The sequence below is a fragment of the Tepidibacillus fermentans genome, from assembly GCF_004342885.1.
Classification (GTDB): Bacteria; Bacillota; Bacilli; order Tepidibacillales; family Tepidibacillaceae; genus Tepidibacillus; species Tepidibacillus fermentans.
Genome location: NZ_SMAB01000020.1, coordinates 1 through 45173, shown reverse-complemented (window position 1 = coordinate 45173; position 45173 = coordinate 1). Strand labels below are relative to the sequence as shown.

At 36.1% G+C, this 45173-nt stretch carries 40 protein-coding genes, 15 tRNA genes, 2 pseudogenes and 1 riboswitch; of the genes and pseudogenes, 47 read left to right on the top strand and 10 right to left on the bottom strand.

Annotated features, from left to right (window positions below; translation table 11 throughout):
* The first annotated feature begins 192 nt into the window (after positions 1 to 192).
* The 6 genes from EDD72_RS10680 (at position 193) to EDD72_RS10655 (ending at position 6261) form a co-directional block, all read left to right on the top strand.
* A complete protein-coding gene (locus tag EDD72_RS10680; protein WP_132770133.1) occupies positions 193 to 609 on the top strand; it encodes a hypothetical protein in 417 nt (138 codons plus the stop codon).
* Positions 610 to 620: 11 nt separating this feature from the next.
* Positions 621 to 1790, top strand: a complete 1170-nt coding sequence (gene alr / locus EDD72_RS10675; protein WP_132770131.1) for an alanine racemase — start codon at positions 621 to 623, stop codon at positions 1788 to 1790.
* Between the two features lie 4 nt (positions 1791 to 1794).
* Positions 1795 to 3174: a Na+/H+ antiporter NhaC family protein gene (locus tag EDD72_RS10670; RefSeq protein ID WP_132770129.1), complete on the top strand. Its 1380-nt coding sequence runs from the start codon at positions 1795 to 1797 to the stop codon at positions 3172 to 3174.
* Positions 3175 to 3325: 151 nt separating this feature from the next.
* Complete coding sequence (locus EDD72_RS10665; protein ID WP_132770143.1) at positions 3326 to 3577, top strand: CopG family ribbon-helix-helix protein; 252 nt, start codon at positions 3326 to 3328, stop codon at positions 3575 to 3577.
* Positions 3578 to 3580: 3 nt separating this feature from the next.
* The gene (locus tag EDD72_RS10660) at positions 3581 to 3931 is read left to right on the top strand and encodes a type II toxin-antitoxin system PemK/MazF family toxin (protein ID WP_132770127.1); all 351 of its coding nucleotides are present in this window, start codon (positions 3581 to 3583) and stop codon (positions 3929 to 3931) included.
* Positions 3932 to 4092: 161 nt separating this feature from the next.
* The gene (locus EDD72_RS10655) at positions 4093 to 6261 is read left to right on the top strand and encodes a Tex family protein (protein ID WP_132770125.1); all 2169 of its coding nucleotides are present in this window, start codon (positions 4093 to 4095) and stop codon (positions 6259 to 6261) included.
* A 30-nt stretch (positions 6262 to 6291) separates the two neighbouring features.
* On the opposite strand, the gene cmpA is transcribed toward EDD72_RS10655, so the two are convergent.
* Positions 6292 to 6423, bottom strand: coding sequence for a cortex morphogenetic protein CmpA (gene cmpA, locus EDD72_RS10650; RefSeq protein WP_132770123.1), 132 nt, complete (start codon positions 6421 to 6423; stop codon positions 6292 to 6294).
* Between the two features lie 90 nt (positions 6424 to 6513).
* Here cmpA and EDD72_RS10645 point away from each other — a divergent pair, with 90 nt between their 5' ends.
* The 21 genes from EDD72_RS10645 to EDD72_RS10545 all read left to right on the top strand — a co-directional run bounded on the left by EDD72_RS10645 (position 6514) and on the right by EDD72_RS10545 (position 17782).
* Positions 6514 to 6969 (top strand): SprT family protein, encoded by a 456-nt coding sequence (locus tag EDD72_RS10645; protein WP_132770121.1) that lies wholly within the window; start codon positions 6514 to 6516, stop codon positions 6967 to 6969.
* A 90-nt stretch (positions 6970 to 7059) separates the two neighbouring features.
* Positions 7060 to 7135: transfer RNA gene (locus tag EDD72_RS10640), tRNA-Asn, on the top strand.
* A gap of 3 nt (positions 7136 to 7138) precedes the next feature.
* Positions 7139 to 7229, top strand: a tRNA-Ser gene (locus tag EDD72_RS10635).
* A gap of 8 nt (positions 7230 to 7237) precedes the next feature.
* Positions 7238 to 7312: transfer RNA gene (locus tag EDD72_RS10630), tRNA-Glu, on the top strand.
* 218 nt (positions 7313 to 7530) lie between these two features.
* Positions 7531 to 7606 (top strand) — tRNA-Val (locus EDD72_RS10625).
* A 9-nt stretch (positions 7607 to 7615) separates the two neighbouring features.
* Positions 7616 to 7692, top strand: a tRNA-Asp gene (locus EDD72_RS10620).
* Between the two features lie 74 nt (positions 7693 to 7766).
* Positions 7767 to 7842, top strand: a tRNA-His gene (locus tag EDD72_RS10615).
* A gap of 9 nt (positions 7843 to 7851) precedes the next feature.
* Positions 7852 to 7926, top strand: a tRNA-Gln gene (locus EDD72_RS10610).
* A gap of 7 nt (positions 7927 to 7933) precedes the next feature.
* Positions 7934 to 8009: transfer RNA gene (locus tag EDD72_RS10605), tRNA-Lys, on the top strand.
* Between the two features lie 9 nt (positions 8010 to 8018).
* Positions 8019 to 8102, top strand: a tRNA-Leu gene (locus EDD72_RS10600).
* Positions 8103 to 8260: 158 nt separating this feature from the next.
* A tRNA-Leu gene (locus tag EDD72_RS10595) sits at positions 8261 to 8346 on the top strand.
* Positions 8347 to 8380: 34 nt separating this feature from the next.
* Positions 8381 to 8457, top strand: a tRNA-Arg gene (locus tag EDD72_RS10590).
* A gap of 10 nt (positions 8458 to 8467) precedes the next feature.
* Positions 8468 to 8544 (top strand) — tRNA-Pro (locus tag EDD72_RS10585).
* 24 nt (positions 8545 to 8568) lie between these two features.
* Positions 8569 to 8642 (top strand) — tRNA-Gly (locus tag EDD72_RS10580).
* 251 nt (positions 8643 to 8893) lie between these two features.
* Positions 8894 to 10057 carry an iron-containing alcohol dehydrogenase gene (locus tag EDD72_RS10575; protein WP_132770119.1) on the top strand — a complete coding sequence of 388 codons (1164 nt, stop codon included), beginning with the start codon at positions 8894 to 8896 and terminating at the stop codon, positions 10055 to 10057.
* Positions 10058 to 10302: 245 nt separating this feature from the next.
* Positions 10303 to 10779 carry a tRNA (adenosine(37)-N6)-threonylcarbamoyltransferase complex ATPase subunit type 1 TsaE gene (tsaE, locus tag EDD72_RS10570; protein ID WP_132770141.1) on the top strand — a complete coding sequence of 159 codons (477 nt, stop codon included), beginning with the start codon at positions 10303 to 10305 and terminating at the stop codon, positions 10777 to 10779.
* Positions 10760 to 11476 (top strand): tRNA (adenosine(37)-N6)-threonylcarbamoyltransferase complex dimerization subunit type 1 TsaB, encoded by a 717-nt coding sequence (gene tsaB, locus EDD72_RS10565; protein ID WP_132770118.1) that lies wholly within the window; start codon positions 10760 to 10762, stop codon positions 11474 to 11476. The genes tsaE and tsaB overlap by 20 nt, the downstream gene beginning before the upstream one ends.
* 9 nt (positions 11477 to 11485) lie before the next feature.
* Complete coding sequence (gene rimI, locus EDD72_RS10560) at positions 11486 to 11938, top strand: ribosomal protein S18-alanine N-acetyltransferase (protein ID WP_132770116.1); 453 nt, start codon at positions 11486 to 11488, stop codon at positions 11936 to 11938.
* Positions 11935 to 13011: a tRNA (adenosine(37)-N6)-threonylcarbamoyltransferase complex transferase subunit TsaD gene (tsaD, locus tag EDD72_RS10555; RefSeq protein WP_132770115.1), complete on the top strand. Its 1077-nt coding sequence runs from the start codon at positions 11935 to 11937 to the stop codon at positions 13009 to 13011. Before rimI ends, tsaD begins: the two co-directional genes overlap by 4 nt.
* A gap of 405 nt (positions 13012 to 13416) precedes the next feature.
* Positions 13417 to 15570 (top strand): PAS domain S-box protein, encoded by a 2154-nt coding sequence (locus EDD72_RS10550; RefSeq protein WP_165895063.1) that lies wholly within the window; start codon positions 13417 to 13419, stop codon positions 15568 to 15570.
* 43 nt (positions 15571 to 15613) lie between these two features.
* Positions 15614 to 17782: an LTA synthase family protein gene (locus tag EDD72_RS10545; protein ID WP_132770111.1), complete on the top strand. Its 2169-nt coding sequence runs from the start codon at positions 15614 to 15616 to the stop codon at positions 17780 to 17782.
* 1 nt (position 17783) lies between these two features.
* Here the strand turns inward: EDD72_RS10545 and EDD72_RS10540 are convergent, their stop codons facing one another.
* Positions 17784 to 19709, bottom strand: coding sequence for an ABC-F family ATP-binding cassette domain-containing protein (locus EDD72_RS10540; RefSeq protein ID WP_132770108.1), 1926 nt, complete (start codon positions 19707 to 19709; stop codon positions 17784 to 17786).
* Positions 19710 to 19778: 69 nt separating this feature from the next.
* Here EDD72_RS10540 and EDD72_RS10535 point away from each other — a divergent pair, with 69 nt between their 5' ends.
* The 8 genes from EDD72_RS10535 to EDD72_RS10500 all read left to right on the top strand — a co-directional run bounded on the left by EDD72_RS10535 (position 19779) and on the right by EDD72_RS10500 (position 26350).
* Positions 19779 to 20366 (top strand): 5-formyltetrahydrofolate cyclo-ligase, encoded by a 588-nt coding sequence (locus tag EDD72_RS10535; RefSeq protein ID WP_243643826.1) that lies wholly within the window; start codon positions 19779 to 19781, stop codon positions 20364 to 20366.
* Positions 20367 to 20452: 86 nt separating this feature from the next.
* Positions 20453 to 21100: a molybdenum cofactor guanylyltransferase gene (mobA, locus tag EDD72_RS10530; RefSeq protein ID WP_165895062.1), complete on the top strand. Its 648-nt coding sequence runs from the start codon at positions 20453 to 20455 to the stop codon at positions 21098 to 21100.
* Positions 21069 to 22064: a molybdopterin-binding protein gene (locus tag EDD72_RS10525; protein ID WP_132770102.1), complete on the top strand. Its 996-nt coding sequence runs from the start codon at positions 21069 to 21071 to the stop codon at positions 22062 to 22064. Before mobA ends, EDD72_RS10525 begins: the two co-directional genes overlap by 32 nt.
* The gene (gene mobB / locus EDD72_RS10520; protein ID WP_132770100.1) at positions 22058 to 22582 is read left to right on the top strand and encodes a molybdopterin-guanine dinucleotide biosynthesis protein B; all 525 of its coding nucleotides are present in this window, start codon (positions 22058 to 22060) and stop codon (positions 22580 to 22582) included. The genes EDD72_RS10525 and mobB overlap by 7 nt, the downstream gene beginning before the upstream one ends.
* Positions 22566 to 23258, top strand: coding sequence for a redox-sensing transcriptional repressor Rex (locus EDD72_RS10515; protein ID WP_132770098.1), 693 nt, complete (start codon positions 22566 to 22568; stop codon positions 23256 to 23258). The genes mobB and EDD72_RS10515 overlap by 17 nt, the downstream gene beginning before the upstream one ends.
* A gap of 52 nt (positions 23259 to 23310) precedes the next feature.
* Positions 23311 to 24051 carry a twin-arginine translocase subunit TatC gene (tatC, locus tag EDD72_RS10510; RefSeq protein WP_132770096.1) on the top strand — a complete coding sequence of 247 codons (741 nt, stop codon included), beginning with the start codon at positions 23311 to 23313 and terminating at the stop codon, positions 24049 to 24051.
* Between the two features lie 375 nt (positions 24052 to 24426).
* Positions 24427 to 25083, top strand: coding sequence for an SPASM domain-containing protein (locus EDD72_RS10505; protein ID WP_132770094.1), 657 nt, complete (start codon positions 24427 to 24429; stop codon positions 25081 to 25083).
* 31 nt (positions 25084 to 25114) lie between these two features.
* Positions 25115 to 26350, top strand: a complete 1236-nt coding sequence (locus tag EDD72_RS10500) for an MFS transporter (protein ID WP_132770092.1) — start codon at positions 25115 to 25117, stop codon at positions 26348 to 26350.
* A 16-nt stretch (positions 26351 to 26366) separates the two neighbouring features.
* On the opposite strand, the gene EDD72_RS10495 is transcribed toward EDD72_RS10500, so the two are convergent.
* Positions 26367 to 27638, bottom strand: coding sequence for a helix-turn-helix domain-containing protein (locus EDD72_RS10495; protein WP_132770090.1), 1272 nt, complete (start codon positions 27636 to 27638; stop codon positions 26367 to 26369).
* A gap of 251 nt (positions 27639 to 27889) precedes the next feature.
* Between EDD72_RS10495 and EDD72_RS10490 the strand changes: the two are divergent.
* From EDD72_RS10490 to EDD72_RS10450, 9 genes and pseudogenes are all read left to right on the top strand, one after another.
* Positions 27890 to 28909, top strand: a pseudogene (locus tag EDD72_RS10490) (IS110 family RNA-guided transposase); the annotation flags it as partial.
* Between the two features lie 207 nt (positions 28910 to 29116).
* Positions 29117 to 29671 (top strand): DUF4367 domain-containing protein, encoded by a 555-nt coding sequence (locus EDD72_RS10485; protein ID WP_069799897.1) that lies wholly within the window; start codon positions 29117 to 29119, stop codon positions 29669 to 29671.
* 136 nt (positions 29672 to 29807) lie between these two features.
* Positions 29808 to 30374: a hypothetical protein gene (locus tag EDD72_RS10480; protein WP_068727835.1), complete on the top strand. Its 567-nt coding sequence runs from the start codon at positions 29808 to 29810 to the stop codon at positions 30372 to 30374.
* Between the two features lie 294 nt (positions 30375 to 30668).
* Positions 30669 to 31253 carry a hypothetical protein gene (locus EDD72_RS10475; RefSeq protein ID WP_132770088.1) on the top strand — a complete coding sequence of 195 codons (585 nt, stop codon included), beginning with the start codon at positions 30669 to 30671 and terminating at the stop codon, positions 31251 to 31253.
* A 184-nt stretch (positions 31254 to 31437) separates the two neighbouring features.
* Positions 31438 to 31752 carry a hypothetical protein gene (locus EDD72_RS10470; RefSeq protein ID WP_132770086.1) on the top strand — a complete coding sequence of 105 codons (315 nt, stop codon included), beginning with the start codon at positions 31438 to 31440 and terminating at the stop codon, positions 31750 to 31752.
* A 250-nt stretch (positions 31753 to 32002) separates the two neighbouring features.
* Complete coding sequence (gene groES / locus EDD72_RS10465) at positions 32003 to 32290, top strand: co-chaperone GroES (RefSeq protein WP_279388106.1); 288 nt, start codon at positions 32003 to 32005, stop codon at positions 32288 to 32290.
* 92 nt (positions 32291 to 32382) lie between these two features.
* Positions 32383 to 34005, top strand: a complete 1623-nt coding sequence (groL, locus tag EDD72_RS10460; protein WP_132770084.1) for a chaperonin GroEL — start codon at positions 32383 to 32385, stop codon at positions 34003 to 34005.
* 192 nt (positions 34006 to 34197) lie between these two features.
* A complete protein-coding gene (gene guaA, locus EDD72_RS10455) occupies positions 34198 to 35736 on the top strand; it encodes a glutamine-hydrolyzing GMP synthase (protein WP_132770082.1) in 1539 nt (512 codons plus the stop codon).
* Between the two features lie 100 nt (positions 35737 to 35836).
* Positions 35837 to 35938: riboswitch (purine riboswitch) on the top strand.
* A 154-nt stretch (positions 35939 to 36092) separates the two neighbouring features.
* The gene (locus EDD72_RS10450) at positions 36093 to 37451 is read left to right on the top strand and encodes an NCS2 family permease (RefSeq protein ID WP_279388105.1); all 1359 of its coding nucleotides are present in this window, start codon (positions 36093 to 36095) and stop codon (positions 37449 to 37451) included.
* Between the two features lie 235 nt (positions 37452 to 37686).
* On the opposite strand, the gene bioD is transcribed toward EDD72_RS10450, so the two are convergent.
* From bioD to EDD72_RS10425, 5 genes are read right to left on the bottom strand one after another with little or no spacing between them, the layout of a single operon-like run.
* On the bottom strand, positions 37687 to 38373 hold the full coding sequence (gene bioD / locus EDD72_RS10445) for a dethiobiotin synthase (RefSeq protein ID WP_132770080.1): 687 nt from the start codon (positions 38371 to 38373) through the stop codon (positions 37687 to 37689).
* Entirely contained in the window at positions 38370 to 39545 is a 1176-nt protein-coding gene (bioF, locus tag EDD72_RS10440) for an 8-amino-7-oxononanoate synthase (RefSeq protein WP_243643825.1), read from the bottom strand. The genes bioD and bioF overlap by 4 nt, the downstream gene beginning before the upstream one ends.
* Entirely contained in the window at positions 39520 to 40899 is a 1380-nt protein-coding gene (gene bioA, locus EDD72_RS10435; protein WP_132770078.1) for an adenosylmethionine--8-amino-7-oxononanoate transaminase, read from the bottom strand. The genes bioF and bioA overlap by 26 nt, the downstream gene beginning before the upstream one ends.
* Positions 40896 to 41657 (bottom strand): 6-carboxyhexanoate--CoA ligase, encoded by a 762-nt coding sequence (locus EDD72_RS10430; protein ID WP_132770076.1) that lies wholly within the window; start codon positions 41655 to 41657, stop codon positions 40896 to 40898. The genes bioA and EDD72_RS10430 overlap by 4 nt, the downstream gene beginning before the upstream one ends.
* On the bottom strand, positions 41644 to 42132 hold the full coding sequence (locus EDD72_RS10425) for a hypothetical protein (protein WP_132770074.1): 489 nt from the start codon (positions 42130 to 42132) through the stop codon (positions 41644 to 41646). The genes EDD72_RS10430 and EDD72_RS10425 overlap by 14 nt, the downstream gene beginning before the upstream one ends.
* A 191-nt stretch (positions 42133 to 42323) precedes the next feature.
* On the opposite strand from EDD72_RS10425, the gene EDD72_RS10420 reads away from it, so the two are divergent.
* Positions 42324 to 42605, top strand: a complete 282-nt coding sequence (locus EDD72_RS10420; RefSeq protein WP_132770072.1) for a hypothetical protein — start codon at positions 42324 to 42326, stop codon at positions 42603 to 42605.
* A 63-nt stretch (positions 42606 to 42668) separates the two neighbouring features.
* Here EDD72_RS10420 and EDD72_RS10415 read toward each other — a convergent pair whose 3' ends face one another.
* Positions 42669 to 43649, bottom strand: a complete 981-nt coding sequence (locus EDD72_RS10415; protein WP_132770070.1) for a diaminopimelate dehydrogenase — start codon at positions 43647 to 43649, stop codon at positions 42669 to 42671.
* Positions 43650 to 43795: 146 nt separating this feature from the next.
* Positions 43796 to 44101 (bottom strand): annotated as a pseudogene (locus EDD72_RS10410) (transposase); the annotation flags it as partial.
* Positions 44102 to 44290: 189 nt separating this feature from the next.
* Here EDD72_RS10410 and EDD72_RS10405 point away from each other — a divergent pair.
* Positions 44291 to 44377 (top strand) — tRNA-Leu (locus tag EDD72_RS10405).
* Positions 44378 to 44391: 14 nt separating this feature from the next.
* Positions 44392 to 44468: transfer RNA gene (locus tag EDD72_RS10400), tRNA-Pro, on the top strand.
* The last annotated feature ends 705 nt before the right edge of the window (positions 44469 to 45173 follow it).

The following is a 45173-nucleotide window of genomic DNA, read 5'->3' as shown; positions in this document are numbered from 1 at the left end:
TAAATAAGATAAGAATCTTAGAAAATGATGAGCAAAAAAAGACAAATCCCAACTCAAATGAAGCATTTGAGTTGGGGTTTGTCGACAGTCTGAGGCGGAATTATTCCGCCTCTTTTTTTAGTCTGTAGATTGAAATCAATTTAAAAAAAGACTAAGATTGTTCTAGAAAAGGATAGGACAAGGTGAGAGTATATGGATATTTTATTTGAAGAAAGACCATCCTATTTGACTTTATTAACAAGAAAATCATCTCTTCATAAAACCATAGAGACGATTATTTTTATCGTGTTCGTAGTCGTTTTGGCTTTTGTCTATGGATTTACGAGCTCATTTTTTAAGGTCGGAGTATTAATCAGTGCTGGAGTCGTTTTATTTTTGTCTCCTGTTGCTTATTCATGGATTGTTCGCCCTCAATATATTTTAACGGAAACAGAACTTATCATTAAAAAGATGAATCAGAAGACAAGTGTTCCCTACGCTCGGATCGAAGATGCTTATGATTTGCGTTTTATATTTAAAATCAATGGGGAAAAAGAGGTTTTGAGTGTATCTGATGCCTTCATTGATGAACTTAATGAGCGACTTTACCAATTCAAGCTGAAGAAATAGAGGTGTATTAGATGAATGTACCCTATTACCGGCCGACAGTGGCAGAAATAAATCTTGATGCGATGACGGATAATATTCTTTTTTTTCGAAACCATCTTCCAAAGCAGGTAGAAATTATGGCTGTCGTAAAAGCCAATGCTTATGGTCACGGTGTTATACCAGTTGTACATCATCTTCAATCAATTGGAATTCGGAACTTCGCAGTTGCCTTTATCGACGAAGCGATTCAACTACGAAAAGCAGGGGTTGTAGATCGGATTCTTATTTTAGGGCATACGCCTGTAGAAGCAATCGAAGAAGCATTTCGTTATGATATTCGGGTTACTGTTTTTACGAAGGATGTATTAGAACGGATTAATCAAATTGGCGAGAAGCTGAGGAAACCATTAAAAGTCCATCTAAAGATTGAAACCGGGATGGGACGGATTGGGGTATATCCTGAAGATGTAAACTCTTATTATGAAATCATTCGTTCTTCTCCTTGGATTGAACTAGAAGGGGTATTCACTCATTTTGCAACGGCAGATGAAAAGGATAAGGGGTTCACAAGACTTCAATATCAACGATTTATTGAAGCCGTTCATTTGATTGAAAAATTTCAAGAAATCCCAATCATCCACATATCCAATAGCGCGGCGATGATTGATCTACCCGATTTACCGCAAAATATGGTGAGATTAGGGATTAGTTTATATGGTATGCTACCATCAGATGAAGTCGGAATTCGTCCACAACAATTAAAACCCGTGATGACATTAAAAACAAAGATCAGTTTTATAAAAAAAGTAAATCCAGGGCAAACCATCAGTTATGGAGCTACTTATAAAGTAGAGAAAAAATCGATTGTCGCTACAATACCAATCGGTTACGCAGATGGTTTTCCACGAGGATTATCAAATAAAGGGTATGTTCTTATTCATGGTAAAAAGGCACCGATCCTTGGGCGGGTTTGTATGGATCAAACAATGGTTGATGTTACGGAGATACCTAATGTGAAAGAAGGCGATGAAGTGGTTATTTACGGAGAGCAACAAGGTTCTGTACTCCGTATGGATGACCATGCGAAACTGTTAGAAACGATTAATTATGAATTAGCAACATCGGTAGGTTATCGCATACCACGTGTTTATTATAAGAATGGTCAAATCATCAAAATTAGTCATTATTTGTTAGGCAGATGAAGTGATGAAATCGAATACTTCCATTCCATTTATCGCAGCCATCATTCCGATTTTACTAACAGTTTCTTTTCTAGTAATGAGTGTATTTCTTTTTAAACTCCCTTTATATATACCATTATTATTTGGCTATGTTCTCTCATTAGGTATCGCTTTTTACTATCATAAGAGACTGAAAGAATTCATCCTTTCCTCTTACCAGGGGATCAAATCAATCTTTATGATTGTTATTATCATGATCCTTATTGGAGTTTTAATTGCCATTTGGTCAAGTAGTGGAACCATTGATGCTTTAGTTTATTATGGTTTAGCGATTATTCGTCCTAAATACTTGGTTGTTATTAGTTTTCTTGTTAGTTCAATGGTTTCAATGCTATTAGGGACTTCGGTAGGAACAATGAGTACAGTAGGAGTAGCCTTTATGGGAATTGCTCATCGTTTAGGGATTAATCCGTCTCTTGTCGCGGGAGCATTAGTATCTGGTGCTTTTGTAGGAGATCGAACAAGCCCTCTTTCCTCTGCTCAACAAATGAATACGATTATTACAAAAACTGATTATCATGAGAATCTAAAGGAATTGTTGAAAACTTTAATTCCTGCCATGGTCATTACAACCATTATTTATTTTTTATTAAAAAATGGAATGGAGTTACATGGATCAAACCTTGTGGAAGGTGCTCGCTTAAAAATTAAAGCGATGCATCCAGTTCTCTCGCCAATACTGTTACTACCGCCAATCGGTATCCTTATATTTGCTATTTTTCGTATACCTACAAAAACAAATTTTTTATTTGGGATTATAAGTGGTGCAATTCTTGCATATTTATATCAAGGACAATCATGGAATAATCTAATGAAGTATGGGATATTTGGCTATTCGTATAACGGTTCTTTGTATGGCGGAGGACTGAATATGTTAAACCAAGTATTTCTTATTTTTGTCGCGGGGGCGTTTTTAGGGGTGCTAGAGGCATCTGGTATACTAGCTACCATTTTGAAAAGGTTGATCGACTCCCTGACCACTCCATTATCCTTAGTAGGAAAAACGATGGTGGTTAGTATTTTGTCGGCAATTCTATCATCGACACAGGCAATGGCGATTATTGTCCCTGGTAAAGTCTTATATGAGCATTATCAAAGATTTCAGCTTAAACCAGAGCTATTAAATCGGATAATTTCTGATTCTGGAATGGTTGTTGCTGGACTTATTCCATGGAATTTAAATGCAATACTTTTGGCAGTTGCTCTTAATATTTCAGTTTTGGATTATTTACCCTATGCATACCTTTTAATCATTTTACCTATTTTAAGTTATTTCCAATATCATTTTTTCGAACAAAAAAAGGAAAAAACTAACGGAAGGAATTTTGCCAAAAACAACGAATAATTGATATAATAAGGTTATTGTTTTTATCCAATATTTCAAAGTATAATTTTGCATGGTTTTCGACATAATGGTATTATGAAAAAAAAGGAATAATGAATGTGTTGTTTGATTTTAGGTGGGGGTGCAAAGAGTGTCCAATACGAAACGAATTATGATCAGCTTACCTCAAAACCTACTACAAGAGGTAGATGGAGTAGCAAAAAAAGAAAAATCAAACCGTAGTGAACTCATTCGTGAGGCAATGAAGCTATATTTAAAAGAAAGAAGAAAACAAACGATCCGGGAAAGTATGCAAAAAGGGTATATGGAAATGGCAAAAATTAATTTGAATCTTGCCTCAGAATCCTTTTTATTAGAAGAAGAAGCCGATACTGCTTTAGACCGCTTAGTAAGCGGGGTGTAACATTTGATTGTAAAACGTGGCGACGTTTTTTTTGCGGATCTATCCCCTGTAGTAGGATCAGAACAAGGTGGGGTACGCCCTGTCCTAGTCATTCAAAATAACATAGGGAATCGTTTTAGTCCGACAGTGATCGTCGCAGCCATAACGGCCCAAATCCAAAAGGCAAAGTTACCGACCCATGTGGAGATTGATGCTAAGCAATATGGATTGGAACGTGACTCTGTCATTTTATTAGAACAAATTCGAACGATAGATAAACAAAGGCTTACAGATAAGATTACCCATCTAGATGATGAAATGATGGCGAAAATTAATGAAGGAATTCAAATTAGCCTAGGTTTAATCGATTTTTGATACGAAAGAGGGGTTTGCAGAAACCCTCTTTTTCTATGCAAACAGAAGTTGGGAATCAGAAGTCAGAGGTCAGAAGTCTCGAAGAAATGGGCAATATCCGATTGTTTGGTGAAATGAAGAGAGCTTCAACTAGAAGCTTTTTTTGATATGAGGGGGAAAATATGGACTCATTGGAATTTATCATAAGACAAGTCGTAGAGGAATTACAATTAAGGGAACAGCAGGTAAGACAAGTACTTCATCTACTTGATGATGGGAATACCATTCCGTTTATTGCTCGTTATCGAAAAGAAATGACAGGTGGTTTAGATGAAGAAAAGTTACGACAAATTGAAGAACGATCAAACTATTTAAAAGCGTTACATGAGCGCAAACAAGAAGTGCTTCGTTTGATTGGTGAACAAGGAAAATTAACAGGGGATTTGCAGAAAGAAATCGAACGAGCAACAAAATTACAACAGGTGGAAGATCTCTATCGTCCATTTAAACCAAAGAGAAAGACTAGAGCGAGTGTGGCCAAAGAAAAAGGGTTAGAGCCATTTGCTATTGCTATGCTTGATCCAATGAAAATTAATCAGATTGAAAAGATTGCTATTAGCTATCTCGCCCCTGAGAAAGAGCTATATACGACTGAAAATGTGATTCAAGGGGGTAAAGATATTATCGCTGAAATGATTTCGGATGATCCAAGCGTACGGCAATGGATACGGGCTTATACTACAGATCATGGGATTATCGAGGTTCAGGCTAAGGATAAGGAACAAGAAAGCGTTTATGAAATGTATTATGACTATAAGGAGCCTATCAAACAAATTCGGCATCATCGAGTATTAGCCATTAATCGAGGCGAAAAAGAAGATATGTTAAAAGTAAGAATTGTACTTGATGAAGAGCCGATCTATCAAGGCATCGCACGAAAGTTTAAACCTTTCCATCTATTTAAGATGATCCCAACGATTGTAAGAGAGATCATTGAGGATAGTTATAAGCGTCTAATCGCACCTGCGGTGGAAAGAGAAGTAAGACAAGTCTTAACAGAAAAAGCCGAAGATCAAGCGATCCATATTTTTGCATCCAATTTGCGGCAATTATTACTACAACCGCCGATCAAAGGGAAAATGGTATTGGGAATTGACCCTGCTTACCGAACTGGTTGTAAATTGGCCGTTGTTGATCCAATTGGAAATGTGAAAGATATTCGAGTGATTTATCCGACTCCACCACAAAATAAGATTGAAGAATCAAAAAAGGTATTAAGAGATTTAGTAGATCGTTATGGGATCGAGATTTTTGTGATAGGAAATGGTACGGCTTCTCGGGAAACAGAACAATTCGTAGCTGATTTTATTCGAGAATCTAGTGAAAATCTTGCTTATATCATTATTAGTGAGGCAGGTGCTAGTGTTTATTCTGCATCAGAAATAGCCCGTGAAGAATTTCCTGATCTTGATGTTTCTGAACGAAGTGCGATTTCAATTGCTCGGAGACTACAGGATCCTTTAGCAGAACTTGTCAAAATCGAACCGAAATCTGTCGGAGTAGGCCAATATCAACATGACGTAACGCAAAAGAAACTTGAAGAAAGCTTGAAAAATGTTGTCGAATCCGTAGTAAACTATGTCGGGGTAGATGCCAATACAGCATCGGTTTCTTTATTACAGTACATTTCGGGAATGAACAAAACAGTGGCCAAAAATTTAGTGGCTTATCGAGAAAAAAATGGCCAGTTTAAAAGCCGCGAAGATTTAAAAAAGGTTCCTCGTTTTGGAGCCAAAACCTATGAACAAGCAATCGGTTTTCTCCGGATTGATGGGTTAAATCCTTTGGATAAAACATCGATTCATCCAGAGTCTTATGAAGCGACTTATGCTTTATTGGATTCGCTAGGTATTCCTAAGGAAGAAATCGGAACGCCGACATTAAAAGAACGGATTTCGAAAATTGATCTGAAGAACATGAGTGAAAAGTTAGGAATTGGACTGCTAACCCTTGAAGATATCGTTGAAAATTTAATTCGTCCTGTTCGAGATCCTCGTGATGATTTACCAAAACCAATCTTCCATAAAGATGTACTGAAAATTGAAGATCTGAAAACAGGAATGAGGTTAAAAGGTACAGTTCGAAACATTGTGGATTTTGGCGTTTTTGTTGATATTGGCGTGAAAGAAGACGGACTTGTTCATATCTCGGAATTAAGTGATCAATATGTGAAACATCCATTAGATGTCGTATCCGTTGGTGATATTGTTGATGTATGGGTACTACAGACGGATGTGAAACGCAAAAGAATTAGCCTCACAATGAAGCCAAGTCGTCTATCGATTAATTGAAAAGATAAAGGCTAATGCCCTTGTATGGTATTAGCCTAGATTTTTTTCTTTATTTTTTTCCTTTTCAAGAAAGGTAAACCAAAAATCATTTAATAATTTAATACGATACTTATCTTTAAAATAAAAGGCTTGGGAGAATTGACGGCGTAACCAATCAGGCATCATGATCCCTCTCTATAAGATTGATTCAAGATATTCTATGTAAAAACGTAAACCTAGGTTCTTATTTTTGACGAAGCAGGGTGAAAGTTAATGGAACAAAAAGAACTACAAAAATTGGTAGAGCAAATTTCGCTCAAATATTTTTCTCTCCCTTTCTTACATCAAGCAACTTTTAATCCAAGATTGAAAACAACAGGTGGAAGATACCTTACAAAGAGCCATCATCTTGAATTCAATCGCAAATCGTATGAGCAGTATGGAATAGAAGAATTAGTTCAAATCATTAAACATGAATTATGCCATTATCATTTGCACTTACAGGGCAAGGGATACAAACATAAAGATCGAGAATTTAAACAATGTTTAGAACAGACGGGAGGAAGTCGTTATTCAAAACCTTTAGTAAAAAGTAATGAAAGACCTTATCGTTACCGTCTTATTTGCCAAAAATGTGGACAAACATATCTTCGTAAATATAAAATTAAACTAAATCGTTATCGATGTGGAAAGTGTAAAGGTCCATTAATGATGAAAAAAATCGATTGATATATAAACTAAAAAAATATCGGGCAAGTATTGACAATCTAAACTTGGATATGATAAATTATAAAAGTCGCTATTGCAATGAAATATTGTTCCTCGTTAGCTCAGTCGGTAGAGCACTCGGCTGTTAACCGAGTTGTCGCAGGTTCGAGTCCTGCACGAGGAGCCATTCGGAGAGATACTCAAGAGGCCGAAGAGGACGGTTTGCTAAACCGTTAGTGGGTGAATGCCCAGCGAGGGTTCGAATCCCTCTCTCTCCGCCATTTTCTACGGCCCGTTGGTCAAGTGGTTAAGACACCGCCCTTTCACGGCGGTAACAGGGGTTCGAATCCCCTACGGGTCACCATCCTTGCGATACTTCGATCAAGGGATTCGAAACCAGCTTGTGACAGCAAGCGTGGGGACGTCGGAGACACGAAGAGCAAGGAGAAAAGCGACGCAGCGATTCGATGTCGTAGTCACGAACGAAGTGAGTGTATCCCCTACGGGTCACCATAAAATAGATCTGAGGCTAAAGGAAAACATTCAATCTGACATCCGATTTCTGACATCTGAAAACCGTTTGGACGATTAGCTCAGCTGGGAGAGCACCTGCCTTACAAGCAGGGGGTCGGCGGTTCGATCCCGTCATCGTCCACCATTTATACTTGGAGCTGTGGTGTAGAGGCCTAACATGCCTGCCTGTCACGCAGGAGACCGCGGGTTCGAATCCCGTCAGCTCCGCCATAAAATAGCTTAAACAGTTAGAAATCGACTAATGGAAAAATAAGATGGTCAATTTCTGAATGATTTATACTATGGCGGCCGTGGCGAAGTGGTTAACGCACCGGATTGTGGCTCCGGCACGCATGGGTTCGATCCCCATCGGTCGCCCCATTATCATATTGGGCTATAGCCAAGCGGTAAGGCAACGGACTTTGACTCCGTCATGCGTAGGTTCGAATCCTACTAGCCCAGCCATTTTCGTGAGCCATTAGCTCAGCAGGTAGAGCACCTGACTTTTAATCAGGGTGTCACAGGTTCGAATCCTGTATGGCTCACCATTTTTATTTGCGGGTGTGGCGGAATTGGCAGACGCACTAGACTTAGGATCTAGCGCCTTTGGCGTGGGGGTTCGACTCCCTTCACCCGCACCATTAGCCACTAAATTCAATATCGAGTTACTTCCTAATAGATGTGTTTTGTAATCTTTTTGAATTATTGGTAAAAAATGATTGACTATCTCCTATTGACATTGAATATCAATCATGTTATCATATTCTTTGTCGCTGATAAATGTTTGCTTTACCAAGATGCGGTCGTGGTGGAATTGGCAGACACGCTATCTTGAGGGGGTAGTGATCTTCGATCGTGCGAGTTCGAGTCTCGCCGACCGCACCATCATATAAACAATATCTAATTTTTAACAAAATACGCGTCCTTAGCTCAGCTGGATAGAGTGTCTGACTACGAATCAGAAGGTCGGGAGTTCGAATCTCTCAGGACGCGCCATTTATATTTACGGGATGTGGCTCAGCTTGGTAGAGCACCTGGTTTGGGACCAGGGGGTCGCAGGTTCGAATCCTGTCATCCCGACCAGCAATTGAATAAGAACGTAAGTAAGCGGGTGTAGTTCAATGGTAGAACTCCAGCCTTCCAAGCTGGCGGCGTGGGTTCGATTCCCATCACCCGCTCCATTTATTTTTAGGAACATATATAGTTTCCATATTCACTGAAAATAAGCTATAATAATTGTAAGTACCCGATGGGTGCTTTTTTACCGTATAGGAAAGTTTAACTTCATTAAATTAATAATGCAAAGTTAAACTTGAACTATCGGCATAAAAAACTTCCGCTAAAGAAGGACTCGACTACTTCTTCGAAAGGACTTCGATGGAAGTTTTTTTATATGTACAAAATTTAATTTGGATTGGAGTGGTACATAATAATGGATAACTTTATATTTTATAATCCAACGAAAATTCTCTTTGGTAAAGATCAAGTGAAGAATGTAGGAAGAGAAACAGTAAAATTCGGTAAAACTGTTTTGGTCGTAACTGGTGGTGGAAGTGTTAAACGTTCTGGACTGTTTGATCAGGTAATAGGACTACTCAAAAAAGAAGGATTAACCATTCATGAACTAGCTGGAGTTGAACCAAATCCTCGACTTACTACCGTTAAAAAAGGGATCGAGATTTGTAAAAAAGAAAATGTAGATATTGTATTAGCTGTGGGTGGAGGAAGTGTGTTAGATGCTTCGAAAGCCATTTGCGCAGGTGCAAAGTATGATGGTGATGTTTGGGATTTCTATTCGGGAAAAGCAACGATTCAAGACGCATTACCTCTTGGAACAGTATTAACATTAGCTGCTACAGGTTCTGAGATGAATGGAAATTCGGTTGTAACAAATTGGGAAACACAAGAAAAAATAGGGGTAGGAAGTCCTTTCCTCTATCCTAAATTTTCAGTTCTTGATCCAACGTATACCTATTCTGTTCCAAAAGATCAAACCGTTTATGGGATTGTTGATATTATGGCGCATGTTTTTGAACAATACTTTAGCCATACACCGAATACACCTTTGCAAGATCAGATTAGTGAATCCATTTTAAGAACCGTGATCGAACAAGCACCTATTGTCATTGAAAACCCAAATGATTATGATGCAAGAGCTAATATCTTGTTAGCGGGAACCCTTGCTTTAAATGGATTAATTCGTATAGGCAAAGAAACTGATTGGGCAACTCATGGTATTGAGCATGAAGTAAGCGCCATTTATGATATTCCTCATGGGGGCGGATTAGCGATTATCTTCCCTAACTGGATGAAATATGTGTATGAAGAGAATATTGAGAAATTCAAACAATATGCAATCCGTGTGTGGAATGTCTCCACTGAAGGGAAGTCAGATCGGGAGATTGCTCTTGAAGGAATTGCAAGAACAAGAGAATTCTTTAATTCTATTGGTGCTCCTGCAACCCTTCGTGATTATAATATTGGTGATGAAAATATTGAAGTCATGGCAAAAAAAGCAACTCGTGACGGTACGATAGGCGGGTTTAAGAAACTAACAGAAAATGATGTGAAAAACATTCTAATGATGTGCTTATAATCTGTCAGCCAGACAGAGATCATACTTCTGTGTTAGGCTTGTAGTACAATCATACTACAGGCCTTTTTTTTGGATTTGCACATATTTAAACGCCTAAATTGATTTCTTTCAAACCTTAGATTTTGAATCCTTAGCAAAAGGAAGAAAGATATGGTAAAATGAAATACTGTATATTAGCTTCAGTAAAAAATAGCAAAGACTTGGAAAAATATTAGAAATAAATGATTCAAAGGATGAAGAAAAGCATGAATCCTTACCAGATGATTACGAACAATATAAATGAAACACAAGAAATCGCTAAGCGATTGGCAAAATATCTGAAACCGGGTAATGTCATTACATTAGAAGGTGATCTTGGTGCTGGAAAGACGAGTTTTACGCAAGGTTTGGCAAAAGGCCTAGAAATACAACAGACCGTCAATAGTCCAACATTCAACATCATTAAAGAATATCAAGGTCGGTTACCTTTATATCACATGGATGTGTATCGTTTAGAGGATGAACATGAGGATTTAGGATTTGAAGAGTATTTTTTTGGCGAAGGAGTTACTGTCGTAGAATGGGCAGAAAACATTCGGGAATTTCTCCCAAAAGAGTTATTAAATATTAAAATTTCCCGATTAGAAGCTGAAAATCGACGATTGATTCAGTTTGAACCAATTGGCGACCAATATCGAGAGTTGTGCAAGGAGTTTTTCCAACATGAAAATATTAGCACTTGATACTTCCACGTCAGTCATGGGTGTTGCACTATTAGATGATCAAAAGGTATATGGCGAAATCACGACAAATGTAAAGACAAACCATTCCGTTCGCTTAATGCCATCGATTGAACTATTGTTTCAAGAAGTAGATTGGAAACCAGAAGAAATTGATTTGGTTGCAATCGCACAAGGTCCTGGTTCTTATACGGGAGTAAGAATCGGTGTCACCACTGCCAAAACATTGGCTTGGTCGTTAAATAAACCAATCATAGGAATCTCAACATTAGAGGCAATGGCCTATCAAAACAAGGAATTTAAAGGTTTGATCTCCCCAATGATCGATGCAAGAAGGGGACAAGTTTATACAGGATTATACCAAAAGCAACAGACGGAATGGAAAAATCTTGAAGTTGATCGAATCATCTTGCTTACAGATTGGCTAGAAAGATTAAGAGAAAGAGACGAACAAGTTCTGTTTGTCGGTGATGATGTAACACTCCATCAGGAAAAGATCAAGGAGGCTTTAGGAGAAAAAGCAGTAATCAGTGAACCTCCATTTGGAATTCCACGTCCAAGTATAATAGGTTACTTAGCGAAAAAGGAATATGAGCGTGGTCGTGTAGATAATGTGTTTGACTTTGTACCAGAATACTTACAGTTAGCGGAAGCGGAAGTGAAATGGCTTGAAAAACAAAAGAAGCAAAGCTCTACATAGGTGAAGATAATGGATATGGATCGAATTCAAATTCGGAGAGCGACGATTGATGATATTGACCAAATTTGGCGTGTAGAACAATTATCCTTTCCAACTCCATGGTCTCGACAAGCCTTTTTCAGTGAATTAACAAACAATCAGTATGCATACTATTTTGTTTTGGAATTCGATGAAAGAATTGTTGGATATGTTGGAATGTGGTTAATTTTTGATGAGGCTCATATTACCAACGTTGCCATTTCTCCAGAGGTTAGGGGAATGAAATTAGGTGAATTACTGATGAGATATTTAATGGCCACTGCCAAAGGATTAGGGGCCAATCGTATGACACTAGAAGTACGCATATCCAATCACATTGCCATCTCACTTTATAAAAAACTCGGGTTCAAAGAAGAAGGAATACGCAAAAATTATTATGCAGATACCTTTGAAGATGCGATCATTATGTGGGTGAATTTATGAATAAACATTGGAATGAAATCATCAAGGAAAAGAAAGAAAAAGTTTTAAGTGGAGATTTAGAATATCCAATAAGGATCTTAGCAATTGAAACCAGTTGTGATGAAACGTCTGTTGCGATCGTTGAAGACGGACAACGGATTCTATCAAATGTGGTATCATCGCAGATCGACATCCATAAACGTTTTGGTGGAGTTGTACCTGAAGTTGCATCACGGAAACATGTGGAAGGAATCAATTATATTTTAGAAGAGGCTTTACAAGAAGCAAACCTTTCCTTGGATGAGATCGATGCGATCGCTGTCACTTATGGTCCTGGATTAATTGGGGCGTTATTAGTGGGATTATCTGCAGCTAAAGCGATTGCATTTGCAAAAGGAATACCTCTAATCGGTGTTCATCATATTGCAGGACATATTTACGCCAATCAGTTAGTAACGCCAATGAAATTTCCGCTTATTGCATTAGTTGTATCAGGAGGGCATACTGAACTCGTTTATATGAGAGATCACTTGGAATTTGAAGTGTTAGGAGAAACAAGGGACGATGCCGCTGGGGAAGCATACGATAAAGTAGCGCGGGCATTACATCTTCCATATCCTGGTGGTCCTCATATCGACCGATTAGCAAAGCAAGGGAAACCGATTATTCCTTTACCAAGAGCCTTAATGGACGAACCCTATGACTTTAGTTTTAGCGGTCTTAAGTCGGCTGTGATCAACACCTTACACAATGCTGCTAGGCGAAGCGAAGTCATTAAAAAGGAAGATATGGCTGCTAGTTTTCAAGAAGCTGTTGTTGATGTACTGGTAGAAAAAACTTTCCGAGCAATCGTTGATAAGGATATAAAACATTTAGTTTTAGCTGGAGGAGTGGCGGCAAATAGTGAATTAAGACGAAGACTAACGGAAAAAGCAAATGAATTGGACGTTTCTTTAACGATTCCTCCCTTATCACTTTGTACAGATAATGCAGCGATGATTGCCAGTGTTGCTTATTATGCCTATATAAAAGGAAAGTGGAGCCAATTAGACTTAAATAGTATTGCTAGTTTACCGTTATCCACAAATAATTAGAAATCACAAGACTTATCCAAAAAGGATAGGTCTTTTTTTTTAACCAATAAGAAAGATAAGATTTTTGGGAACAAGCACACGGACAACGTAACACGTTGGAATATACGAACCAAATATGGGTTGTATGTTCTTCATCCAAGCCAGTAATACATACTTATTTTGTGGTTTTGGAAGAAACAAACCGGGGAATTTGTGAATAGTGTTAAAAAAGTTATCAACAACCTGTTAATAAGTATAGAGAAAATTGTGATGTGAAAGGAGAAAAGAAGTGAATTCTGTTGATAAAATTGTTGATATGTTGATATTCAAAAAATTTCATTTATTTGAAAGGATTTTTCGGAAACATAGAGAATTTGTAAGGGTACTCAAATTGACTTTCTTAGATTTGAAAGGGGTCAAATTTCTGTGAAAGAAAGGCTCAATGATATTTACGTTTACGTGGTTATGTTCCTCTTAGTACCGATGATTCTTCTTATCTTCTTTTTCTATTACGATAAAAACGATACATATCTTTCTCATGTGAAACAAACAGAGGCAGAGATGGCAGATATTTTATTATCAGAACAGGTGTATATGATGAATCAATTGGAAAAAAGTCCATTAATCATAAATGAAAAGCCAGAAGATATAATGAATTTTTCAAAAGCCTATGCTCATGGGATTCAAAAAATTTTGCTTGGAATTTCAAAAGAGGGACTTAATCATGGAGCCCTTGGAATTTATAGTTCATCAAAAGAGAAAGTTGTTTTACATCTTGGACTTAAGGAAATTTTGTCAATATTTTCCAATCCACTGATTCAATTGAACTTAGAATATAGGGGAACGGATCCTTTTTATACTGAGTTAAATGGTAAATTAGTGTATTTTGTACCGATTACTGAAAATGGCAGTGTTAAAGGATTCATTTATACTTATCATGTCGATGAACAAAAACAGACGGATCCTTATTTATTTGCGCTTATTTTTCTCATTGCTTTTGTGATTGCTATTTTGGGTGCAAAATGGGTCGATCTCAAAACAAAAAGACAAATCAATCAGTTAAAACAAGAATTACAAGCATTACAGAAGACAGGGGAACCATTAAGTATGCGGGATGATCGGTTTGGTGAGATTGCAAAATCCGTCAATCATATAAATGAAGATTTAACCTCAAGTTATAAAGTGATTAAATCGATCATTGATAATATCCCCTTTGGTATCGTCTATTATGATAAAAATGGTTTAGTTCAATCTGTAAATGAAGCTGCAATACAAATGACGGGTTTTACAAAAGAGGAAATTGAAAATTTTACAGTATCTGGTAATCTCTTGGGTGATACACAACATATCTTCTGGGAAACTTTACGATCTGGCGAGAGTTTTTTGGGATTTGAAAGTTTCTGTCCAACGAAAGACGGAAGGGAAATACCCGTTGTTACATCAACCAAACCGATCTATGATGAAGCAGGGGAATTATTAGGAATCGTCAGTTCGTTTATTGATATCTCAGAGCAAAGTCGATTGCAAAAGGTAGAACAACGATCAAAGATTATCTTAGATTCCATCTCAGATGGGGTGATCACGGTTGATAATCAAGGAATTATTATTAGTTTTAACCGTGGAGCCGAAGAAATGACAGATTTAAAGGCGGAACAAGTAATTGGAAAATCTTATGATGATCTTTTTATTAAGAAAAAAACGATTTTTACAAAATTAACCCTTACCCTAAGAAGTGGGTATGAATATACCAACCATAAAAAGAAGATTAAGACAGAAGATGGCAGAACAGTCCATTTAATCATTTCCACCAAGTTAATGAGAAATGAAAATGGAGAACAAATCGGTGCGGTAGGAATTTATAAAGATATTACTAAAGTCATCGAACTAGAAGAACAAATCCAAAGAGCAGATAAACTAGCGCTGATTGGAGAATTGGCAGCTGGAACTGCACATGAGATCCGAAATCCTTTAACCACGATTCAAGGGTTTATTCAACTATTAAAGTATGAACTAAAGGGGAATAATCAACAATATTTAGAGATCGTTCTTAAGGAAATTGCCCATATTAATGAGATCATTAAGGAAATGTTGCTTTTAGCAAAACCAAGTGCTCCACAAATGAAAACGGCATCATTAAACCAGATCATTAAAGATACTATCGGTTTTATGAACGCCGAAGGGCTGCTTTATAATGTGAAATTAGGAATGAAATTAGCCGATCAATTGCCATCGGTTGATTTAGACGAGCGCCAAATCAAACAGGTATTTATCAATTTAATTCGGAATTCAATCCAAGCCATGGATGACGGTGGTGAAGTCATCATTAAGACTTCGTACGATGAAATAAAGAGAGTGATCTATGTTTATGTGATTGATAATGGCGTAGGAATTTCCGAAGAAAATCTAGCAAAAATTTATGAACCTTTTTATACGACAAAAGAAACAGGGACTGGCTTAGGAATCCCGATTTCATGTAGAATTATGGAAAACCATGGGGGAACATTAGATATTCAAAGCAAACTTGGTGAGGGCACAAAAGTTACTTTATCTTTTCCCCTTGATAGGGATGATTCCTTCTAAACATGGGAAAAATAGAATTAGCTTGTTTAGAAGGGATGTTAACATGTTTAAAAGAATTTCCTTCGTTCTAACCATTTTGACGATCTTATTATTAGGATCGTCTTTTTCATTCGCTTCTGAAAAGAAAGAAGAGATTGACACACAAATCATCATGGTGCTTGTGAATCATCTTGCTTTTTTGGATTATCCCCTTTATGTCAATACCGTTGGTTTTCATACCTTAGAGCAATCTGCTGCAAAAGGAGCGATGAATATTAATTCAGCGGGAAGCAAAACGGATTCGAATGCTTATTTGACGATTAGTGTGAGTACTCGTGCATTAAGTTCGAAGGATATTGGTGATTCATTTTTAGGTATAGAATATGTGGATGAAGTCAGAAAAGTCCGCGCCAAGGATCTCTATCGTCAACAAACAGGAAGAATCGTAAATGATCAAACGATTCTTTTTCTCTCTATTCAAAGTCTTCTTCAAGAAGAAAATCAGAAATTCCCTTTTGTTTATGGAGTTTTAGGAGATTCGCTAAAACAAGCTGGATTACAAGCTCGAGTCTATGGGAATCAGGATATCGATATCCCAAAGCGTTATGCCCCGCTACTTATCATGGATAAGAATGGACAAAGTTTTGGTGATGTGGGAAAGCATACCATTGTTTTTGATCCAGCAAGACCTTATGGGGTGAAAACGAATTATGAGTACTTATATCAAAGATTTCTTCAAGATCGAAATGCAGGAATTTCATTAATTGTTTTTGATCTTGGCGATTTATACCGATTGGATCAATTTAAAAAACAAATGAGTATAGACCAGTATCAAACGGTAAGACGAATGATCATTCAAGAACAAGGGAAGTTTATTGAACGCTTGAAAAATGAATTAAATGATAATCAACAATTACTTGTCTTTGCACCAATGGTTTCTGATCAGGCGATCGAAGATCGTCAGTTGTTAGCTCCTATTTGGTGGTACAACCCAAAAGCGGCAGGAAACTTCTTAACATCGAATACGACAAAGAGGATTGGAATTGTTAGTAATGTGGATATTGCACCTACTATTTTATCCCTGTTAGGAGTTGATCATTTGCCATCAGAGATGATTGGACAAAGTATGGAACTCATTTCATCAGATCGGTTACTGCTCAATGATCTAAATCAACTATTTATCACTTATCGTCAAAGACCAACAGTTTTATATACCTTTATTTTTTGGCAAATTATTCTCTTGATTCTATCGATGGCAGTTTGGTTCATAAAGTGGAAAAAAGGGTATCGTTTTATGAGAATTGGTTTAATTGGAATGTTGTATTTGCCTTTACTGCTTCTAGTCACTTCTCCGTTTTACAAGATTCAACCATGGCTCTATATTCTCCTTTTATTCATCATCAGTCTTTTATTAGGGTTAGTAACAAGGTACAAAGAGTCGATTTCAATCTTTGTTGTCATTGGCTTTCTTACATGGTTAGGAATTACACTTGATCTAAGTATGGGTGCCTACTTTATGAAAAGATCTTATCTTGGCTATGATCCGATCATTGGAGCAAGGTATTATGGAATTGGCAATGAATATATGGGAGTATATATTGGTGCAACTCTCCTATTTACATCGTCAATCATTCATAAAAAACGAAATCGTTGGACATTAGGAGTAACTGCTCTGATTTATAGTGTAATTAGTTATTTTCTTCTAGCCCCAACCCTAGGAACGAATGCAGGAGGCGCAATTTCTGCTTTGGTAGCAACGACATTTACTTTTCTTCAAATGTTACACGTTTCTTTTCGCAAGAAAGGTATCTGGATATTTCTTGCATTAATGGTTTTGGGTTTTTCAGCCTTAATCTGCAGCAATCTTGCCATTGGAAGTGATGAACAATCACATATAGGAAGGGCGTTACAATTACTGACACAAGGCGATTTTTCTTCGATCTACTCAATCATCGCTCGAAAGTTAGCCATGAACTGGAAGCTGATACAGGTTTCTTCCTGGAGTAAGGTTATGGTTACATCTTTAGTCGTGATTGGCATCTTATTTATGAAACCTCGCGGAGCTATAAAAACTTTTTTTGAACAATCACCCTACCTATTTTATGGTTTTTATGGAATTGTGGTTGGTGCGTTTATAGCATTACTTGTAAATGATTCGGGAATTGTAGCTGCTTCAACGATGATTATTTTTGTGGCATCGCCAATGCTATACTTGGCTTTAGAAGAGAAATGAGCTAGAGAATTTCCTCTAGCTCATATTGTAGTGTTTCCCATCGATTTAACACCTGATTCAAGTTTTCTTTCAATTGCTGTAATTCTTGATTTTTTTTGTGAGCAAGTTGATGATCCAAATAGACTTCAGGAAGAAGTAGTTCTCCCTCAATCAAAGTGATTTTCTCTTCCAGTTGCTCAATTTGTAACTCAATCTCTTCAATTTGTCGTTTGAGTTGACGTTCGATTTTTTTTCGTTCTTTTTCTTCAATGAATCGGTTTCTTTGTAATTTTTCCGTCTCTTTCATTTGTTGGTATTCTTTTTCTTGCTCTTCTTCTGCCTTTTTTTCTAGATAATAATCATAGTTTCCTAGATAAGTTTTCACACCATCTTGTGATAATTCAAGAGTCATAGTTGTAATTCGATTCAGAAAATAACGGTCATGAGAAATCATTAAGATCGTTCCAGGGTAGTCTACCAAAGCATTTTCAAGAACCTCGCGACTAATGATATCCAAATGGTTTGTAGGCTCGTCTAAGAGAAGGAAATTCGCCTTTTTTAACATCAATTTTGCTAATGCAACACGGGCTTTTTCTCCACCACTTAGATCCTTAATTTTTTTAAAGACATCATCCCCTGTAAAGAGGAAATTGCCTAGGAGGGTTCGGACTTCTACTTCGTTCATCTCTGGATATTGATCCCAGATTTCATCAAGAACACTTTTTTCAGGCGTTAGATCATCTTGTTCTTGAGCATAATAACCAATTGCAACGTTTGAGCCATATTTGATAGAACCACTTATTGGTTTGAGTTGGTTTAAGATGATTTTAAATAAGGTTGATTTCCCTACACCATTTGGGCCAATTAAGGCCACTCGATCTTGTCGATGAATTTGGAAGGAAACGTTACGAAAAAGCAATTGCTGCTCAAACTGCATGCGAATGTTATCCACTAGCAATACAACATGCCCACTTTGTTTTTCAATGTCAAACGTAAAATAAGATTTTCGTTGAGTTGTAATTGGTCGATCGATACGTTCCATTTTTTCTAAAGCTTTTCTACGGCTTTGAGCTCTTCTTGTGGTTGAGGCTCGGGCAATATTTCTTTGAATGAAATCTTCCAATTTTGCAATCTCTTCTTGCTGTTTTTCGTACTGCTTCAACTTTTGTTCAATTTCTGCTGCTTTTTGTTCAATATAGGCACTATAATTCCCAACATAACGGGTTACTTTGGTTCTTTCAATTTCATAGATCACCGTAACAAGACGATCAAGAAAGTAGCGATCGTGGGAGACAAGAAGAATCGCTCCAGGGTAAGCTTTGAGATATGCTTCTAGCCATGTTAACGTCTCCATATCAAGATAGTTAGTAGGTTCATCAAGAACCAATAAATCTGGGGAAGTAAGGAGAAGCCGAGCTAAAGCAAGTCTTGTTTTTTGTCCACCACTTAGTGTAGAAATTAGGGTTGTCTTGTAATCGTATTGTTGAAAACCAAGACCATGTAGCACTCCACGAATTTTAGCTTCATAACTATAGCCGCCTTTTTCTTGGAAATCTTGACTTATTTTTGCATAGTCATTCATTAAGTGTTCATATTGTTCTGGATCCGTTTCCGAAAGTGTCGCCATCTTTTGCTCCATTTGACGAAGGACTTTTTCTTGTTCGATAAGATTAGAAAAGACAGATCGCATTTCTTCCCAAATCGTCTTATTGGATTCTAAACCGCTATCTTGGGAAAGGTAGCCGATAGTAGAGCCTTTTGCAACTTGAATTTCACCAGAATCAGGAGTTAGTTCACCGGCAATGATTTTAAGTAAGGTAGATTTACCCGCTCCATTTACACCTACGAGTCCGACCCGTTCTTGATAATGGATTTGTAGATCAATATTCGATAAAATGGGATCTATAATAAACGACTTGGAGATCTTTTTCGTTTGTAATAAAATCATATATTCACCTCATTCAATAATCCATAAATAAGTGTAACGTATAATCAGGAAGCGAGGCAAGTGAAAGGAATGGAAGGAAGAATGGGGAAACAAACCAAAGAAAGTTTACGTCGGTTTTTCACAGAAAAAAGAAACCAATTAGATCCGAAAATCGTTAGAAATACATCGGCTAAAATTGTTCAGCATTTATTGCACCATCCCATTTATCAAAATAGTAACACATTGATGGTTTATCTTTCTTTTCGCAATGAAGTCGATTTAACTTTATTAATTGAAAATGCGTGGCAGCAGAGGAAAAAAGTGATTGTACCAAAGACAAATCCGACAAACAAGCAAATGGTTCCTTATTTCATTCAGTCGTGGAATGAATTAGAAGAAGGAAACTATGGCATTCTCGAACCCCTTATCTGTGATAAAAATCCTTTTCCCATTGACCAAATTGAGCTAGTATTAGTACCAGGGTTAGCGTTTGATCAAGAAGGATACCGATTGGGGTATGGTGGGGGATATTATGATCGTTTCTTTGATCGTTATAGAAAACTTCCCTACCTTATTGGTGTTGCCTATGATTTCCAACTGGTTCAACATTTACCTAGAGATGATCATGATTATTCAGTTAATGAAATTTGTACTGAAAAAGGTTGTATTAAATTATAATTAGGATAGAATCAAAATAAATGAAGTTTGTTCATTTGTGAGCAAAATGATTGAAAATATTGTACAATATAGGCAGGAATAAAGAAATGGATTTTGCAGCGATATTATTAGCTGGTGGTCAGAATAAACGAATGAATCGATATCCTAAGTGGGATTTAATGATGGGGCAGGAAACGATGCTACAGCGGTCGATCCGATATTTAAGTAAATACTCGCAGGAAATCTTCATTGTTTCAGGTGGCGAATATCGATTTCCGTCATTTGATCATGCACGAATCCCAATTCATGTGGTCTATGATTCGACTCCTTATTTGGGACCATTAAATGGAATTCGAACAGGTCTTAAGGAAAGTGATCATCATTATCACTTTGTTGTTGCAGCAGATATGCCGTTTTTTTCGATGGAGTTCGCTTGTTATATGGTGGAATTAGCGGAAACAAGGCAAGTCGACCTAGTTATACCAAAATGGAAAGGGCAGTTGCAACCATTATATGGAATTTATGCAAAAAACGTATTAGACTCGATAGAAAAAGTATTAGTAGAGGGTAAGAACAGCCTTGTAAAATGGATCTTCGAGCAAGAAAATAAAATGATCATTGCTGAACAAATCGTGGCTCGATTTAATCGCAACGAGAGAATATTCTTTAATATGAATCATCCAGAAGATTATCAGCAAGCATTAGTTTGGATCAAGGAGGAAGATTGTGAAAAACGAGATGTTAAAAGAAATTAGAGTAGAGGATGCCGTGGGGTATACTCTTGCTCATGATTTAACAAAGATTGTACCAGGAGAGTTTAAAGGAAGGGCTTTTAAAAAAGGTCATGTGATTCGTGAAGAAGATATTCCAGAACTCTTAAATATTGGCAAAGAACATATCTATGTCATTGATTGGAAGGAAGGGTATCTTCACGAAAACGATGCTGCCATTCGTTTGGCCAAGGCAATCGCAGGCAAAAACGTCGAAATGAATGATCCCTATGAAGGAAAAGTGACATTAACTTCATCTATTTATGGACTTGCGAAAATCGATGAAGAATTGGTTCACCAAATCAATCATGTACAAGATGTTGCTCTAGCGACAATTGTAAATCACAAAATTGTACAACCAGGTTCTAAATTAGCAGGTACAAGAGTATTACCTCTGATTGTTGAAGAGAAATGGGTAGAGAAAGTAGAACAATTGGTAAAAGGAAAAGCGGTCATTCAAGTAAAAGAGTTCATTCCTTTTAAAGTGGGACTTGTTACCACAGGGAGCGAAGTATATAAAGGAAGAATAAAAGATCGCTTCAGACCAATTATTCAAAGGAAGTTAGAAGCATTTGGCTCAACACTAATCGAACAACGATTTGCTCCTGACGATATTGATCTGATCCAAAGGGAAATTAATGATTTTGTCGAGAAAAAAGTAGATCTGATTCTTGTTTCGGGTGGAATGTCAGTCGATCCTGATGATCGAAGTCCGTTTGCCATTCGGGAATTAGCAAGTGAAGTGGTCACTCAAGGTACGCCCATGCTACCTGGGTCGATGTTAATGATCGCTTATATTGGCACCATTCCTGTTTTAGGATTACCTGGTGGTGTGCTTCACGATCCCTATACAGCATTTGATGCAGTTTTACCTCGTATCTTAGTAGGCGAAAAAGTAACCAAGGAAGAAATTATTCGTCTCGGTTACGGAGGTTATTTCGGTTGTTAAACAAGCAGATTCCCATCATTAGTTTTGTAGGTTTCTCAGGTAGTGGTAAGACGACACTATTAACGAAGATCATTGCTGCCTTTAAAGAGAAAGGTTATCGAGTGGCTACGGTTAAACATGACGCCCATCGGTTTCAAATGGATGTACAGGGAAAAGACACATGGAAATATGCTCAGGCTGGATCTGATATCGTACTGATCAATTCGCAAGAAAAACTAGCAATGATTGAAAATTTAGCAAAACCAATCTCATTTGAAGAAGTTGTATCACACATAGAAAATGTTGATATCATTTTTGTAGAAGGTTATAAACACGAGTCTCCGCCCAAAGTTTTATTAGTTAGAAGAGAAACGGATCTAGAACTACTTCCTCAATTAAAAGATGTAATCGCGATTGCAACATCTCTACCATTACAACTAGAAGAAGTCCCGGTTTATGATATAAACGACTTTAATGGGATTGTTCATTTCATTGAAACGAAGATATTGGGGGAGAAAAAGCATGGCTCAAGAAAATAAAATACCTCACGTAACAGCAAAGCGCTTACCGCTTTATTATCGCTATCTTGAAAAATTGCATCTCATGGGAAAACAACGAGTTTCATCCGCACAGTTGAGTAAAGAATTGCTGATTGATCCGGCAACGATCCGTCGCGATTTTTCCTATTTAGGGGAACTGGGAAAAAAAGGCTACGGATATAATGTCAGCTATTTACTTCAATTTTTAAGAGATTTTTTAAAACAGGATGAAGTAACAAACGTTATCCTTATTGGTGTTGGTAACCTAGGAAAAGCATTATTACATTACAATTTTTATAAAAGTAGAAATACCAAAATCGTAGCGGCTTTCGATAGTGATCCCAACAAATTTAATCGGGAAATTGATGGAATTCCCGTCTATGGGATGGAAAGCTTAAAAGAGGTTGTCGATTTATTCCGTGTAGAAGTGGCAATTTTAACCGTACCTGTCTATGTGGCCCAACAAGTAACGGATCAAGTAGTTGAGGCAGGTGTCAAAGGAATCCTTAATTTCACACCTTCACGTTTAACGGTTCCGCCAAATGTGAGAGTTCATCATATTGACTTAACAACTGAACTACAAACATTGGTGTACTTTTTAAAAAATCCCAATGTGTTAGAAGAAGAAAAGGAGACTGAAGCTGAAACCGCAACTGAGTCACAATTCGATTCTTAAAATAAGAAATTGTTTACTGAATGAAAACCTTGAAAGAAAGGAATCGGTTTTTATGGAGGAAAAAGATCAAGCCATGACGGTTATTGGTCATCTAGAAGAACTAAGGAAAAGAATTATCTGGACCATTATCTTTTTTGTGATTTCTTTGATTGTTGGTTTTGTGTTAGCTGATCCTGTGATTCGCTATTTTACACATGATCTAAATGCCAAAAATATTACTTGGAATGTTTTTCGATTATCTGATGCTTTAAGAGTGTATATGCAATTTGCATTTGCGATTGGAATTACGCTTTCTCTTCCCTTTGCTTTATTTCAGGTATGGAGATTTATCTCACCAGGTTTAACGAAGAGAGAAAAAAAAGCCACAATTTGGTTTATCCCCACGGCATTTATCTTATTCTTACTGGGAGTGTCATTTGCTTATTTTATCCTTTTTCCAATGGTCGTTACTTTCTTATCCAATCTATCAAAACAATTAGGTGTCGTTGAAGTATATGGAATCTCCCAATACTTTAGCTTTATGCTGAATATTGTGCTTCCATTTGGTCTATTATTTGAATTGCCAGTTGTTGTCCTGTTTCTAACACGGTTAGGAATTGTTACACCGAAATTACTAATTCGTATTCGTAAAATTGCATATTTTATATTGGTCATTGTCGCCGTTACCTTAACGCCGCCAGAACCAATGTCAGACATTCTTGTGTCTATTCCATTGATCTTGTTATATGAAGTTAGTATTTTCCTCTCAAAGTTGGCTTCGAAAAGACGCCAACAAGCATTAGAAGAAATTTAATATGAACAGCAAAAAGCACGTCAACCTGAAGAAGGAAGCGTGCTTTTTGTTTGTTTATTTTTCTGTATTGATATTACATCGTGTCAGGCGTAATGCTTTGAAGGCCAGGCCAATCTACCTCATCGGCGTATTGTGTAAAACCATCATTATTTTAGTAAAAAGTTCCTAAAAAATTTAAAAGAAACACGTAATTTTTCTATTTTCTTGTCTGTATACAATAATTGTCTTGCTTTTCTATAAATAAAAAGGGGTAAAAACCAAAATTCTTAAACTTCTTCCATTTTAAAAGAAAATCAAAATAATAAAAAGAATTATGATATTGGGAACAACAAAAATGGAGAAAGAATTATTGAAAATATTGATATACTTTTAAAATTGTCTATTCCAGTAGTTGTTAGCATGAATATTGATAAACAGAATATCACACAAATAGGAGATATGTTTAGTTTGATGGAACAAAGGGGTTGGGCAAATAAAGATTTATTTAGACTTGAGATTGCCAGGGTAGATGATAGGCTAAACGAAATAAATTATCCTTATATGTTTAAAGAATACGAGTTATTATTAGAATTAATGAAAATATTTGAGAAAATCAACAACATTCCTTCCAATTATAAGATTGTTTTTTTAAAGTCTACGTTCTATTTATCAAATTTAATAAAGATACATTTTAATCAATATGAGGCCGGCAGATCAAGATATCATTACTGTTGGTCTACATCGTCGCTATATGATGGATATTACATAGATTCATCTTTAGATGCCTATAGATGTCCTTATTCTGTTGGTAGAAAAGAATTTAATATAGGAAATATTACGTCAAATAATGTTAACCTAAATAGTTGGATGAATCATAATTTAATAAATAGAAACGATTGTTTAATTTGTAAATTGGGTGGTTATTGTAGTGGAGGGTGTTACCTAACGAATCAAATTGATAGAAAAAAACAATGTATGGAAGAATTGTCTAATTTCAACGGATTTATTGAAGAAATTTTTATACCCGAACTAAAGAAATTTGTAAATATATAATTATAAAATTTGATAATTTGGAGAAGAAAATATGAATTTATCATTACTGACAACTAATAAAAACTTTAAATATTATTTTTATGGGCAGGCTATATCAAGATTTGGGGATTCCCTGTTTATGTTTGCTATAGTATGGTTCGTTTTGCAAATATCAAATAATTCAGCACTTCTTTTTGCTTTAGCTATGATCAGTATGAGCCTACCAGAAATACTTTTTTCAGTATTTGGAGGTACTCTAGGTGATAAGTTTAATAAAAAGAACATATTAATTATAATCGATATATTATCTATAATTATAAATATCATTGTGATAATTTTGACTATTGTTCAATCTTCTATTCTATTATTTTATCTAATATTTTTTATTCATGGTATGTTACAGGCCATTTGGGTTCCTAATTATTATTCATTTATTCCGACGATTGTAGATAAAAAGGATTTAACAAACGCGAATGGATTTATGGAGTTGGTAGATCAGGTGAATTTCGTAATTGGGCCTATTTTAGCTGGTTTCCTAGTCAAATTTACAGGTCTTGAGACTATATATGTGATAAATACTTTAACATTTATAATTTCTATTTCACTTATGCTCCGTATTATTTATAACCCTTCAACTCTTGATAAAAATGGAAAAAGAGAAGCCTCTAAAATTTTTGACTTAAGTGAAGTAAAAGAAGGTTTATCATATATAAAAGGTAATAAAATCATACTTCGGTTAATGCTAATTTATAGTCTTTCTAATTTTGTAAGTGAACCCTTTTTTAGCTTACTCATCGTATTGGTAAAAGATAGCTTTGAAAACCCTTTATATATAGGGATTCTTAATTCTTCATTATCTATAGGATTGATTATTGGTTCATTAGTAAGTTTTAAAATAAAAATTTCTCATATGAAATTAATTATATTGAGTGAAATTCTAATGGGAATTTTAATGATCATTTTTATAATGGCCTTCCCCCACATCTCAACTTTTCTTATTTATATCCTAATCGGCGTAATATTAAGTGTTGAACAAATTAATGTTAATACTCTCTATCAATTGTACACTAAAGAAGAGGTCATGGGGAAAATTATGGGTATCCGAGTTTTTTCAACACAATCACTTAGGCCAATTTCGAAAGGAATAGGTGGCTATATTGCTGACCGAATAGGTGTTAAGTACATTATGTTGATTTCGGGATTGTTAGTCTTCTTAAATGGATTAATTTTTTATAGCAATCACTTATCTAATAAAATTCAAATAAAGGAAGAACAAGTTGAAAACTGACGATAATAACTATTCATTATTTATATAGATCACTTACAGCATCCAACGCAATTTTATAATATTGGGATGCCGGTTTATACTTTTTTGACTCTTTATAGAAATTACCCAATTCCTCAGAAATCGGTAATAAATGCTTCCACATTTTATTTTTATAATAATATTCTATAGCTTCTTTCATCAACAATTCGTACTCTGCCAATTGATTTTGCTTTAAGAGTAATTTAGCCTCAATTATCTTAAAATGGTAGGCATCCTCTTCCTTATTACAATATTGCTTAGCTTCTTTAAGAATGTTAGTTAAATCATCTAAGGAATTTTGTTCTAAATATATCTCCATAATAGATTCATATGTAATAAACAGCTCATTATTTGTGGCTTTATTAAGTTCTAAACTTTTTAAAAAGTAATCCATACTTTTATTTAATTTCTTAAGGTTTTTGTATACGATTCCTAAGTTATGATATATTTTCCCTTTAAGTTTTTCATTATTAAAATTTTCAGCTAGATCTAAAGCTTTTTGCAAATTTTGTTCTGCACTGGCAAAATCTCGTTCCTCTATATATAAACCACCTAATAAAGTATAATTTTCAGCTGCATTTGTCCATTTGTTTTCATGAAGATAAACATCTAAGGCATTATTAGCATACGGAATGGCTAGATTTGTTTTGTTTAATTTTGCCAAAGATAAGGCAATATTGTAGTTAGTTCCGGCCTTTATAATCGGATCTTTTACTAAAGGAAGTTGTTTAAGAAAACATTGGTAACTATCCTCATATTGTTTATTTGTAAAATGGTTGACAGCATTTAGGTAATAATAAGTTTCTTTAAAAAGTTCTGAGGGAATACGGTCTATCTCCACGATTTCGAGAAGGGGTAATAATTCTTTCTCATAAATTATTGCAAAATCCTTATGATTGTTTGTTCTGAAATAATAGTAGCTTTCTAACAAATAATAGAGAGCTTCTTGATCGATAGAGTTAATATAAGGATAATCTTTTTTTATATTCTCTAAAATTGACTCTGCTTCATCTAAGTTTTTAAGATCTAGATTCGCTTTCAAAGAGGATAATTTGGTCTCTAAATCATGATCAATATCCTTATATCTTGTTAAATATTCTTTTGGCACATTAAGTTTTTTTGCAATTGCGATTAATATCTCTTCTGAAGCACCATTTTTACCAACCTCAATATTGCTTAAGTGAGAGTAGGATATAACACCTGAAGCAAAGTCTTTCCTTTTAATCCCCAAAGATTCACGTAATTTCTTAATTCGATTACCAATATGCATGACGTTGCCTCCTTCTTAAATATGTAGGAGCGATAAACAAATTACATTATTTAATTCCATTTTAAAGGAAAATCAACAATGATAAAGAAATAGGTAATCAAAGATTAGCACTAATTTTAAAAATATGAAAAAAAAGGAGCATTCCTGTTAGAAAGAAATTTTGAGGGTTAACAAAAAAGAGCCCTCTTGGTATAGTACAGGGTGTCAATGCATTGACCCCGAATTTAATAAATATCAAGGGAGGACTCAAAATGAATTATAACCAAAATCACAAAATAGCGCAAATCAAACCAACAACACTAATCATTGGTATTGATGTTGCCAAAGACAAACATGTCGCACGTGCACAAGATGACCGTGGCATAGAGTTTGGAAAGCGTCTGATCTTTGAGAATCGAATATATGGCTTTCAAAAACTGGTGGACTATGTCGAAAGACATAAAAAAGAAAAAAATAAAACTCATGTTATTTTTGGTGTCGAGCCGACTGGCCATTACTGGTTAAATCTAACCTATTTTCTAATCGCAAAAGGATATGACTTTGTTTTAGTAAATCCAATGCACGTAAAGAAAAGTAAAGAGCTTGATGATAACTCCCCAACGAAAAACGATACCAAGGATGCGAAAGTAATTGCACAGCTGATAAAAGACGGGAGATACTCCGTACCTAATCTCTTAGACGGGATATATGCCGAACTGAGAGAAGGCGTCAAATTAAGAGATCAACTCGTCCAACAGCTCATGATTACTGAAGGTCGCATTCAGAATCACATTCAACGGTATTTCCCAGAGTATTTCGATGTTTTTGGAGATTGGGAAGGAAAGGCTGCACTTTGTACGCTAAGGTTATTCCCCTTTCCCTCAGAAATAATCAAGATGACTCCGGAAGAAGTTTTAGGAAAATGGAAGCCGTTTGTACAACGTGGTGTTGGAATTAAACGAGCAACGAAGTTGGTGGAAACAGCCAAAAAAAGCATTGGTATCAAAATTGGTATACAGTTTGCTAAACGTGAATTGGAATGTTTACTTGATCAATACGAACTGTACAAACAGCAATTAGAACAATTAGATCAAGAAATTGAGACCATTGTAGAAACGATACCAGGGGCTAAAGAAATGATGAATATACAAGGCTTAGGTACCATAACTGTTGCCCAGTTCTTCGCTGAAGTTGGTGACATTACAAAGTATAAGCACTCCCAGCAATTAGTGAATTTAGCAGGGCTATCCTTGAGAGAACACAGTTCTGGAAAGTATAAGGGGAAAACTCGAAGAAAAAACTTATTTATGTTTCTATTCTGACCCTGTTACTTTAGCTCAGGAAGCAGCAATAAGTTATACTGCGGAGGTTCAAAATCTTTATACTGAGCTTGTAGTATATGCTAGTGAAGATGGTATTGATGGTCCTACTTATTCTGCTCATTATGATAGATTTGCTTATCAACCATAATTATTTGTTCAAGGAAGGGAGATATCTTTATGAAAAGGATTATTTTTGCTAGTCTTATAATAGCATTGATGTTTAGTGGAATTGGGTACGCTGAATATACGGAACAAACTAAAAACAATGGTGTAAAACATCAAATAAAATCGGAAAGTCAAATTACTTCTCAACCAGCTCAGGTTTCCTTGGAAAAGGGCAAAGAGCTTATGTCTAACATAGAAGTATTATTGCCAACTTATCTTCCTAAGAACTATAAAATGGAGAATGTAATATATAATGAACCACCTGCGGAATTCAAAAATGGAGTTAAACTTAATATAGAAGCACATAAAGCAATTACTATCAGATATAGAAATCAAAATGACCCTAGTAATTGGATCGACTATACAACAAAAGCTGCACAAGTAATAATTGGAGACAATGATACTCAAGATTTAATGATACAAGGAGTGGAAGGGCAAATATTAGAGTATCCGGATAAAGAGATAATTGCTTTGAGTTGGTATAAAAATAAGACTAATCATTTTATAATTTCAAAAGGTAATATAACTAAAGAAGAAATTCTTAAGTTTGCTGAGTCATTAAAGTAATTAAAATAGTAGGTAGATAATATTATTTGATAGTGGTTAAAGCTTATTAGTGGTTCAAGCAATCATGCCCATTATCTTTTCTAATTGATAGAAAATTGCTATTAGTATTTAAATATTAATGGGACGGTGAGAAATTATGAATAAAAAAATATTTATCATAATTTTCCTTTTAAGTATGGGGCTTACAGCTTGTAGTAAAAATACATTTCCTAGTGATATTGAAAGAGAAATAGAAAAACAGATGGATGTAAATATAACAATCCCTACACAGGAGAATTTACCGATAACCTTTATTAGTTTATTGCTACCACCCGAATTAGATTTAAAAACAACGGGAAATCGTTATATTGCTCAAGTCATCTATGCAAACGAAAAAGGAGAGCTCATATCATTAACTGATGAACAAAAGCAACAAATTGAGGAAAATAATAGAATGAGAATTCTTTATGGTGAATATAAAGGTGAAAAGACTGTTGAACTTAATATAGGAAAAGGTTCATCTTCTTTATCAGGCTCAGAAAATAAAAAAATTGGGGATGTACTAGTAGAATACAAATTAGAAGAAACAAAACGTGGAAAAATATTATTCCTACTATTTAATGATAAAGATGTTTATTACTTGATGAAATTTCATTTAAGTAGCCTATTTACTGAACAAGATGGATTAAATTTTGCAGCAGATTTAATCAATAACACAAGATAATAATATAAGTATTTCAAATAATTATCTACATTAGTCCTGTCCAATTCCTAAAAGTAAGGAGAATTTTGGACAGGAACAACAAAAATTAACAATAGATGGTCCGTTAATTGTAAAAGATGAACAATTTTTCCATAAAATAATAATTTTATTTAACTGGATAGATAAATACTTTAAGAAATTTACAACCTAAATTCCCTTATATTTGTAATGCAGGTTAATTTCTATTGAAATAATTTACAGACTGGTGTACTGTTGTGCCCAATCTGTTCGTTACATTCCTATGGAGGACTTTTTATGAAGAAAACGGTTATTATACTTGAAATGGTTTTATTTCTGATTACTTTACTGCTTGGGTATTTATATTTACAAGAACAGAAACAAAACAAAATTTTATTGGAAATTATTAATGAAGATGCATATGGTATTTTTTTCTCTTCATTGTCTAGTATGAAGGAATTAGAAGAAACATTAAATCAATGGATCGCGAAGAAAACCATAACTTTAGATGATATGGACGGAATAAGTAATTTATTACAGGAGAATATAGCTAATTTAAATGGTTTGTATGCAACCTACAATAAAATTTATACAAAGAATTTACAGTCACCCCTCATATTTAATGATTACTTTAAAGGTTTACGAAACTTTTTACGTAATTCAAACGCTCGGAGTATCGAGGGTAGTAGTATATTACTAGATGAAGATGATTTAGAAGAACTCAAAAGCTATCAAATTAAGTTAAAATTGATCAATCAGATCTCAAATGAAATATTCCCTGAAGAAGAATGGGAATCCATTCAGGATAAAGGCTTTTTTAATGATTCAAGGTGGATTCAATGGTTTGAAAAATCCGAACAAATTATTATAAGGCCTGAATAAAAAATTAGTAGTGTTGTGAGTACGAAGCAATACTAATCCGAACTAAAATACCTATATTTCAATTGCTTATCGCGAATAACAGATTGGTAAGTTTTAAAAGGGGAATTATAATGATAAGAAAAGATTTTCTGGATTTGTTCCTCGTGATCAGAGTCAGCCCGATCATACTTTCCTTACAGGTGATGTGGCATTAAAACTAATTGGCGATTGGCAGGAGAAGTTCTCACTATTAGTTAGCAATCCTGAAGCTACAATTAAACTTTTTACCGAAGAAGAAATTACTAAATTACATGAACATGGGCTAACTAATACTCAGATAAATATTATGAGCTCTAAGGCTGTAAAAACTTTATTAGATCTATTTGAAACTGAGATTATGAAAGATAGTGAACGTAAGATTGTAATTGAATCGTTTTTGAAAAACAAATGTACCTCGATTCAGGATAGAAACACCTATTATTGTCCTAATGGCAACAAAGCCATACTTTCTCTACCATAATAAATGAATGCTTCACTAATTACTAATTTGGAAACGATTATAATATTCTTATTGGTGTTCCTCGTAGCACTTATTTTTTTTGTATCTTTCGTTGGAATATTATGCTAGAATTTGGGCATACTGTTTGACGGAAAAATTTTAATAAAACGACTTGAAAAATATGCTAAGTTTTATTATTATTAAAAATGTGTTAGCACTCTATTAAGGCGAGTGCTAATAAAAGGATAATAAACATAATAAGGAGGTTTCTGTGAAGATGATTAAACCAGTTGGTGATCGTGTCGTTATTGAACCAATTGAAAAAGAACAAACTACTGCTAGCGGAATTGTTCTACCAGATACTGCGAAAGAAAAGCCACAAGAAGGCCGTGTTATTGCAGTAGGTAGCCGTCGCAATGAAAAAGGAGAACGGGAACCATTAGATGTTAAAGAAGGAGATCGTGTCATCTATTCCAAATACGCAGGAACAGAATTAAAATATCAAGATAAAGAATACTTAATCATGCGTGAAAGCGATATTCTTGCCATCATTGAATAGAGTACCTGCGTTATACGTGAAGTTTTTTCATACTTAACGAATCAGCACACTAACATAAATGTTCGAGAAAAAATGTATAGGAGGTAAGCAGAATGGCGAAACAAATTATCTTTGGTGAAGAAGCTCGTCGTGCGATGTTACGTGGGGTAGACGCTTTAGCAAACGCTGTAAAAGTAACACTAGGACCAAAAGGACGTAACGTTGTATTAGAAAAGAAATTCGGTTCACCATTAATTACAAATGACGGTGTTACCATTGCAAAAGAAATCGAGTTAGAAGACCCATTTGAAAACATGGGGGCTCAATTAGTAAAAGAAGTAGCAACGAAAACAAACGATGTAGCTGGAGACGGAACAACCACGGCTACTGTTTTAGCCCAAGCATTAATTCGTGAAGGTTTAAAGAACGTAACTGCTGGAGCAAACCCAATGGTTATTCGCAAAGGGATTGAAAAAGCAGTAAATGCTGCAGTTGAAGAAATTAAGCGAATTGCAAAGCCAATCGAAGGAAAAGCATCCATTGCTCAAGTTGCTTCTATCTCTGCTGCAGATGAAGAAGTAGGACAATTAATTGCTGAAGCAATGGAGAAAGTAGGTAATGATGGAGTTATTACCGTAGAAGAGTCTAAAGGTTTTGTTACTGAATTAGAAGTAGTAGAAGGTATGCAATTCGACCGTGGATATATTTCTCCATACATGATTACTGATACCGATAAAATGGAAGCTCTGTTAGAAGATCCATTTATCTTAATTACAGATAAGAAGATTACAAGTATCCAAGAAATCTTACCTGTTCTTGAAAAAGTCGTACAACAAGGTCGTCCACTTTTAATCATCGCTGAAGATTTAGAAGGGGAAGCTTTAGCTACATTAGTAGTAAACAAACTACGCGGTACTTTCACTGCAGTAGCTGTAAAAGCACCTGGATTCGGTGATCGTCGTAAAGCTATGTTACAAGATATTGCAATCTTAACAGGTGGTGAAGTAATCACTGAAGAACTAGGTCTTGATCTTAAGACTACCACAATTGATCAATTAGGTCGTGCACGTCAAGTACGTGTAACCAAAGAAAACACCATAATTGTTGATGGAAATGGTGACAAAGCACAAATCGCAGCTCGTGTCAACCAAATCCGTCAACAATTAGAAGAAACCACTTCCGAATTTGACCGTGAAAAACTACAAGAGCGTTTAGCGAAATTAGCTGGTGGAGTAGCTGTTATTAAAGTGGGTGCGGCTACTGAAACTGAATTAAAAGAGAAAAAACTTCGCATTGAAGATGCATTGAACTCTACTCGTGCTGCTGTTGAAGAAGGTATCGTTTCTGGTGGTGGTACAGCACTTGTAAATGTTATCGCAGCAGTTGATAAAGTTCAAGCTACTGGCGATGAAAAAACAGGTGTTGACATTGTAAAACGCGCTTTAGAAGAGCCAGTTCGTCAAATCGCTAACAATGCAGGTTTAGAAGGTTCTGTGATTGTTGAGCGTTTGAAAAAAGAAGATATTGGCATTGGTTTCAACGCTGCTACTGGTGAATGGGTAAACATGATCCAAGCTGGTATCGTTGACCCAGCAAAAGTAACTCGTTCTGCATTACAAAATGCTGCATCTGTTGCTGCTATGTTCTTAACCACAGAATCAATCGTCGCTGACAAGCCAGAACCAGAAAAAGCAAACCCAGGAATGCCTGACATGGGCGGAATGGGAATGATGTAATCGTAATTGGCAATTCAACAGGTCCTTTCTATTCAAAGAAAGGACCTTTTCTATTACTAAAATTATGATATTTTATGGTAGAATAAATGAAAAATTCTTGCTTGACGCTATTTGACGAATTTTGTTAGAATGGCAGCAATGAATGAAAAACCTAGGAAGTTATACGAAGTGAGCCGCTAAGGAGGAGCTTTCGTGGAAAAACCAAATGAAATGGTCGTTGTTCTAGATTTTGGTGGACAATATAATCAATTGATTGCACGTAGAATTCGCGAACTAGGTGTGTATAGTGAATTGATTCCTTTTGATACTTCTGTCGAAAAAATTAGAGAAATGAATCCAAAAGGAATTGTATTTTCTGGTGGACCAGCTAGTGTTTATGTTGAAGATGCACCCATTGTAGATCCGAAAATCTATGAATTAGGAATTCCGATTCTCGGTATTTGTTATGGGATGCAATTAATGACTCATCAATTAAAAGGGAAAGTGGAACGAGCAAATGTTAGGGAATATGGGAAAGCAAATATAGAAGTGAAAAATGATTCTCCTTTATACAAAGGCCTTAAAAAGACTCAACAAGTATGGATGAGTCACTCCGATTTAGTCGTAGAACCACCGTTTGGTTTTCAAATTGATGCAAGTACTGACCATGCTCCAATTGCTGCTATGAGCCACCAAGATAAAAAATTTTATGCAGTACAATTTCATCCGGAAGTACAACATTCCATTTATGGGATGGAGATGTTGAAAAATTTCCTATTTGATGTTTGTAAAGTAGAAAAAAACTGGTCAATGGAGACCTTTATTGAGGAGAAAATAAAGGAAATCCGTGAAACCGTTGGTGATAAAAAAGTATTGTGTGCGTTAAGCGGGGGTGTTGACTCCTCTGTTGTAGCAGTACTTGTACACAAGGCAATTGGTGACCAATTAACCTGTATGTTTGTTGATCATGGATTACTTCGAAAAGGCGAAGCAGAGAGTGTGATGGAAACCTTTGGTGAAAAATTCAACATGAATGTGATCAAAATTGATGCCAAAGATCGCTTTCTTGCCAAGCTAGAGGGTGTAAGTGATCCGGAACAAAAACGTAAGATTATAGGAAATGAATTTATCCGTGTTTTTGAGGAGGAATCTCAAAAACTAGGGGAATTTGATTTCTTAGCTCAAGGGACCCTTTATACCGATATTATTGAAAGTGGAACGAAAACAGCCCAAACCATTAAATCCCACCATAATGTTGGTGGGTTACCAGAGGATATCCAATTCCAATTAATCGAACCATTAAATACGTTATTTAAAGATGAAGTAAGAAAAGTTGGAACCGAATTAGGGATTCCAGATGAAATTGTTTGGCGTCAACCCTTCCCTGGTCCTGGATTGGCTATTCGCGTTCTAGGTGAAGTTACGGAAGATAAATTAGAAATTGTTCGTGAATCTGATTATATTCTTCGAGATGAAATAAAAAAAGCGGGACTAGATCGAGAAATATGGCAATATTTTACAGTCTTGCCTGACGTTCGTAGTGTAGGCGTTATGGGAGATATCAGGACTTATGCTTATACCGTTGCAATTCGCGCCGTAACATCAATCGATGGAATGACGGCAGATTGGGCAAGAATACCATATGACGTTTTAGAAAAAATATCGAATCGTATCGTTAATGAAGTAGAGGGAATTAATCGTATCGTTTTAGACATTACATCAAAGCCACCTGCGACGATTGAATGGGAATAAATAGAATTAAACCGAACAATATATATATTTTTTTTAAAAATATTCGTATTTTAGGTTGACAGCCTATTTTTTTCTTGTTAGACTAAAACCGTAATCAAAAATTAATAATTTATTGCAACTTCGTATAAGTTTGGGAATATGGCCCAAACGTCTCTACCAGGCAACCGTAAATTGCCCGACTACGAAGGTTAAACAAACAATCATAAATGGGTTGATTCAATTTATGACATATGCCATTGCCAAATGGTAATTTTGTCGTAAGGGGTCATGATCTAACATTGTTTTGTTTAGACCTTTGTGCCTAGGTAGAGACGTACCTAGGTTTTTTTATTTAATTAGAAAAAGGAGGAGAAAAAATGGAACGTACATTAAATGTTCCACCGAAGGCAAAGGTCGGTATGAATAATTCTTTGTTAGATCGTTTTTTTCATCTTTCAGAAAACAAAACCAGCGTTCGTACTGAATTACTTGCTGGAGTTACTACATTTTTAACGATGGCCTACATTTTGATTGTTAACCCACTGTTCTTAGGAAAAGAAGCAGGAATGGGAGTAGGTTCAGTATTCGTCGCAACAGCAGTAGCTTCTGCCATTGGAACTTTATTAATGGGGCTTTTAGCGAACTATCCTATTGCCCTTGCACCAGGAATGGGTTTAAATGCATATTTTACGTTTGCTGTTGTCTTGGGAATGAAGGTTCCTTGGCAAACTGCACTTGGAGCTGTTTTTCTATCTGGTCTTATCTTTTTTCTTTTAACACTGACGAAGGTGCGGGAAGCGATTATTAATGCGATTCCTTCTGGTTTAAAATTAGCGGTTTCTACTGGTATTGGACTTTTTATTGCGTTTATTGGATTTAAAAATGCAGGAATTATCGTAGCAGATCCAGAAGGTACATTTGTGACCTTAACTCATGATTTAGGAAATCCAAATATATTATTAACAATTTTTGGTTTAATCATAACTTTATTCTTTATGATTAAAAAAGTAAAAGGTGGTATTTTTTATGGAATGATTGTGACAGCAATTGTAGGTTGGATTTTTGGAATTGTAAAAACACCTACGGCCATTTTTTCTATGCCACCTTCAATTGCTCCTACTTTTCTCCAATTAGATATCATGGGTGCAATAAATATGGGATTTTTAACAATCGTCTTTTCATTCCTATTTGTTGACTTATTTGATAATATTGGAACGCTTGTAGGGGTTATGAATCAAGCTGGTTTCTTAAAGGATAACAAAATACCAAGAGCAAGTCGGGCGCTATTCGCTGATTCAATTGCAACGATGGTAGGTTCTTTATTTGGTACCTCTACTGTTACTTCTTATATTGAATCGTCAGCAGGTGTAGCAGCTGGAGGGCGTACAGGATTAACAGCAGTATTTACTTCAATGATGTTTATTGTTGCTTTATTTTTCTACCCGTTAGTTGAAGCTGTTGCAGGAGTGGCAGCCATTACTTCTCCAGCATTAATTATTGTGGGGATTTTGATGGTAGCTAGCTTAAAAGAAATTGAATGGAAACAACTAGACGAAGCAGTGCCAGCGTTTTTAACAATGCTGATGATGCCATTAACATTCAGTATTGCAACAGGTATTAGTGTGGGATTTGTAACTTATCCATTAGTAAAAATCTTTGCTGGAAAAGCTAAAGAAGTTCATCCGATTATGTATGTACTCGGTATACTATTTGTTTTACGTTTTATCTTCTTATAAGGAATAAAAAATAATTGGTTATTATTATAATCAAAACATTAAGTGAAACATCTATTTAGAGGTTATTAGTTTTTGAAACTGATAACCTCTTTTTTAAGTGCCCCAGCATGGGCGCAAACTAGTCGGTGAAAATCCGATATGGGGGCTGGTAGTGCCAACCGTTAGCTTAAGACAAGGGTGTCCACCGTGAGGTGGAAACAAAGCCCCTTTTATTTTGTCTAGCATGGTTAACCTCCTAAAGGAAATAGTTCAGTTGAAGATTTTGATTCATTATCTTGATGATTGTACTACGATCAATCGTATCCACCCAAGGAATAACACCTAGCACTGGAACCCGACAAAATTGTTCAATCAATTTGGGATTTGTCTTTTCAGCTTCTCCAGCTTCATTTTGTTTTAATCCATTAATAATGACTCCTAGAACATCTAATCCTTTTTGTCTAGCATATTCAACTGTCAAACAGGTATGATTGACTGTTCCTAAATTAGGTCTAGCCACAATTACCAGTGGTAATTTTATTTCAACAGCTAGATCACTTACCAAATAGTTCTCACCATAAGGAACAGCTAGACCCCCAGCTCCCTCTACTATAAAAAAGTCGTGGGTCACTTTCACTTGGTCCCATTTATCGATAACATCCTGTTTCTTTATAGTTCTTCCTTCTAATTGTTGGGCAATATAGGGCGCTAAAGGTGCATCAAATTGAAAAGGGTTAATGCATTCTAGAGAGTTGGTATCTTTGGACATTGTTTTTAAGATCATCGCATCACTGTGCGGATCGTCTCGCTTCATTCCACTCAACATTGGCTTAAAAACGCCGACGTCAATTCCATGATCAACTAACATTGCAGCAATACCTGCAGCAACAAATGTCTTCCCGATATCTGTATCTGTACCCGTTATAAAAATGCCTTTTTTCATTGAATCACTCCTAAGCTTTGGCCTACTCGTTGAAACACTTCTATAACCTCTCCTATTTGTTCTTCAGTGTGACTGGCCATTAGTGAAATTCGAATTCGACACTGGCCAATTGGCACTGTCGGTGGTCGGATGGCTGGTGCAAAAATACCTTGTTCTTCTAGCTCTTTTGCAAACTCGACAGCAAGTTTAGCTTCACCGATTATCACTGGAATAATAGGAGTAATCCCATCATCAACCCGAAACCCTAAAAGTTTTAACTGTTTTCGGAGCATTTTACCTAGTCGAAGAAGATGCTGGCGTAATTGTTGGTTTTGTTCAATAATATCAATTGAAGTGATTGTGGCAGCGGCAATACTTGGTGCCATTGCTGTTTGAAAAATAAAGGATCTTGCCTTATTTCTAAGATATTGAATCCAAACTTCTTTTCCTGCGACGTAAGCTCCCTCTGTCCCAACCGCTTTACTAAAGGTTCCAATCACTAGATCAATCTCATGCTCTAAATTAAAATGTTCAGCGGTACCTCTTCCGTGTTCGCCAAGCACGCCTGTGCCATGCGCATCATCCATGATCACATAAGCATTATATTTTCTAGCTAATGCTACTATCTCTGGCAATGGAGCCAAATCTCCATCCATGCTAAAAACACCATCAGTAACAATAAACTTTTTTTTGAAAACGCTTGTCATACGTAGCTTCTCTTCAAGATCATTCATACTTTTATGATGGTAAATTATTGTTTTTGCTTTACTAAGTCGACAACCATCTACGATACTCGCGTGATTTAATTCATCGCTAAGAATAACATCTCCTTCTCCAGCAACACTTGATAAAACACCAACATTAGCCAGATAACCACTGGAAAATAATAAGGCACTTTCTGCTTTTTTAAACGTCGCTACTCTTTTTTCAAGTTGATCATGCCAAATGGTATTCCCCGTTGTTAATCTTGCGCCACCACTTCCTACTCCAAAAGATTGAAGTACTTCTGTAGCACTCTGAATTAATCGATCATCCGAAGCAAGCCCCAAGTAATTGTTCGAAGATAGAAGCAGCAATTCTTTTCCTCTTATTTTAATCCTAGGTTCTGGAGGTGTCTCAATCGTTTTTAATTGTCGGTATAACCCCTTTTCTTTTATAACTTTTAGTTCATCTTCGACCCACTTCGTATTCAACGGGTTCCTCCTCCTTTTCCGTAACCAAAACAATCGCTTTCTTTAACAAATGAACCATTTCTTTTAATTCTTGTTCAGTTGAGGCGAGTGGTGGCATAAATACAATCACATCTCCTAATGGTCGAGTTAACATTCCTAATTCTCTTAACTTAAGCGTGACATGGTAGCCTGTTCTTGCTTCAAATGGAAATGGTTCTTTGGTTGTTTTATCCTTTACCAATTCGATCCCTACCATAAATCCTAGCTGACGAATATCACCAACATGAGAAAGCGATTTAAGCTCTGAAAGTAACTGCTCTAGATAAACAGACTTTCTTTTCACTTGGTTAACGATGTCCTCTTTCTGAAATAAATCTAAATTTGCTAAAGCTACTGCACAGCCAAGTTGGTTTCCTGTATAGGAGTGTCCATGGAAGAATGTTTTCATATTTTCATAGTGATCATAAAAAGCTTGGTAAATTTCCTCTGTTGTAAAAGTTACAGCAATCGGGAGATAACCACCAGTAATTCCTTTCCCCACTGTCATAAGATCAGGTGTTACCCCTTCATGCTCACAAGCAAACATTTTTCCCGTTCGGCCAAAACCAGTTGCGACCTCATCCAAAATAAGAAGAACGTTGTATTTCGTACATAGCTCACGTATCCCACTTAAAAATCCATCCGGCATAAGGATCATCCCACCTGCACCTTGCATCATCGACTCCATGATAACAGCCGCAATTTCCTCATGGTGATCTTTTAATAAACTTTCAAGTTGTGCAAGACTTTCATCTCTTGTTTGGACAGGATCCCCACTAGGATGGCGATACACATAAGGAAATGGAACTTTATAGGTTTCAAACATCAATGAACCATAAACTTGGTGAAATAGATCAATTGAACCAACGCTGATCGCTCCAATCGTGTCGCCATGATATCCATTTGTCATGGTGACAAATTTCCTTTTATTCGCTCTCCCTAAATTTTGCCAATATTGAAAAGACATCTTAATCGCAATCTCAACCGCCTCTGCACCACTATCGGAATAGAAAACCCTTGTTAGACCCTCTGGTGTAATTTTAATAAGCTTTTCTGCTAACTCTGTTGCAGGTACATTGGTCATCCCTAATAAAGTAGAATGAGCAATTTTCCCTAACTGTTCTTTGATCGCATTATCTAATTCCTTCTTTCGATGTCCATGTACATTAAGCCATAGTGAGGAGAATCCATCATAATACTCCTTTCCGTTAATATCTTTCAGTTTAATTCCTTCTCCACTTTCGATAATCAAGGGATTTTCATCATAGTCCTTCATTTGTGTGAAAGGTAACCATAAATATCTTTTACTCTTTTCAATTAAGTCTACAGAATTCATTCATACTCCCCCATTTTTAATAGAATTGGCGTTTTTTCTAAGAATTGAATATAATCATTCACTCTCACATCAGGATTGACAAATATAACCCTGCCCCCATTTTCGTCTCCGTGTTCTTTCATTTTTGTAATCCGATGATAACCAAGGATTTTACTAGAAACATAACCAATTACATAATTCGGATCATCTGACCAACATAATTCAGCAACAACCCCCTCATAATGACTAATTTTTGTAGCTAATGCCAACGCTTCTTTTAGACGGATATTGGGTTGTAGCTGTTGAGCGTAACACCATTTTTCAAATTCTCCGACTTTCCAATCCAATCTTGTTGCTCTAACACCTTTTAACCCTTGTTGATCGATTCTATCACCTGTAATAGCATCTACCAGTATAGCACCACGTACCTCATTCGTTATCTCCATCCATTTGAAGCCTTTATCGATTACAATTTCTTTCAATCCTAGATCTCGCAAAATACCCCTTGCTAGATTTCTTCCTTCCTCCACTTGATTTACTGTATGGGTATAAACCGATAATGGAGACAGCATCTGAACAGGTTCTACTATAAGGTCAATCGTTAGCTGGAGGAAATCTGGGTTACCACGATCATGTTCCAGTGCTTTTCTTAATAAATAAGAAACTCGATCCTGAATTTCATGGAATGCTGCGATTTGCTCGCCACCAGAAATATGTTTTCCACCCTGTTCATGTGGACCGCCTAGTGCTGCGCGCATCCGAATACTATACAGATTCATACGATCTCCACACCACCTTATTGGCTCTTTGCAACACTTTCGTAAGCGGATAAACCGTAATCACGGTATAAATCATTCCCGGAATTGCAGTTAGGATTAGAGGAAGTGGCTCAATTTGTAAAGTATAAGCAAGTCCAATACGTGCAATGAGAGATCCAATTGGTCCTGCAATAAGAATAACCCCAAGAGATGTTCTAAATAGTGCAATTATTCCACCTGCAACAAGGCGAAAAAGAATTGCCACCTCGACATTAAGAATTGTATGAAGCCCTAGCATGAATAAAACAGAACTCGCAATTAAACCTGCGATAAAGTAACGCCAAAATCCAAAAGTAACAACAATAGCAACGGCCAATGGAGCGGACAACTGAAATTCTGAACCTGGAAACCCTGTTGGAATTTTAATCATACCAGTTACCGCTATAAAACTAGCTAGTAAAGCAATTCTTGTTAATTCTGAAACTCTTTGGTTCATACCATCTCCCCTAAATAATTTGTTAACTTAAATAAAAGCATCCTGTTAACATTTAGTTTAGAAAGGATAGAAAATAATGTCAATTACTTTTCATTAATTTTCTGAAAATATCATTAGTTATGGATGCTCACATACTTAAGAGCATTCCTTCCTTTATTGTGATACAATGAGTTTTGGTGGAGGTGAATAGTATGGAAAGAAATGAAAAACGTGTGGTTTGTGATTTGCCTTGGTGCAAATTAATTTTATGGTTTGATGAGAATATGGTTCCAATGGTGGAATTAATAGATAAAAAAGACCCTACACATAATGTACAGACCACTGCTCTTTGGTTTGTAGAAGAATTCTTAACTTCTTACGCCTTTATATTGACCAACATTCCTGAAATCTCGAAGTTTCGGGGAATTGTGTTACAAGGAAGAGAAGTGCTTGAAGAGTACTATGATGGTTTGTCTGTAGATGACGAAGAATAGAAAAAATCCCCTAGATAACAATGAAGATACCTAGGGGATTCTTACTTTTAGTTAAAGTTTTTTTTACAACAATCGCTTACGTAAATCCTCTGGGGATTCAGGTGACAAATAACCTGGTGCAATGTCAAAAACGGTTTTTGCCCCTGTTTGACCCTCTTTTTGAAGTCGGTATGCGGCTCTCGCATAGGCCACCAATACACTTGCGGTGAATTCAGGGTTGCTATCCAACTTTAAGGAAAATTCTACAATATGTTGGTTTCCTTCCCCTGTCTGCCCGCTACGAATCACAAACCCACCATGAGGCATTGTGGAATGATTCGCTTTTAATTCTTCTTCAGAGATGAATGTAACCTTTGTATCATAATCTGAGAAATAATAAGGCATTTCCATAATATCTCTTTTTACCTTTTCAGCATCAGCACCCTCTTCAAGTACAACATAGCAATCACGTAAGTGTTTTTCCCTTGTAGATAATTCAGGATTCTCTCCAGAACGTACACGTTCAATCGCTTCTGTTACAGGCACCGTATATTGAACGGCATTCTTAACTCCTTCTACTCGGCGAATCGCATCAGAATGGCCTTGGCTTACTCCTTTTCCCCAGAAAGTATAATCTTTTCCATGAGGTAAAATGGCCTCAACAATCATTCGATTAAGAGAAAATAATCCCGGATCCCAACCTGTGGAAATGACGCTTACTTTCCCACTTTCCTTTGCAACTTGATCAATTTTCGCAAAATATTCCGGGATCTTGGCATGGGTATCAAAACTATCAACTGTATTAAACATAGCTGCAAATTGTGGCCCTTGTTCAGGTATATCTGTCGCTGAACCTCCACAAAGAATCATGACATCAATCTGATCCTTATATTCTTCTGCTTTAGATATATGAACCATCTTTGATCCAACAGTAGCAACTTGTTCTGGTGATCTTCTTGTAAAGATCGCCTCCAATTGCATATCCGGATTTTGTTTAATGGCTAATTCAACGCCTTTTCCCAGATTACCATAACCAACAATACCGATTTTAATTTTTCCACTCATTCTAGTTCCCCTCCTAGTGCAATTAGATTGAAAATTTTCCAACAAAATTTATTTCGACACTTTACTCCAATAACCCTTTAATGAAAAATCAAAATAATTGGCTCTTTTCTTGATTAATCCATTGTGACGTTCATTCGAGCCACGTTGGCAAAGCGAATAAAATCAGATGCTTGGACGAGTTTATATTTAGCCCCGCAATGGGAGCGGTTGGCTTCATAACGTGCTTGTCCTGTTTCTGGGAAATAGGCCTTATACTCAGATAAGTCAGAACGACGCTGAATAACAGTTCCTCGCTTCAATTCTCGAGAAATCGTAGATTTGTGGCGACCAAGAAGATCTGCAATCTCTTGGAGGGTTTTTCCTTCTTTCTGTAGCACTTGAATTTGACCTCGCTCATATGGAGTGAGATGTTTAAAATGACGTTTCTTTGTGTTATGATTAGAATAAGCCATCGTTAAATCCTCCTGTTATGTATGGTTTTCGTCGACTTAATCATAACGGATTTACTAAGGCTTTTTCTATGTATTTGTTGTTGCATTTAATTTTACAAAGAACCCTTTTTATATTTTATATAGCTTTCAGGTAAATGAACTTGATTTAATTTTTGTAATAGTGATATATTAGTTATTGGAACTGTTAACGCGGACGTGGCGGAATTGGCAGACGCGCTAGATTCAGGTTCTAGTGGTAGAAATACCATGGGGGTTCAAGTCCCTTCGTCCGCACCATCAATTGTATTTTTCGGGAAGTGGCTCAGCTTGGTAGAGCACCACGTTCGGGACGTGGGGGTCGCAGGTTCAAATCCTGTCTTCCCGACCAATTTTTAAATAGAGGTTAAAAGACATGATTTCATTCGTACATGTCTTTTTTTTATAATCTTTTTATAATCTTTTGTGTTTACATCAATCGATGATTCAGAGAGAAGGAACAAGGTAATCCCGCAACAGTGGAACTTGTTAACAGTCAGTAGGATTTATACTTTGGTTATGAACGAACCCATTGCTATTCGCTGGATGTCAAAATGAAATGTGAATGGGATCAGCACTTTGCGCGCCTTGTTGGCTGGCTTGCTCTTAGATTGAATCTAGGGAAGCTATAACAATAGACAGTCTGTACTGTACCCGAATGTCCTTGGCAAACTTTTAAGAAGTACATCACAATAAGCTAAAAAGGATATCCTATTGACGAGATTAGTCGAATTATGTTAGAGTATAGAAGTCACGGATGTGACAATGTTCAATAAGATGTAGGAAATGGAAGAAAAAGTTTGATTGACATATTATCTAGGATTATGTTAATATGATTTTTGTCGCTTCGTTACGAATTGATCGGACGAACTGACGAAAAAAGAAACAAAAAAGTTGTTGACAATCAACAACGGAATATGATAAGATACTATTTGTCGCTGCGAAAAGCAGTTATCGAAAAGTTGTTCTTTGAAAACTGAACAGTGTCAGCTTAGCGTGAACCCTTCAATTCAGAAGGAAAAACAAAGAGCTATATCAAACAATCTTTAATGGAGAG

What these genes read in the sequence shown, in the direction of transcription:
- EDD72_RS10680 (WP_132770133.1), top strand. Translation starts at nt 193, where the DNA reads ATGGATATTTTATTTGAAGAAAGACCATCCTATTTGACTTTATTAACA.
- alr (WP_132770131.1), top strand. Translation starts at nt 621, where the DNA reads ATGAATGTACCCTATTACCGGCCGACAGTGGCAGAAATAAATCTTGAT.
- EDD72_RS10670 (WP_132770129.1), top strand. Translation starts at nt 1,795, where the DNA reads ATGAAATCGAATACTTCCATTCCATTTATCGCAGCCATCATTCCGATT.
- EDD72_RS10665 (WP_132770143.1), top strand. Translation starts at nt 3,326, where the DNA reads ATGATCAGCTTACCTCAAAACCTACTACAAGAGGTAGATGGAGTAGCA.
- EDD72_RS10655 (WP_132770125.1), top strand. Translation starts at nt 4,093, where the DNA reads ATGGACTCATTGGAATTTATCATAAGACAAGTCGTAGAGGAATTACAA.
- cmpA (WP_132770123.1), bottom strand. Translation starts at nt 6,423, where the DNA reads ATGCCTGATTGGTTACGCCGTCAATTCTCCCAAGCCTTTTATTTTAAA.
- EDD72_RS10645 (WP_132770121.1), top strand. Translation starts at nt 6,514, where the DNA reads ATGGAACAAAAAGAACTACAAAAATTGGTAGAGCAAATTTCGCTCAAA.
- EDD72_RS10575 (WP_132770119.1), top strand. Translation starts at nt 8,894, where the DNA reads ATGGATAACTTTATATTTTATAATCCAACGAAAATTCTCTTTGGTAAA.
- tsaE (WP_132770141.1), top strand. Translation starts at nt 10,303, where the DNA reads ATGAATCCTTACCAGATGATTACGAACAATATAAATGAAACACAAGAA.
- tsaB (WP_132770118.1), top strand. Translation starts at nt 10,760, where the DNA reads ATGAAAATATTAGCACTTGATACTTCCACGTCAGTCATGGGTGTTGCA.
- rimI (WP_132770116.1), top strand. Translation starts at nt 11,486, where the DNA reads ATGGATATGGATCGAATTCAAATTCGGAGAGCGACGATTGATGATATT.
- tsaD (WP_132770115.1), top strand. Translation starts at nt 11,935, where the DNA reads ATGAATAAACATTGGAATGAAATCATCAAGGAAAAGAAAGAAAAAGTT.
- EDD72_RS10545 (WP_132770111.1), top strand. Translation starts at nt 15,614, where the DNA reads ATGTTTAAAAGAATTTCCTTCGTTCTAACCATTTTGACGATCTTATTA.
- EDD72_RS10540 (WP_132770108.1), bottom strand. Translation starts at nt 19,709, where the DNA reads ATGATTTTATTACAAACGAAAAAGATCTCCAAGTCGTTTATTATAGAT.
- EDD72_RS10535 (WP_243643826.1), top strand. Translation starts at nt 19,779, where the DNA reads ATGGAAGGAAGAATGGGGAAACAAACCAAAGAAAGTTTACGTCGGTTT.
- mobA (WP_165895062.1), top strand. Translation starts at nt 20,453, where the DNA reads ATGGATTTTGCAGCGATATTATTAGCTGGTGGTCAGAATAAACGAATG.
- EDD72_RS10515 (WP_132770098.1), top strand. Translation starts at nt 22,566, where the DNA reads ATGGCTCAAGAAAATAAAATACCTCACGTAACAGCAAAGCGCTTACCG.
- tatC (WP_132770096.1), top strand. Translation starts at nt 23,311, where the DNA reads ATGGAGGAAAAAGATCAAGCCATGACGGTTATTGGTCATCTAGAAGAA.
- EDD72_RS10500 (WP_132770092.1), top strand. Translation starts at nt 25,115, where the DNA reads ATGAATTTATCATTACTGACAACTAATAAAAACTTTAAATATTATTTT.
- EDD72_RS10495 (WP_132770090.1), bottom strand. Translation starts at nt 27,638, where the DNA reads ATGCATATTGGTAATCGAATTAAGAAATTACGTGAATCTTTGGGGATT.
- EDD72_RS10485 (WP_069799897.1), top strand. Translation starts at nt 29,117, where the DNA reads ATGAAAAGGATTATTTTTGCTAGTCTTATAATAGCATTGATGTTTAGT.
- EDD72_RS10480 (WP_068727835.1), top strand. Translation starts at nt 29,808, where the DNA reads ATGAATAAAAAAATATTTATCATAATTTTCCTTTTAAGTATGGGGCTT.
- EDD72_RS10475 (WP_132770088.1), top strand. Translation starts at nt 30,669, where the DNA reads ATGAAGAAAACGGTTATTATACTTGAAATGGTTTTATTTCTGATTACT.
- groL (WP_132770084.1), top strand. Translation starts at nt 32,383, where the DNA reads ATGGCGAAACAAATTATCTTTGGTGAAGAAGCTCGTCGTGCGATGTTA.
- EDD72_RS10450 (WP_279388105.1), top strand. Translation starts at nt 36,093, where the DNA reads ATGGAACGTACATTAAATGTTCCACCGAAGGCAAAGGTCGGTATGAAT.
- bioD (WP_132770080.1), bottom strand. Translation starts at nt 38,373, where the DNA reads ATGAAAAAAGGCATTTTTATAACGGGTACAGATACAGATATCGGGAAG.
- bioA (WP_132770078.1), bottom strand. Translation starts at nt 40,899, where the DNA reads ATGAATTCTGTAGACTTAATTGAAAAGAGTAAAAGATATTTATGGTTA.
- EDD72_RS10430 (WP_132770076.1), bottom strand. Translation starts at nt 41,657, where the DNA reads ATGAATCTGTATAGTATTCGGATGCGCGCAGCACTAGGCGGTCCACAT.
- EDD72_RS10425 (WP_132770074.1), bottom strand. Translation starts at nt 42,132, where the DNA reads ATGAACCAAAGAGTTTCAGAATTAACAAGAATTGCTTTACTAGCTAGT.
- EDD72_RS10420 (WP_132770072.1), top strand. Translation starts at nt 42,324, where the DNA reads ATGGAAAGAAATGAAAAACGTGTGGTTTGTGATTTGCCTTGGTGCAAA.
- EDD72_RS10415 (WP_132770070.1), bottom strand. Translation starts at nt 43,649, where the DNA reads ATGAGTGGAAAAATTAAAATCGGTATTGTTGGTTATGGTAATCTGGGA.